This window comes from Kitasatospora phosalacinea (assembly GCF_030268885.1).
Classification (GTDB): Bacteria; Actinomycetota; Actinomycetes; order Streptomycetales; family Streptomycetaceae; genus Kitasatospora; species Kitasatospora phosalacinea_C.
The window spans coordinates 169952-227622 of sequence record NZ_BSSA01000003.1 but is presented as its reverse complement, the minus strand read 5'-3'; the positions used below and the strand labels follow the sequence as shown (position 1 = coordinate 227622).

Annotated in this window: 49 protein-coding genes and 1 riboswitch (2 of these 50 running past the window's edge); of the genes, 35 read left to right on the top strand and 14 right to left on the bottom strand. The window is 72.4% G+C overall.

All coding sequences use genetic code 11. The annotated features are described in order from the left end of the window. On the bottom strand, positions 1-1173 hold the 5' portion of the coding sequence (locus QSK52_RS07110; RefSeq protein WP_285734810.1) for an NlpC/P60 family protein. It extends 375 nt beyond the left edge of the window; 1173 of the gene's 1548 nt are visible here — the first part of the coding sequence; its start codon is at positions 1171-1173; its stop codon lies off the left edge, out of view. 287 nt (positions 1174-1460) lie between these two features. Between QSK52_RS07110 and QSK52_RS07105 the strand changes: the two genes are divergently transcribed. Together QSK52_RS07105 and QSK52_RS07100 are read left to right on the top strand one after the other, a co-directional pair. After that, entirely contained in the window at positions 1461-2630 is a 1170-nt protein-coding gene (locus QSK52_RS07105; RefSeq protein ID WP_285734808.1) for an inorganic phosphate transporter, read from the top strand. A 13-nt stretch (positions 2631-2643) separates the two neighbouring features. Further along, positions 2644-2871, top strand: a complete 228-nt coding sequence (locus tag QSK52_RS07100) for a hypothetical protein (RefSeq protein ID WP_285734805.1) — start codon at positions 2644-2646, stop codon at positions 2869-2871. A 93-nt stretch (positions 2872-2964) separates the two neighbouring features. On the opposite strand, the gene QSK52_RS07095 is transcribed toward QSK52_RS07100, so the two are convergent. Beyond that, a complete protein-coding gene (locus tag QSK52_RS07095) occupies positions 2965-4545 on the bottom strand; it encodes an MDR family MFS transporter (protein WP_285734803.1) in 1581 nt (526 codons plus the stop codon). A gap of 108 nt (positions 4546-4653) precedes the next feature. Beyond that, positions 4654-5118: a MarR family winged helix-turn-helix transcriptional regulator gene (locus QSK52_RS07090; RefSeq protein ID WP_285734802.1), complete on the bottom strand. Its 465-nt coding sequence runs from the start codon at positions 5116-5118 to the stop codon at positions 4654-4656. Between the two features lie 114 nt (positions 5119-5232). Here QSK52_RS07090 and QSK52_RS07085 point away from each other — a divergent pair, with 114 nt between their 5' ends. Continuing rightward, the gene (locus tag QSK52_RS07085; RefSeq protein WP_285734800.1) at positions 5233-6276 is read left to right on the top strand and encodes a DUF3533 domain-containing protein; all 1044 of its coding nucleotides are present in this window, start codon (positions 5233-5235) and stop codon (positions 6274-6276) included. A gap of 31 nt (positions 6277-6307) precedes the next feature. Here QSK52_RS07085 and QSK52_RS07080 read toward each other — a convergent pair whose 3' ends face one another. The 3 genes from QSK52_RS07080 to QSK52_RS07070 form a co-directional block, all read right to left on the bottom strand. Next, positions 6308-6844: a GtrA family protein gene (locus QSK52_RS07080; protein WP_285734798.1), complete on the bottom strand. Its 537-nt coding sequence runs from the start codon at positions 6842-6844 to the stop codon at positions 6308-6310. Between the two features lie 81 nt (positions 6845-6925). Next, on the bottom strand, positions 6926-9319 hold the full coding sequence (lon, locus tag QSK52_RS07075; protein WP_285734796.1) for an endopeptidase La: 2394 nt from the start codon (positions 9317-9319) through the stop codon (positions 6926-6928). Positions 9320-9544: 225 nt separating this feature from the next. Continuing rightward, the gene (locus tag QSK52_RS07070) at positions 9545-10258 is read right to left on the bottom strand and encodes a rhomboid-like protein (RefSeq protein WP_285734794.1); all 714 of its coding nucleotides are present in this window, start codon (positions 10256-10258) and stop codon (positions 9545-9547) included. 313 nt (positions 10259-10571) lie between these two features. Here QSK52_RS07070 and QSK52_RS07065 point away from each other — a divergent pair, with 313 nt between their 5' ends. From QSK52_RS07065 to QSK52_RS07035, 7 genes are all read left to right on the top strand, one after another. After that, a complete protein-coding gene (locus QSK52_RS07065; protein WP_033212075.1) occupies positions 10572-11297 on the top strand; it encodes a response regulator transcription factor in 726 nt (241 codons plus the stop codon). 103 nt (positions 11298-11400) lie between these two features. Beyond that, positions 11401-12558, top strand: a complete 1158-nt coding sequence (locus QSK52_RS07060) for a HAMP domain-containing sensor histidine kinase (RefSeq protein WP_285734791.1) — start codon at positions 11401-11403, stop codon at positions 12556-12558. A 301-nt stretch (positions 12559-12859) separates the two neighbouring features. Beyond that, a complete protein-coding gene (locus QSK52_RS07055; RefSeq protein ID WP_285734789.1) occupies positions 12860-16603 on the top strand; it encodes a multifunctional oxoglutarate decarboxylase/oxoglutarate dehydrogenase thiamine pyrophosphate-binding subunit/dihydrolipoyllysine-residue succinyltransferase subunit in 3744 nt (1247 codons plus the stop codon). A gap of 221 nt (positions 16604-16824) precedes the next feature. Continuing rightward, a complete protein-coding gene (locus QSK52_RS07050; protein WP_285734787.1) occupies positions 16825-18738 on the top strand; it encodes a serine/threonine-protein kinase in 1914 nt (637 codons plus the stop codon). A 62-nt stretch (positions 18739-18800) separates the two neighbouring features. Continuing rightward, the gene (locus QSK52_RS07045; protein ID WP_030457779.1) at positions 18801-18980 is read left to right on the top strand and encodes a DUF6104 family protein; all 180 of its coding nucleotides are present in this window, start codon (positions 18801-18803) and stop codon (positions 18978-18980) included. A 217-nt stretch (positions 18981-19197) separates the two neighbouring features. After that, entirely contained in the window at positions 19198-20091 is an 894-nt protein-coding gene (locus tag QSK52_RS07040) for a DUF4097 family beta strand repeat-containing protein (protein WP_285734786.1), read from the top strand. Then, positions 20091-21086 (top strand): PadR family transcriptional regulator, encoded by a 996-nt coding sequence (locus tag QSK52_RS07035; protein ID WP_285734784.1) that lies wholly within the window; start codon positions 20091-20093, stop codon positions 21084-21086. Before QSK52_RS07040 ends, QSK52_RS07035 begins: the two co-directional genes overlap by 1 nt. 60 nt (positions 21087-21146) lie before the next feature. Here the strand turns inward: QSK52_RS07035 and QSK52_RS07030 are convergent, their stop codons facing one another. Further along, complete coding sequence (locus QSK52_RS07030; protein WP_285734781.1) at positions 21147-22109, bottom strand: zinc-binding dehydrogenase; 963 nt, start codon at positions 22107-22109, stop codon at positions 21147-21149. Positions 22110-22279: 170 nt separating this feature from the next. After that, a complete protein-coding gene (locus tag QSK52_RS07025) occupies positions 22280-23473 on the bottom strand; it encodes an NAD(P)-dependent malic enzyme (protein WP_285734779.1) in 1194 nt (397 codons plus the stop codon). 559 nt (positions 23474-24032) lie between these two features. On the opposite strand from QSK52_RS07025, the gene QSK52_RS07020 reads away from it, so the two are divergent. The 5 genes from QSK52_RS07020 to QSK52_RS07000 all read left to right on the top strand — a co-directional run bounded on the left by QSK52_RS07020 (position 24033) and on the right by QSK52_RS07000 (position 28745). Continuing rightward, the gene (locus tag QSK52_RS07020) at positions 24033-24986 is read left to right on the top strand and encodes an ABC transporter substrate-binding protein (protein WP_285734777.1); all 954 of its coding nucleotides are present in this window, start codon (positions 24033-24035) and stop codon (positions 24984-24986) included. Positions 24987-25254: 268 nt separating this feature from the next. Next, positions 25255-26196, top strand: coding sequence for an ABC transporter substrate-binding protein (locus QSK52_RS07015; protein ID WP_285734775.1), 942 nt, complete (start codon positions 25255-25257; stop codon positions 26194-26196). Positions 26197-26231: 35 nt separating this feature from the next. Continuing rightward, positions 26232-27242: an amino acid ABC transporter permease gene (locus QSK52_RS07010; protein ID WP_285734773.1), complete on the top strand. Its 1011-nt coding sequence runs from the start codon at positions 26232-26234 to the stop codon at positions 27240-27242. After that, positions 27239-28030, top strand: coding sequence for an amino acid ABC transporter ATP-binding protein (locus QSK52_RS07005; RefSeq protein WP_285734771.1), 792 nt, complete (start codon positions 27239-27241; stop codon positions 28028-28030). Before QSK52_RS07010 ends, QSK52_RS07005 begins: the two co-directional genes overlap by 4 nt. Positions 28031-28157: 127 nt before the next feature. Beyond that, complete coding sequence (locus tag QSK52_RS07000) at positions 28158-28745, top strand: CGNR zinc finger domain-containing protein (protein ID WP_285734769.1); 588 nt, start codon at positions 28158-28160, stop codon at positions 28743-28745. 7 nt (positions 28746-28752) lie between these two features. Here the strand turns inward: QSK52_RS07000 and sodX are convergent, their stop codons facing one another. After that, entirely contained in the window at positions 28753-29175 is a 423-nt protein-coding gene (gene sodX, locus QSK52_RS06995; protein ID WP_285734767.1) for a nickel-type superoxide dismutase maturation protease, read from the bottom strand. A gap of 104 nt (positions 29176-29279) precedes the next feature. On the opposite strand from sodX, the gene sodN reads away from it, so the two are divergent. The 6 genes from sodN (at position 29280) to QSK52_RS06965 (ending at position 33613) form a co-directional block, all read left to right on the top strand. Continuing rightward, a complete protein-coding gene (sodN, locus tag QSK52_RS06990; protein WP_285734765.1) occupies positions 29280-29675 on the top strand; it encodes a superoxide dismutase, Ni in 396 nt (131 codons plus the stop codon). A 352-nt stretch (positions 29676-30027) separates the two neighbouring features. Beyond that, positions 30028-30375 carry a GntR family transcriptional regulator gene (locus tag QSK52_RS06985; RefSeq protein ID WP_285734762.1) on the top strand — a complete coding sequence of 116 codons (348 nt, stop codon included), beginning with the start codon at positions 30028-30030 and terminating at the stop codon, positions 30373-30375. Next, positions 30372-31352 (top strand): DUF1648 domain-containing protein, encoded by a 981-nt coding sequence (locus QSK52_RS06980; RefSeq protein WP_285734760.1) that lies wholly within the window; start codon positions 30372-30374, stop codon positions 31350-31352. The genes QSK52_RS06985 and QSK52_RS06980 overlap by 4 nt, the downstream gene beginning before the upstream one ends. A 153-nt stretch (positions 31353-31505) precedes the next feature. Next, positions 31506-31985 (top strand): GNAT family N-acetyltransferase, encoded by a 480-nt coding sequence (locus QSK52_RS06975; protein ID WP_033251502.1) that lies wholly within the window; start codon positions 31506-31508, stop codon positions 31983-31985. Positions 31986-32154: 169 nt separating this feature from the next. Continuing rightward, entirely contained in the window at positions 32155-32568 is a 414-nt protein-coding gene (locus tag QSK52_RS06970; RefSeq protein WP_285734758.1) for an anti-sigma regulatory factor, read from the top strand. Between the two features lie 37 nt (positions 32569-32605). Next, the gene (locus QSK52_RS06965) at positions 32606-33613 is read left to right on the top strand and encodes an RNA polymerase sigma factor SigF (protein WP_285734756.1); all 1008 of its coding nucleotides are present in this window, start codon (positions 32606-32608) and stop codon (positions 33611-33613) included. Positions 33614-33690: 77 nt separating this feature from the next. Here the strand turns inward: QSK52_RS06965 and QSK52_RS06960 are convergent, their stop codons facing one another. Beyond that, complete coding sequence (locus QSK52_RS06960) at positions 33691-34134, bottom strand: hypothetical protein (protein WP_285734753.1); 444 nt, start codon at positions 34132-34134, stop codon at positions 33691-33693. A gap of 51 nt (positions 34135-34185) precedes the next feature. Here QSK52_RS06960 and QSK52_RS06955 point away from each other — a divergent pair, with 51 nt between their 5' ends. Together QSK52_RS06955 and QSK52_RS06950 are read left to right on the top strand one after the other, a co-directional pair. Then, on the top strand, positions 34186-35157 hold the full coding sequence (locus tag QSK52_RS06955) for a diacylglycerol/lipid kinase family protein (RefSeq protein ID WP_285734752.1): 972 nt from the start codon (positions 34186-34188) through the stop codon (positions 35155-35157). A gap of 342 nt (positions 35158-35499) precedes the next feature. After that, complete coding sequence (locus tag QSK52_RS06950) at positions 35500-35751, top strand: WhiB family transcriptional regulator (protein ID WP_014138019.1); 252 nt, start codon at positions 35500-35502, stop codon at positions 35749-35751. Positions 35752-36117: 366 nt separating this feature from the next. Here QSK52_RS06950 and QSK52_RS06945 read toward each other — a convergent pair whose 3' ends face one another. The 3 genes from QSK52_RS06945 to QSK52_RS06935 all read right to left on the bottom strand — a co-directional run bounded on the left by QSK52_RS06945 (position 36118) and on the right by QSK52_RS06935 (position 40488). After that, positions 36118-37638: a sensor histidine kinase gene (locus QSK52_RS06945; RefSeq protein ID WP_285734749.1), complete on the bottom strand. Its 1521-nt coding sequence runs from the start codon at positions 37636-37638 to the stop codon at positions 36118-36120. A 399-nt stretch (positions 37639-38037) separates the two neighbouring features. Then, complete coding sequence (locus QSK52_RS06940; RefSeq protein ID WP_285734747.1) at positions 38038-39096, bottom strand: SIS domain-containing protein; 1059 nt, start codon at positions 39094-39096, stop codon at positions 38038-38040. 198 nt (positions 39097-39294) lie between these two features. Next, a complete protein-coding gene (locus QSK52_RS06935; RefSeq protein WP_285734745.1) occupies positions 39295-40488 on the bottom strand; it encodes an extracellular solute-binding protein in 1194 nt (397 codons plus the stop codon). Positions 40489-41708: 1220 nt separating this feature from the next. Here QSK52_RS06935 and QSK52_RS06930 point away from each other — a divergent pair. The 8 genes from QSK52_RS06930 to QSK52_RS06895 all read left to right on the top strand — a co-directional run bounded on the left by QSK52_RS06930 (position 41709) and on the right by QSK52_RS06895 (position 50793). Continuing rightward, positions 41709-43007, top strand: a complete 1299-nt coding sequence (locus QSK52_RS06930) for an extracellular solute-binding protein (protein ID WP_285734742.1) — start codon at positions 41709-41711, stop codon at positions 43005-43007. 156 nt (positions 43008-43163) lie between these two features. Continuing rightward, a complete protein-coding gene (locus tag QSK52_RS06925; RefSeq protein ID WP_285734741.1) occupies positions 43164-44153 on the top strand; it encodes a carbohydrate ABC transporter permease in 990 nt (329 codons plus the stop codon). After that, positions 44150-45076, top strand: a complete 927-nt coding sequence (locus QSK52_RS06920) for a carbohydrate ABC transporter permease (protein ID WP_285734738.1) — start codon at positions 44150-44152, stop codon at positions 45074-45076. The genes QSK52_RS06925 and QSK52_RS06920 overlap by 4 nt, the downstream gene beginning before the upstream one ends. Positions 45077-45138: 62 nt before the next feature. Further along, positions 45139-46713, top strand: coding sequence for a glycoside hydrolase family 3 protein (locus tag QSK52_RS06915; RefSeq protein ID WP_285734736.1), 1575 nt, complete (start codon positions 45139-45141; stop codon positions 46711-46713). A gap of 184 nt (positions 46714-46897) precedes the next feature. Beyond that, entirely contained in the window at positions 46898-47683 is a 786-nt protein-coding gene (locus tag QSK52_RS06910; protein ID WP_285734734.1) for a GntR family transcriptional regulator, read from the top strand. A gap of 272 nt (positions 47684-47955) precedes the next feature. Further along, positions 47956-48255, top strand: a complete 300-nt coding sequence (locus QSK52_RS06905) for a DUF3311 domain-containing protein (RefSeq protein WP_285734733.1) — start codon at positions 47956-47958, stop codon at positions 48253-48255. Between the two features lie 20 nt (positions 48256-48275). Beyond that, positions 48276-49871 carry a monocarboxylate uptake permease MctP gene (gene mctP / locus QSK52_RS06900; RefSeq protein ID WP_285735093.1) on the top strand — a complete coding sequence of 532 codons (1596 nt, stop codon included), beginning with the start codon at positions 48276-48278 and terminating at the stop codon, positions 49869-49871. Between the two features lie 163 nt (positions 49872-50034). Continuing rightward, positions 50035-50793 (top strand): histidine phosphatase family protein, encoded by a 759-nt coding sequence (locus tag QSK52_RS06895; protein WP_285734731.1) that lies wholly within the window; start codon positions 50035-50037, stop codon positions 50791-50793. A gap of 27 nt (positions 50794-50820) precedes the next feature. Here QSK52_RS06895 and QSK52_RS06890 read toward each other — a convergent pair whose 3' ends face one another. Beyond that, positions 50821-51795 carry a helix-turn-helix domain-containing protein gene (locus tag QSK52_RS06890; protein WP_285735091.1) on the bottom strand — a complete coding sequence of 325 codons (975 nt, stop codon included), beginning with the start codon at positions 51793-51795 and terminating at the stop codon, positions 50821-50823. Positions 51796-52070: 275 nt separating this feature from the next. On the opposite strand from QSK52_RS06890, the gene QSK52_RS06885 reads away from it, so the two are divergent. From QSK52_RS06885 to QSK52_RS06870, 4 genes are all read left to right on the top strand, one after another. Beyond that, positions 52071-52565, top strand: a complete 495-nt coding sequence (locus QSK52_RS06885) for a GNAT family N-acetyltransferase (protein WP_285734729.1) — start codon at positions 52071-52073, stop codon at positions 52563-52565. A 259-nt stretch (positions 52566-52824) separates the two neighbouring features. After that, a riboswitch (cobalamin riboswitch) is annotated at positions 52825-52951 on the top strand. A gap of 176 nt (positions 52952-53127) precedes the next feature. Continuing rightward, positions 53128-55542: a ribonucleoside-diphosphate reductase subunit alpha gene (locus QSK52_RS06880; protein ID WP_285734727.1), complete on the top strand. Its 2415-nt coding sequence runs from the start codon at positions 53128-53130 to the stop codon at positions 55540-55542. After that, positions 55542-56561 (top strand): ribonucleotide-diphosphate reductase subunit beta, encoded by a 1020-nt coding sequence (locus QSK52_RS06875; protein WP_285734725.1) that lies wholly within the window; start codon positions 55542-55544, stop codon positions 56559-56561. Before QSK52_RS06880 ends, QSK52_RS06875 begins: the two co-directional genes overlap by 1 nt. A gap of 142 nt (positions 56562-56703) precedes the next feature. After that, a protein-coding gene (locus QSK52_RS06870) for a glycoside hydrolase family 55 protein (protein WP_285734723.1) crosses the window boundary here: on the top strand, positions 56704-57671 show its 5' portion. Its footprint extends 769 nt past the window's final position; 968 of the gene's 1737 nt are visible here — the first part of the coding sequence; the start codon lies at positions 56704-56706; its stop codon lies off the right edge, out of view.

Below are 57671 nucleotides of genomic sequence, written 5' to 3'. Positions count from 1 at the left end.
GCCCAGCGGCACGTCCGGCACCTTCCACGCGCCGCCCGCGTCGTCCGCCGCGTCGTCCCCGTCCGGGCGGACCGCACCCAGGATCGGCATGGCCCCGATCTGCGTGACCTTCACCACGTCGCCGGTGTGCGGGGCCTGGACGATCAGCCCGCCGCCGATGTACATGCCGATGTGGGTGGCGCCGCCGTAGTAGACGATCAGGTCGCCGGGCCGGATCTGGTTCAGCGGGACGTGCTTGAGCTGCGCCCACTGCTCCTGGCTGGTGCGCGGGATGGCCTTCCCGGCGTGCAGCCAGGCCTGCGAGGTCAGGCCGGAGCAGTCGAAGACGTCCGGCCCGGCGCCGCCCCACACGTAGTCCTTGCCGAGCTGCTGCAGCGCCCAGGCGACCGCCTTGCGGCCGATCGCCGAGGGCGTCCGCTCGCCCTTGCCGAGCGCGCCGGAGGCCAGGAAGGCCAGCTGGGCCTCGTTGGCCTGCTGCTTCTCCATCTCGGCCAGTTCGTCGCGCTGGGCGCCGGTGAGCGAGCCGACCAGCTGCTCGACCTCGGCGAGCCTGGCGGCCACGTCGTTCCTGGCCTTCTCCTGCTCGGCGGCCAGCGCCTGCGACTCGGCGACGGCCTGCTCGGCGGCGGTGCGCAGCGCGGTCAGGGTGTCCCGGTCGGCCTTGAGCCGGTCCAGGAACTCCTTCTGCGAGCGCCCGGCGGAGTGCAGCAGTTCGGCGATCACCACGGCCTCGTACGGGTTCTCGGCCATGAGCAGTTCGGCGTACCCGGAGACCTGGCTGTTGCGGTACTGCGCGGAGGCGAGCTGGGAGGCCAGGTCGGTGCCCGCGTCGACGGCCTTCTGCTGGAGCTCGGCCCGGTTGTCGAGGTCCTGCACGGTGGCCTGCTGCTCGGCGAGCGCGGCGACCGTGCCGTTGTACTTCTCGGTGGCGCTCTCGGCCTGCTGGTAGAGCGCGTGCAGCTGTTCGAGCATCGGCCCGAGGGTGCGCTTGGCGTCGGCCAGCGGGTCGGACCCGGCGGAGACCGTCGGGGCGCTCGGCTCGGGGACGGCGTACGCGGCCGCGGTGAAGAACGGCAGGGTGAGCGCGGCGGCGGCGAGCACCGCTCCGCAGCGCAACGCGGCGCGCACCCACGGCCGCAGGCCGGTCGATTCGGTCCGCTGCCCTGCCCCCATCGGCCGGCCCTCCCCTGGTTGTCCGTCGGCGATCGGACCGATCCTGCCACGGGGAGGGCGGTCAGGGGCAGGTGCTTTCGGGGCCGCCGGGTGAATTCTCATCCGGTTCCGAGTGTGAGACCGGTCTCACCGGGGCTCCGGTCTCCACCGGAACCGGCCGGTTCGGCAACTCCCACGCAACGAACGGAACCGCGACTCCGCGTCCAGTTAACCTCCCGTTCACCATGCCTCCTTACCTTCGCCGAGGACAGCAACGTCAGTCCGACCACTACGACGATTGTTTGGGTATGGAACACATCACGTTCCTGGTGGCCGTTGTGATCATCACGGCGCTCGCCTTCGACTTCACCAACGGCTTCCACGACACCGCCAACGCGATGGCCACCTCCATCGCGACCGGCGCGCTCAAGCCCAAGGTCGCCGTCGCGATCGCGGCGGTGCTGAACTTCGCCGGGGCCTTCCTCTCCGTGAAGGTCGCCACCACCATCTCGGGCGGCCTCGTCAACGAGAAGGCCGGACTGCAGCCCTCGATCATCTTCGCCGCCCTGGTCGGCGCGATCCTGTGGAACCTGCTGACCTGGCTCAAGGGACTGCCCTCGTCCTCCTCGCACGCCCTGTACGGCGGTCTGATCGGCGCCACCGTGGTGGGCGTCGGCCTGCACGGCGTGAACTTCTCCACCGTGGTCTCGAAGATCCTGATCCCGGCGGTGGCCTCCCCGGTCATCGCGGGCCTGGCCTCCTGGGGCGCCACCAAGCTGGCGTACCTGATCACCCGGGGCGCGCCGAAGGAGGGCACCGAGAAGGGCTTCCGCCGGGGCCAGGTCTTCTCCTCCTCGCTGATCTCGCTCGCGCACGGCACCAACGACGCGCAGAAGACCATGGGCATCATCACGCTGACCCTGATCTCGGCCGGCGCCCTGCACAAGGGCGACGGCCCGCCGACCTGGGTGATCGTCAGCGCCGGCCTGGCCATCGCGCTCGGCACCTACATGGGCGGCTGGCGGATCATCCGCTCGATGGGCTCCGGCCTGGCCGACATCAAGCCGCCGCAGGGCTTCTCCTCGGAGGCCGCGGCCGCGACGGTGATCCTGACCTCCTCGCACATGGGCTACGGCCTGTCCACCACCCAGGTCTGCTCCGGCGGCATCATGGGCGCGGGCCTGGGCGGCCCGTCCGGGAAGCTGCGCTGGGGCATGGTCCGCCGGATGGCCTACACCTGGGGCCTGACCCTGCCGGCCGCCGCCGTGGTCTCCGGGCTGGCCGCGCTGGTCGCGGACCGCGGCAACTGGGGCGTGGCCGTGGTCGGCCTGGCCCTGGTGGTGGGCGCCGGTTCGATGTGGCTGGTCTCGCGCCGCCAGCCGGTGCACGCCGACAACGTCAACGACGCGGCCCCGGCCGCCGCCGAGGTGCCCGCCGTGGTCGCCCCGGCCGCCGCCCCGACCACCCTCGCGGCCTGAGAGGAACCCCGCCATGAACATCAAGTGGGCCGCACTGGCCGAGACCGCGGGCGTCAGCCTGCTGGTGACCGTCGCCGTGGTCGTCGTCTTCGCGCTCGGCAACCTCGCCCTGTCCCGCCGGGAGGCCGCCGTGGCGGCCGGCACCGGCCGGGGCGTCCCGGCGCTGGTCGCGGCGGGCGTCTGCTTCGCGGCCTGCACGGCCGTGGTGCTGTACGGCATCTCGCTGATCGCCTCGAAGTAGCGCACGGCGCACGACGAAGGGCCCCCGCCGCAGTGGCGGGGGCCCTTCTCGCATGTCGTCGGTGGCGCGTCCGCGGCGCCGGTCGGCCGCCGGTCAGTCGTTGACCAGCTCCGTCGCCCTGGCCCCGGCGGGGGCGGCCGGGCGCTCCTCGTTGGAGGTGCGCAGCGGGACCTCGCGGATGAACAGCACCAGCAGGAAGCCCACCACGGCGAACGGGGCGGCGATCAGGAACACCGTGCCCACGCCGTGCCCGAACGCGTCGGTGACCAGCGGGACGATCTGCGCGGGCAGCTTCTTGAGGTCCGGGATGCCGTCGCCGGACGCCCCGGTGGCGGGGATGCCGGCCTTGGCGAAGTTCTCCGCGGTGTAGCTGGCGACCTTGTGGCCGAGCAGGGCGCCGAGCGCGGAGACGCCCATCGCGCCGCCCATGGTGCGGAAGAAGGTGACCGTGGAGCTGGCCGCGCCGAGCTCGTTGCGCGGCACCGTGTTCTGCACCGCGAGCACCAGGTTCTGGCTGGTCAGGCCGAGGCCGACGCCGGCCAGCAGCATGTAGAGGGCGAGCAGCCCGTACGCGGTGTCGGCCCGGGCGGTGCCCAGCAGGCCGAGGCCGACGGCGAGCAGCACGGTGCCCGCGACCAGGAAGCCCTTCCACTTGCCGTACTTGGTGATCAGCTTCCCGGCCACGGTGGAGGAGACCGCCAGGCCGAAGATCATCGGCAGGGTGAGCAGCCCGGCCTGGGTGGGGGTCTTCTCCTTGGCGAGCTGGAAGTACTGGCCGAGGAAGGTGGTGGTGCCGTACATGCCGACGCCGACGAAGGCGCTGGCCACCGCGGCCAGGGTGACGGTGCGGTGCCGGAACAGGTCGAGCGGGATGAGCGGTTCGGCGGCGCGCTTCTCGACCAGCACGAACAGCCCGGCCAGCGCCAGGCCGCCGATCACCATGACGGCGGTCTGCCAGGAGACCCAGTCGTAGTTCTTCCCGGCCAGCGAGATCCAGATCATCAGCAGGCTGACGGCGGCGGTGACCAGCGTCGCGCCCAGGTAGTCGATCTTCGGCTTGCGGACGGGCGCCTCGGGGAGCTTGAGGGTCCGCTGCAGCACCAGGATGGCGATCAGCGCGAACGGGACGCCGACGTAGAAGCACCAGCGCCAGCCGAGCCAGGAGGTGTCCACGATGACGCCGCCGATCAGCGGGCCGCCGATGGTGGCGAGCGCGAAGACCGCGCCGAAGTAGCCGCTGTAGCGGCCGCGTTCGCGCGGCGGGACCATCGCGGCCAGGCAGATCTGGCCGAGCGCGATCACGCCGCCCGCGCCGATGCCCTGCAGCACCCGGCAGAAGATCAGCATGCCGATGCTCTGCGACAGGCCGGCCAGGCCGGAGGCGAGGACGTAGATCACCATCGAGATCTGGACCAGCAGCTTCTTGCTGACCAGGTCGGAGAGCTTGCCCCAGAGCGGGGTGGCGGCGGTGATCGACAGCAGGGCGGCGGTCACCACCCAGGTGTACGCGGACTCGCCGCCGTGCAGGTCGGTGAGGATCCGCGGCAGGGCGTTGGAGACCACCGTGGAGGAGAGCACGGCCACGAACAGGCCGAGCAGCAGGCCCGAGAGGGCTTCGAGTACTTGACGGTGGGACATCCGGTCCTGCGGGGGTGCGGGGAGGGTCGTCGACATGCGTTTCCTTCGACTGAAAATTCGTTGCCTCAAGCAACTATACGTGGATAGTTGACTAAGGCAACTTTCTTCAAGCCCAGGTAAAGGAATCCTCCCGGCGCGCCGCCCTCAGACCCCCTCGGTCGACTCGTTGAACCGCTGCAGCAGCCGGGCGAACTGCTCCAGCTCGGCCGACTCCCACCCGGCCAGCGAGGCCCGGAACCGCGCCATCCGCTCCTCCCGGGCCGCCGCGAACCGCCGCTCGCCCTCCTCGGTCAGCGACACCAGCGAGGCCCGCCGGTCCAGCGGGTCGGTCTCCCGCCGCAGCAGCCCCAGCTCCTCGATCGCCCGGATCTGCCGGCTCACGGTGGCCTTGCCCACCCCGAAGTGCAGCCCGACGTCGGTCACCCGGGCCCGCCCGGACTCCCGGATGAACCCGAGCAGCACGTACCCCCCGGCCTCCAGCTCGGGGTGCACCCGCCGGGAGACCTCGGCCGCCCGCGCCCGGCCGCGCCGGAACAGCGTCGCCACCTCCCGCTCGACCGCGAGGAACGCCAGCTCGGCGGGGTTCCGCCCGTCCAGGGGGTCACTCATGGCGGACAGTATCGCGCAGCCCGCGCCTCCACCGGCACCCAGCCGCTTCGTGGTACGAAGTAACGATTTGGACGTTTTCGACACATTCGTCGCTACTCGAGGGGACACCACACCATGGCCCACCAGGCAGAGCCGGGAAAGGGCTTCCTCGGCGACCTCCGGGACGCGGTCACCCCGCGCGCCTTCTTCCTGGTCGTCGCGGTCCTGCTGCTCCAGCTCGGCTTCATCACCTCGTACGTGGGCGCGCTGCACCACCCGACGCCGCACGAGCTGTCCATCGCGGTGGTCGCCCCGCCGGAGGTCGCGCCCAAGCTGGTCGGCGCACTGGAGGCCGTCCCGGACGACGCGGTCCGCGCCTCCGTCCTGCCGGACGGGGACACCGCCCGGGCCCGGATCAAGGACCAGAAGATCTACGCCGCCTGGGTCGTCGACCCGACCGGCACCCAGGACGCGCTGCTGGTCGCCGACGCCCGCGGCCCGGCCGCCGCCACCGCCGCGGAGGGCATCGTCGGCAAGCTGGCCGCGAGCCAGGGCCGGACGGTGGTGGTGGACGACACCATCCCGCTGGCCAAGGGCGACGCCGAGGGCCTGTCCGCCTTCTACCTGGTGGTCGGCTGGTGCGTGGGCGGCTACCTGGTCGCCTCGATCCTCGGCATCAGCGCGGGCTCCCGCCCGGCCACCACCGCCCGGGCGGTGCTGCGGCTGGGCACGCTGGCGCTGTACTCGGTCGCGGCGGGCCTCGGCGGCGCGCTGATCATCGGCCCGATCCTGCACGCGCTGCCCGGCTCGATCGCCGCGCTCACCGGCCTCGGCACCCTGGTGGTGTTCTCGGTCGGCGCCGTCACCATGGCCCTGGAGTGCCTGTTCGACGTGGTCGGCATCGGCCTGGCGGTGCTGCTCTTCGTGGTGCTGGGCAACCCCAGCGCGGGCGGCGTCTTCCCGCCGCCGCTGCTGCCCGCGTTCTGGCGGGCGATCGGCGAGTGGATCCCGAACGGGGCCGGCACCTCCGCGGCCCGCTCGATCGCCTACCTGGACTCCACCAACCTCACCGTGCCGTTCCTGGTGCTGGCGGCCTGGGCGGTGGTCGGCGTCGGGGTGACCTTCCTCGCGGTGGCCCGCGCACCGCGCCTCGGCCGCCCCGTCCCCCGCGGGGCGTGAGCGGCCGAGGTGCGACGGACCGGGGGCGGGGTCAGACCCGCTCGGGCTCCCGCCCCGGCTCCTGGTCCTGCCGCCCCTGGGTGACCCGGTCGGACAGCTGGGTGAACACGAAGCGGTTCATCGCCCAGAAGCGGAAGGCCATCGCCAGCAGGGTGCCGATGATCATGCCGCTGAAGAAGTCCGCGACCTCCTGCGAGAAGTGGCTCACGTCCGGGTAGCGGTAGTCGAACACGTACCGGGAGGCGATCAGCGGGAGGTCGTTCACGCCCACGGCCAGCGCGCTGACCACGAAGAACCCGGCGGCCTCGCGCTTGCGCCCGGCCGCGCGGAAGGACCACTGCCGGTTCAGCACGTACGAGACCACCGTGGTGATCACGGTGGCGACCGTGAGCGCCATGACCGGCTTGCTCTCCAGCACGGAGAGCTTCAGGGCGAAGTTGATCAGCATGGTGAGGACGAAGCAGGTTCCTCCGACCACGAGGAACTTCACCAGCTTGCGGTGCTTGACCAGGAACGGACGGTAGCGCTCCGGAACTGCGGCCAGCGCTCGCTGTGTAGGGGACGGCATGCGGGAAGTGTCCCACGGGCCCGGAGCGGCAACCACCAGGGGCCTCGGAAGTGCACGCACTCCCGGGGCCCCCGGCCCCCGTCAGGCCGCCGCCACCAGCACCTCCGCGGGCTCCAGCGCGAGCCGCAGCACCTCCCGGACGTCCGCCACCGGGTGCACCGACAGGCGCTCCAGCACCTCGGCGGGGACGTCGTCCAGGTCCGCCTCGTTGCGCTTGGGGATGATCACCGTGGTGATCCCGGCCCGGTCCGCGGCCAGCAGCTTCTGCTTCACCCCGCCGATCGGCAGCACCCGCCCGGTCAGCGACACCTCACCGGTCATCGCCACGTCGGCGCGCACCTTGCGGCCGGACAGCAGCGAGGCCAGCGCCGTGGTCATGGTGATGCCCGCGCTCGGGCCGTCCTTCGGCACCGCACCGGCCGGCACGTGCAGGTGGATGCCCCGCTCGCGCAGCCCGGTCACCGGCAGCTCCAGCTCCGCGCCGCGCGAGCGCAGGTAGGAGAGCGCGATGTGCGCCGACTCCTTCATCACGTCGCCCAGCTGGCCGGTCAGGGTCAGCCCGGTCGAGCCGGTCTCGGCGTCCGCCAGCGAGGCCTCGATGTAGAGGACGTCGCCGCCGGCCCCGGTGACCGCCAGGCCGGTCGCCACGCCCGGCACCGCGGTGCGCCGCTCGGCCGGCTCCTGCGCCGCCTCCGGCACGTGGTGCGGGCGGCCCAGCAGGGCCCGCAGGTCGTCCGCTCCGACCGCGGCGGGCAGCTCGCGCTCGCCCAGCTCGGCCTGCGCGGCGACCTTGCGCAGGATCCGCGCGATCGACCGCTCCAGGTTCCGGACGCCCGCCTCCCGGGTGTACTCGGCGGCCAGCCTGCGCAGCGCCGCCTCGTCCACCGTCAGCTCGGCCCCGTCCAGGCCCGCCTTGGCGAGCTGGCGCGGCAGCAGGTGGTCGCGGGCGATGGCGACCTTCTCGTCCTCGGTGTAGCCGTCGAGGCGGACGAGGTCCATCCGGTCCAGCAGCGGCTCCGGGATGGCCTCCAGCACGTTCGCCGTGGCCAGGAACACCACGTCCGAGAGGTCGAGCTCGACCTCCAGGTAGTGGTCCCGGAAGGTGTGGTTCTGCGCCGGGTCCAGCACCTCCAGCAGGGCCGCCGCCGGGTCGCCCCGGTAGTCCGAGCCGACCTTGTCGATCTCGTCCAGCAGCACCACCGGGTTCATCGTCCCGGCCTCCTTGATCGCCCGGACGATCCGGCCGGGGATCGAGCCCACGTACGTCCGCCGGTGGCCGCGGATCTCCGCCTCGTCCCGCACGCCGCCCAGCGCGACCCGCACGAACGAGCGGCCCATCGCCTTCGCGACGCTCTCGCCGAGCGAGGTCTTGCCGACCCCGGGCGGCCCGACCAGCGCCAGCACCGCGCCCCCGCGGCGGCCGCCGATCTGGCCCAGCCCGCGGTCGGCCCGGCGCTTGCGCACCGCCAGGTACTCGACGATCCGGTCCTTCACGTCCGCCAGCCCGGTGTGGTCCGCGTCCAGCACGGCGCGGGCCCCGGCGATGTCGTACGCGTCCTCGGAGCGCTCGTTCCAGGGCAGCTCCAGGACGGTGTCCAGCCAGGTGCGGATCCACGAGCCCTCGGGCGACTGCTCGCTGGCGCGCTCCAGCTTGTCGACCTCCTTGAGCGCCGCCTCGCGCACCTTCTCCGGGAGCGCGGCCGCCTCGACCCGGGCCCGGTAGTCCTCCTCCGCGGAGTCCGCCTCGCCGTTCAGCTCGGCCAGCTCCTTGCGCACCGCCTCCAGCTGGCGGCGCAGCAGGAACTCCTTCTGCTGCTTGGCCACGCCCTCCTCGACGTCCTTGCGGATCGAGTCGTTGACCTCCTCCTCCGCGAGGTGCTCGCGCAGCAGGCTCAGCGCGTACTCCAGCCGGGCCGGGCGGTCCGCCTCCAGCAGCACCTTCAGCTTCTGCTCGGCGGTCGCGAACGGCGCGTACCCGATGTTGTCGGCCAGCTCGCCGACGTCCTCGATCGCGGCCACCCGGTCCACGATCTGCCAGGCCCCGCGGCGGCGCAGCCACTTCGTCGACAGCGCCTTGTACTCCTTGACCAGCTCGGCCGCCCGCCCGGCCACCGGCAGCCCCTGGTCCGACTCCTTGAACGGCGTGGTCTCCACCCACAGCGCGGCCCCCGGCCCGGTCGTCCCGGCGCCGATCCGCACCCGCCGCACGGCCCGCACCAGCGCCGCCGGGTCGCCGTCCGCCAGCCGCCCCACCTGCTCGACCGTCGCCAGCGCGCCCACCGCCGCGTACGACCCGTCCAGCCGCGGCACCAGCAGCACCTGCGGCTTCCCCCCGGCGCTCCCGGCCCGCGCCGCCTCCACGGCGGCCCGCACCTCGGGGTTCGACAGCTCCAGCGGAACCACCATGCCGGGGAGCACCACCTCGTCGTCGAGCGGCAGCACAGGCAGAGTGAGCGGAACGGACGTCGATGCCATGATCTCTCCCCAGTCAGTGAAGTTGAGTTGACCTGACTAAGGTTCGGCGATCCGGGATTGTTCCCCACCCCGTGTTCGCTCCCGGAGAACACCCTTCGCGGCGGAGCGGGCGCACGACGGAGACCCCGCGCCCGTCGGGGGCGCGGGGAACGGGGAACGGGGAACGGGGAACGGCGTGCAACGGGAGGAGCGCGGCACGGGGCCGCGGCCCCGCCCGCCCGGCGGCTACCCCTCGACCGGGGCCGCCTCCGGCCGGGCCCCCACCCTCCAGGCCGGCGCCCGCCGCGCCCGCCGGGGCCGCCGGGGCCCGCCCCCGCGGACGACCGGCCACAGGGCGACGCCCACCGCCAGCGCGGCCGGGTGGCCGACCGCGGTGACCAGGTCGGCGTCGCTGACCACCTGGTGCCCGATCAGCGCGAGCCCCGCACCGAGCGCGACCTTCCGCCCGGTCGGCCCGAGCAGCCCGGCGAGCGCGCCCAGCGAGGCCAGCACCCCGTACGAGACGCCGATGTCCATCGCGTCCAGCAGTTCGGCCTCGGCGTGCTCGGTGGCGACCGCGGCGACCACGACCCCCTGCGAGAGCAGCGTCGCGGTGACGTGGCCGGCCGCGAAGACGCCGAGGGCACGAAGGCCGCCGATCCGTCGTTCCAGGGGTGCGACGGTGAGGGCGAAGGCCCAGAAGTACGGCATCCAGACCGGCCCGGCGACCCACAGGCCGCTGCCGACGAGGGAGAGCGCGGGGTGGACGAGCAGGTTGTGGGCGTCGGTGGAGGAGAGCGACTGCAGCCGGTGCACGGTGCCGGGGTCGCCGAAGCGGGCGTAGAGGGTGGTGCCGAGCAGCAGGGCGAGGTAACCGAGCGCGAACGGGTTGGTCCGCGGGGTGGGCACGGCCCGCAACCCGGGCCTGATCAGTCGTCGTCGCAGCTCCGCGCTGGTCATGGTGCCTCCCGAACGCCCTTGTCGTGCCCACGATACGGGGGGCGGGTGAGAGGTGTCTGAGGAACTTCTGTGAAGACCTCGGCCCGGGCACGTGCCGCTCGCACACGTACCGTTACAGCTCGCAAGTGCTGCGGGTAAGGTATCGGCCCGTGCCCGTTCCGAACGGGGACCTGCCAAACCTGATGCGTCCGCCGACGGGGCACACCCGCGGCGGAACAGCACGACGGAAACAAGACGACTACGAGCGGCGCCCGCCGTCCCCCCGGACGGCCGGACCGCGAGCCCTGGGGGCGGTGGCGTGACCGTGACAGAGATGCAGCAAGAGACGATCAGCAGTGGACCGGTGGGCACCCAGCGACGGGTGCTCGTCGTGGAGGACGAGCCGACCATCGCGGAGTCGATCGCGGCACGGCTGGGAGCCGAGGGCTTCAAGGTGGCGGTGGCCCACGACGGGCCGGGCGCGGTGGACGGGTTCCACACCTGGCAGCCGGACCTGGTGGTGCTGGACATCATGCTGCCGGGCTTCGACGGCCTGGAGGTGTGCCGCCGGATCCAGGCGCAGCGCCCGGTGCCGGTGCTGATGCTGACCGCGCGGGACGACGAGACGGACCTGCTGGTGGGTCTGGGCGTCGGCGCGGACGACTACATGACCAAGCCGTTCTCGATGCGCGAGCTGGCGGCCCGGGTGAACGTGCTGCTGCGCCGGGTCGAGCGGGCCCAGCAGGCGGCCCGCACGCCCGCGCTGGGGTCGCTGCGCTTCGGCGAACTGGAGATCGACCACGTGCAGCGCCGGGTCCGACTGGGCTCGGGCGACGTGCACCTGACGCCGACCGAGTTCGACCTGCTGGCCTGCCTGGCGGCGCAGCCGCGCGCGGTGCTGACCCGCGAGCAGCTGCTGGCCGAGGTGTGGGACTGGACCGACGCCTCGGGCACCCGCACGGTGGACAGCCACGTGAAGGCGCTGCGCCGGAAGATCGGCGCGAGCTGGATCCGCACGGTGCACGGCGTCGGGTACGCGCTGGAGGCCCCGCTGTCCTGACCGGTCGCCGCCGGTCCGGGCCTCCGCGGGGGCCCGCGCGGCGGCCCGGCCCCGCCGCGCGCCGCGCCGGGGTGCGCCACCGAGGACGAGTCGCAGGGACACCATGACCTTTCCGCAGCAACGCAACGGGGACGCCGATCCGGCCGCTCCCCGGCCCCCGCTCGCGCGCCCCCCGCTCGCGGTGCGCGCCGCGCGCCGGGTGTGGGCGGACATCCGCCCGTTCGACCCGGTCCGCTCGATCAAGGGCAAGCTGGCCCTGCTGGTGGTCGTCTCGGTGGTGCTGGCCACCGGGATGGTGGTGGTGGCGATCCGGTCGGAGACCCAGATCCGGATCATCATGATCTTCTCGCTGATCGCCTCGCTGCTGTTCATGCAGTTCCTGGCGCACGGCCTGACCGCGCCGCTGCGCGACATGACGGCGGCGGCCCGGTCGATGGCGGAGGGCGACTACAGCGCGCGGGTCGAGGTCTCCTCGCGGGACGAGATCGGCGAGCTGGCCGACACCTTCAACCGGATGGCGGCCGACCTGGAGGCCGCGGACCGGCACCGCCGCGAGCTGATCGCCAACGTCTCGCACGAGCTGCGCACCCCGATCGCGGCGCTGCGCGGCCTGCTGGAGAACGTGGTGGACGGCGTGGTGAAGCCGGACCCGAAGAACCTGGGCACCGCGCTGGAGCAGACCGAGCGGCTGGGCCGCCTGGTCACCCACCTGCTGGACCTGTCGAAGCTGGACGACGGCGTCGTCCCGCTGGACTCCCGCCCGTTCCAGGTCGGCCCGTTCCTGGACGGGGTGCTGCGCGGGGTGACGGTGGACGGGGCGACGGCCGGCGGCGCGTACGCCCGGCGCGGGGACGTGCGGCTGGCGCTGGACGTGCGGCCGCCGGACCTGGCGGCGGTGGCGGACGCCGAGCGGCTGCACCAGGTGGTGGCGAACCTGGTGGACAACGCCTGCAAGCACTCGCCGGCCGGCGGCACCGTCACGGTGCGGGCCCGGGCGGCGGAGGGCGGCGGGCTGCTGCTGGAGGTGGAGGACCAGGGCCCCGGCATCCCGGCGGCGGACCGCGAGCGGGTCTTCGAGCGCTTCGGCCGCAGCGGTTCGCCGACCGCGCTGGGGCCGGGCAGCGACGGCGGGACGGGCCTGGGGCTGGCGATCGCGCGCTGGGCGGTGGACCTGCACGGCGGCCGGATCCGGGTGGCGGAGGCGGCCGCGGGCTGCCGGATCGAGGTCACCCTCCCGGGTGAGTCCCCGGTGCCCGCCTGAGACTGTGGCGAAATCGGTACGAACCGGTGCCGGGCCGTTCGGAACCGGTCCCCGACCGGAGCCGGCAAGTGGTCCAGACCACTGGTTCGTCCGATTTTCCTCCGGTATGACCACGACCGACCGAGGCCCCCTTTCCCTGATTTCCGGCGCCACTAACGCACGGATCCGGCCAAAAACCGGCCCGACAATGTGATCTGGGCGACGCCTGACCACCGGGGACTGCGCGATCACTGGTCGGAGGCGTAGCCTTAATCCCCGCTGTCCACCATCCCAAAAGGAAGCGGAAGAGGGCGGTTGCCCCGTGTCGCCACACCAAGAAACCCCCAGCTCGGCAAGCTCCACTGGCTTCGGCCCCAATGAGTGGCTCGTCGACGAGATCTACCAGCAGTACCTCCAGGACCCGGCCTCGGTCGACCGTGCCTGGTGGGACTTTTTCGCCGACTACAAGCCCGGTACCGAGGTGACTCCAGTGACCCAGGCCGCAACTCCGGTCGGCGCCCAGCCGACCCCCGTTGCCGCTCCCGCTGCCGCTGCTCCCGCCGCGCCCGCCGCCCCCGCGCCCGTCGCGCCGGCGCCCGCGCAGCCGGTGGCCGCCCCCGCGCCGCTCCCGGCCGCCCCCGCCGCGCCGCCCGCGCCGAAGGCCGCGGCCCCGGCCGCCGCCGCGCCGGCCAAGGCCGCCGAGGGCCCCGAGCTGATCGCGCTGCGCGGCCCGGCCAAGGCCGTGGCGTCCAACATGGACGCCTCGCTGGAGGTTCCGACCGCGACCTCGGTGCGCGCCGTCCCGGCGAAGCTGCTGATCGACAACCGCATCGTCATCAACAACCACCTGCAGCGCGCCCGCGGCGGCAAGGTGTCCTTCACCCACCTGATCGGCTACGCGCTGGTCCAGGCCGTGAAGGCCAACCCGGGCATGAACTACAGCTACAAGGTGGAGGACGGCAAGTCCTACCTGGTGAAGCCCGAGCACGTGAACCTGGGCCTCGCCATCGACCTGGTCAAGCCGAACGGCGACCGCCAGCTGGTCGTCGCGGCGATCAAGAAGGCCGAGACGCTCGACTTCTTCGGCTTCTGGCAGGCCTACGAGGACATCGTCCGCCGGGCCCGCGCCAACAAGCTGACCATGGACGACTTCACCGGCGTCACGGTCTCGCTGACCAACCCCGGCGGCATCGGCACCGTGCACTCCGTGCCGCGCCTGATGCAGAACCAGGGCACCATCGTCGGCGTCGGCGCCATGGAGTACCCGGCCGAGTTCCAGGGCTCCTCCCCGGAGACGCTGGCCCGCCTGGGCATCTCCAAGATCATGACCCTGACCTCGACCTACGACCACCGGGTCATCCAGGGCGCGGCCTCGGGCGAGTTCCTGCGCTCGATCCACCAGCTGCTGCTGGGCGCGAACAACTTCTACGACGAGGTGTTCGAGTCCCTGCGCATCCCGTACGAGCCGGTGCGCTGGGCCACCGACGTGGCCACCACCCACGACGACGAGGTCAACAAGACCGCCCGCGTCATGGAGCTGATCCACTCCTACCGGGTCCGCGGCCACCTGATGGCCGACACCGACCCGCTGGAGTACATGCAGCGCAAGCACCCCGACCTGGACGTCACCACGCACGGCCTCACCCTGTGGGACCTGGAGCGCGAGTTCGCGGTCGGCGGCTTCGGCGGCCAGAAGATGATGAAGCTCCGCGACATCCTCGGCCTGCTGCGCAACACGTACTGCCGCACCGTCGGCATCGAGTACATGCACATCCAGGACCCGGCGCAGCGCAAGTGGCTGCAGGACCGCCTGGAGAAGCCGTACACCAAGCCCGAGCGCGAGGAGCAGCTGCGCATCCTGCGCCGGCTGAACTCGGCCGAGGCGTTCGAGACCTTCCTGCAGACCAAGTACGTCGGGCAGAAGCGCTTCTCGCTGGAGGGCGGCGAGTCGCTCATCCCGCTGCTGGACGCCACCATCGACGCCGCCGCCGAGCACCGCCTCGACGAGGCCGTGATCGGCATGGCCCACCGCGGCCGCCTGAACGTGCTGGCGAACATCGTCGGCAAGCCGTTCGGCAAGATCTTCGGCGAGTTCGAGGGCAACCTGGACCCGAAGTCGATGCACGGCTCCGGCGACGTGAAGTACCACCTCGGCTCCGAGGGCACCTTCACCGGCCTGGACGGCGAGACCATCAAGGTGTCGCTGGCCGCCAACCCCTCCCACCTGGAGACCGTCGACCCGGTGGTCGAGGGCATCGCCCGCGCCAAGCAGGACATCCTGGACTTCGGCGGCACGACCTTCCCGGTGCTCCCGATCCAGATCCACGGCGACGCGGCCTTCGCGGGCCAGGGCGTGGTCGCGGAGACCCTGAACATGTCGCAGCTGCGCGGCTACCGCACCGGCGGCACCGTGCACATCGTGGTCAACAACCAGGTCGGCTTCACCGCCGCCCCGACCTCCTCGCGCTCGTCGATGTACTGCACCGACGTCGCCCGGATGATCGAGGCGCCGATCTTCCACGTGAACGGCGACGACCCGGAGGCCGTGGTCCGGGTGGCCCGCCTGGCCTTCGAGTTCCGCCAGCAGTTCCACAAGGACGTCGTGATCGACCTCATCTGCTACCGCCGCCGCGGTCACAACGAGGCCGACAACCCGTCGTTCACCCAGCCGCTGATGTACGACCTGATCGACAAGAAGCGCTCGGTGCGCAAGCTGTACACCGAGGCGCTGATCGGTCGCGGCGACATCACCATGGAAGAGGCGGAGCAGGCGCTCCAGGACTTCCAGGGCCAGCTGGAGAAGGTGTTCGCCGAGGTCCGCGAGGCCACCGCCGCCCCGGCGCCGGCCGAGACCGGCCGCCCGGTCGCCGACTTCCCGGTCTCCATCCAGACCGGCATCTCCGCCGAGATGGTCAAGCGGATCGCCGCCTCGCAGGTCAACCTGCCGGACTGGCTGACCGTCCACCCGCGCCTGCTGCCGCAGCTGCAGCGCCGCGCCGCCTCGGTCGAGGACAACACCATCGACTGGGCCACCGGCGAGGCGCTCGCCATCGGCTCGCTGCTGATGGAGGGTCACCCGGTCCGCCTGGCCGGCCAGGACTCGCGCCGCGGCACCTTCGGCCAGCGCCACGCGGTGCTGATCGACCGGAACACCGGCGAGGACTACACCCCGCTGATGTACCTGACCGAGGACCAGGCCCGCTTCACCGTCTACGACTCGCTGCTCAGCGAGTACGCGGCGATGGGCTTCGAGTACGGCTACTCGCTGACCCGCCCGAACGCGCTGGTCATGTGGGAGGCGCAGTTCGGCGACTTCGTCAACGGCGCGCAGACCATGGTCGACGAGTACATCGCCTCCGCCGAGCAGAAGTGGGGCCAGCACTCCGGCGTCGTCCTGCTGCTGCCGCACGGCATGGAGGGCCAGGGCCCGGACCACTCGTCCGCCCGCCCGGAGCGCTTCCTGCAGCTGTGCGCGCAGGACAACATGACGGTCGCCATGCCGACCCTGCCGTCGAACTACTTCCACCTGCTGCGCTGGCAGGCGCACAACCCGCACCACAAGCCGCTCATCGTCTTCACCCCGAAGTCGATGCTGCGCCTGAAGGCCGCGGCGTCCGCCACCTCCGAGTTCCTGAGCGGCTCGTTCCGCCCGGTGATCGGGGACAGCACGGTCGACCCGGCGCAGGTCCGCAAGGTGGTCATCACCTCCGGCAAGTTCTACTACGACCTGGAGGCGGCCCGGACCGAGCGCGGCGTCACCGACACCGCGATCGTCCGCGTCGAGCGCCTGTACCCGCTGCCGGTGGCCGAGCTGCAGGAGGAGCTGGGCCGCTACGGCGAGAACGTCCAGTTCGTCTGGGCGCAGGAGGAGCCGGCGAACCAGGGTGCCTGGCCGTTCATCGCGATGAACCTGGTCGACCACCTGCAGGTCGTGATCGGCCGCTCCGGCGGCAACGCCCGACTGCGCCGGGTGGCCCGTCCGGCCTCCTCGGCCCCGGCCGTGGGTTCCGCCAAGCGGCACGCGGCCGAGCAGCAGGCGCTGATCGAAGAGGTGTTCTCGCTCTGACGCGCTGAGCGCGGCACGGCACAACGCGGAACCGCCCCGCCCCCGGTTCCCCGGGGGCGGGGCGGTTCCGTCTCCGGTTCCGTTTCCGGACCGTGACGCACGGGGGGACACCGCGGGCTGCACGGGATCTGACGGGTCGATAGGTTATGGTTCGCCGTTCCCGCTGCCGGGTGCCGGGGCGGCCGTCTTTCGACACGCTCATCCATAGGGGGACCCGCCGCATGGCAGCCGACACTCCGCAGAACCCCGCCCCGCTCCCGCCGGTCTTCCAGCCGCTGCTGGCGGACGACCCCCGGGAGGTCGGCGGCTACCGGCTGTTCGCCCGGCTCGGGGCGGGCGGCATGGGCCGGGTCTACCTGTCGTACACGCCGGGCGGCCGCCCGGTGGCGCTCAAGGTGGTGCGCCCGGAGTTCGCCGAGGACGGCGAGTTCCGCCGCCGCTTCGCGCAGGAGGTGAGCAGCGCCCAGCGCATCCACGGGCTGTACACGGCGCAGGTGATCGACTCCGGCGGCCTGGAGTCGGGCGCGCCGTGGCTGGTCACCTCGTACGTGCCGGGGCCCTCGCTGCAGCAGGTGGTGCGCGAGCACGGGGCACTGCCGGTGCGGACGGTGCTGCTGCTGGTCGGCGGCATCGCGGAGGCGCTGCAGGCGATCCACAGCGTCCGGGTGGTGCACCGGGACCTCAAGCCGGCCAACGTGCTGGTCGCCTCGGACGGGCCGCGGGTGATCGACTTCGGCATCGCCCGGGCCGCCGACGCGACGGCGCTGACCGGCACCGGCTACCGGATCGGCTCGCCCGCGTTCATGTCGCCGGAGCAGGCCCAGGGCAGGCCGATCACCCCGGCCACCGACGTGTTCGCCCTGGGCGCGCTGACCGCGTACGTGGCGGGCGGCGCGCCGCCGTTCGGCGACGGGCCGGACACCGCGGTGCTGTACCGGGTGGTGCACGAGGAGCCGGACCTGAGCACCGTCCCGGCGCCGCTGCGCGAGCTGATCGGCCGCTGCCTGGCGAAGGACCCGGCGGACCGGCCGACGCCCGCCGAGATCATCCAGGCGGCCCGGGAGCACCCGGTGGTGGGCGGGCAGCTGCGGTTCGGCGAGGACTGGCTGCCCGGGCAGGTGAACACCGAGATCACCCGGCGCTCCGACCTGCCGCGGACGCCGCCGACCCCGCTGCCCGCGGCGCCGCCGACCCTGCCCGCCACTCCCCCGCTGCCGGTCGCCGCCCCGCTCGCGCCCCCGGCCGCACCGCCGGTGCAGCAGCCCGCGGCGACCGCGCCGACCGCGCCGACCGCGCCGCCCGTCCAGCAGCCGGCCCCGGTCGGGCCGCCGTCCGGCGCGTTCGGGCCGCCGACCCCGCCCTCGGAGGCGGTGACCGGCCCGGTCGCCCCGGCCGACCCGACGCTGCGGCTGACCGAGCAGCACACCCCGCCGCCCGGGCCCGCCGTCCCGCTGGCCGCCGAGCCGCCCGCCACGGGGGCCGCGAAGCCGGAGCGCCGGGGCGGGGTGTCCTGGAAGACCCTGCTGGTGGTCGCGCTGGTGACGCTGCTGGCGGGCACCACCGGCGGCCTGCTGCTGATGAGGACGCTGAACAAGGACGACGGCGGCAAGCCGACCGCGACGCAGACCGTCACGGTGGCTCCGCCCCCGGCCGGGGGCGGGGCCGGCAGCCAGGACCAGGTGGCGGCGCCGTCGGACAGCCCGTCCAAGCACACCGGCTCGGCGTCCCCCTCGCCCTCCGCCCGCAAGAGCGGAGCGCCCGCCGGGTTCTCCGCGGTCTACACCGACCGCGAGCTGTCCGCGCCCAGCAACGACTACGGCTTCGACCTGCTCAACGGCAAGGTGGTGCCGACCTCCCTCAGCGACACCCTCCTGCGGCCCAGCTACGACAAGCTGTACGTGCCGGACGACTACGACCGGTACCTCAGCAAGGCGGACTCGCTGACCCCGCAGGAGTGCTCGGACGCCATCGACAAGAACCCGAGCGCGGCGTTCCCGTACGCCGACCTCCCGCCGGGCCGGATGATCTGCGTGCGCAACCGGCAGACCTGGAGCGTGGCGATCATGAAGATCAGCAACGTCAGCAACGACGGCGCGGTGTCGCTCTCGCTCAGCTACTACCGGTACAACGGCTGATCGGCGCCGCACTATCCTGGGTCCCGACGGACCGAGAACCTGCACCCCCGGAGCGAACCACCGTGTACTTCACCGACCGCGGCATCGAGGAGTTGGAGAGCCGGCGTGGCGAGGAGGAGGTCACCTTCGAGTGGCTGGCCGAGCGCCTGCGGGAGTTCGTGGACCTGAACCCGGACTTCGAGGTGCCGGTGGAGCGGCTGGCCACCTGGCTGGCCCGGCTGGACGACGAGGACGACGAGTGAGCCGCTGACGAGGCGTCGGCGCCGCGGCCCGGAAGGCGAGTTCGCCTTCCGGGCCGCGGCCGTTCCCGGGGTTCTCCCGGATCGCCGTCTCGGGGTGCGCTCCGGGTCGGGGTGGGGGTCGGGGCTCCTTGACTTCCCGGCTACGCGATATATCGTGAATAACGAGAAGGACGCGATACATCGCGTGTCGGAGGACAGGACGGACGGGGAGCCCGAAATGACCCAGTGGACGGTAGACAGCGCCCAGCAGATCGCCTTCGACGGGGACGTGCACAGCCTGCACGTGCGCGTCGTCGACGGCACCGTGAACGTGGTCCCCACCGAGGGCCCCGCCCGGCTGGAGGTCGCCGGGCTGGAGGGCGAGCCGCTGCAGGTCTCGCTGGAGGACGGCGTGCTGACCGTCACCTACAAGGACCTCAGCTGGAGCGAGTTCGGCGAGGCCGTGAAGTCCGTGCAGACGGTGAAGTCCTTCTTCTCCGGCCTGCGCCGCAAGCGCCGCGCCGACCTCACGGTGGCCGTCCCGGCCGCCGCCGTGGTCCGGGTCGGCACCGTCTCCGCCGACGCCACGATCTCCGGCATCGCCGGCGAGGTCGGGGTGCACGGCGCCAGCGGCGCCACCACGCTGGCCGGCCTGACCGGCCTGGTCAACGCCAACACCGTCTCGGGGGACGTCGACGCCGAGGGCCTGTCCGGCGAACTGAAGGTCAACACGGTGTCCGGCGCGGTCACCCTGGTGGCCGGGTCCGCGACCAGGATCCGCGCCCACTCGGTCTCCGGCGCCGTCACCCTGGACCTGGACGCCGCCACCCCCACCGACATCGCGGTCAACACCGTCTCCGGCGCGGTCGGCGTCCGGCTGCCCGCCCTGGCCGACGCCAAGGTCGAGGCCGGCACCACCAGCGGTACGCTCTCCAGCGCCTTCGCCGAACTGAGCGTCGGCGGCGGCTGGGGCTCCAAGAAGCTCTCCGGCCAGCTCGGCACCGGCCGCGGCCGCCTCTCGGTGACCACCGTCACCGGCGCGGTCACCGTCCAGCGCCGCCCCGAAGCCGAGGAGGACCGCCCGCCCAAGGAGCTGTCGGCGGCCCCGCTCGACCTGACCAAGGAGTCCTGATGACACCGGTGTTCGGCCACGGGCGACTGCGCCTCTACCTGCTGAAGCTGCTCGACGAGAGCCCCCGGCACGGCTACGAGGTGATCCGCCTGCTGGAGGAGCGCTTCCACGGCCTGTACGCGCCCTCCGCGGGCACCGTCTACCCCCGGCTCGCCAAGCTGGAGGCCGAGGGCCTGGTCAGCCACACCACCGAGGGCGGCCGCAAGGTCTACCGGCTCACCGAGCCCGGGCGGGCCGAACTCGCCTCCCGCTCGGCCGAGTTGACCGACCTGGAGGCCGAGATCCACGACTCGGTCGGCCAGCTCGCCGGAGCCATCCGGCAGGACGTCCGGGACAACGCCAAGGACCTGCGCGCCGAGCTCTGGAGCCAGGCCGCCACCGACCCCGGCACCACCACCTCCGGCGGGACGCCCTGGCGCGACCAGGAGTCCTGGCAGCGGGCCAAGGAGGAGTTCGCCCGGCTCAAGGCCGAGACCAAGGAGCAGGCCCGCCGGGCCAAGGAGCAGGAGAAGGCCGCCCGGCAGCAGGCCAAGGCCGCCGAGGCCGAGGCCAAGCGGCTGCGCGAGCAGTCCAGGGCCGCCCGCACCGCCGCCCAGCAGGAGGCGCTGCGGCTCAAGCGCCGGGTCGAGGAGCAGGTCAGGGCGCACGCCGCGGGCGGCGACTGGTCGGCCGGGCTGGCCGAGGGCCTGGCCGAACTCACCCGCGGCCTGGGCTCGTTGGCGGACGCGGCCCGCTGGGGCGCGGCCGAGGAGCCGGCCGCCCGGATCGACCTCGACAAGGACGCGCCCGCCGCCGGGGCGTCCGCGCCGACCGAGCTGCCCGACTGGGCCCGCACCGACCCGGCGGGCGACCCGGCCCGCGAGCTGGAGCGCCTGCTCGACCGGTTCCGCGACCACGTCCGGGACACCGCCCGCGACCGCGGCGTCGACGCCGCCCGGCTGGCCCGGGCCCAGCAGGCGCTGGCCGCCGCCGTCCGCGCCCTGGACGAGCGCTGACGCGCCCGCCGAGACACGGAGCGCCCCCGAGGACGGGTCGGGGGCGCTCCGTCCTTCCCGTCAGGGCGTGAGCACCAGCTTGCCGAACACGTCCCCGCGCTCCAGCCGGGCGAACGCCTCCCGGGCGTCGGCCAGCGGCAGCACCGAGTCGATCACCGGCCGCACCCCGGCGTTGGCGCACAGCGCCAGCAGCCCGGCCAGCTCCTCCTTGGAGCCCATGGTCGAGCCGACCACCTTGAGCTCCAGGAAGAAGATCCGGTTCAGCTCGGCGGCCTTCGGGCTGGGCCCGCTGGTCGCCCCCGAGATCACGATCGTGCCGCCCGGGCGCAGCGACTTCACCGAGTGCGACCAGGTCGCCGCGCCGACGGTCTCCATCACCGCGTCCACCCGCTCCGGCAGCCGCGCCCCGCTCTCGAACGCGGCGTCCGCGCCGAGCTCGACCGCCCGGGCCCGCTTCGCCTCGTCCCGGCCGGTGACCCACACCCGCAGCCCGGCGGCCTTCGCCAGCACCACCAGCGCGGTCGACACCCCGCCCCCGGCGCCCTGCACCAGCACCGTGTCGCCGGGCTTGACCCCGGCGTTGGTGAACAGCATCCGGTACGCGGTCAGCCAGGCGGTGGGCAGGCAGGCGGCCTGCTCGAAGCTCAGCTCCTTCGGCTTGGGCAGCAGGTTCCAGGTCGGCACCGCGACGCGCTGGGCGAAGGTGCCCTGGTAGCGCTCGGTCAGGATGGACCGCGGCTCGTGCGGGCCCACCCCGTGACCGCTCTGGCCGACCACCGAGTGGATCACCACCTCGTTGCCGTCCTCGTCCACGCCCGCCGCGTCGCAGCCGAGCACCATCGGCAGCCGCTCGGCGGGCAGGCCGACCCCGCGCAGCGACCACAGGTCGTGGTGGTTGAGCGTGGCGGCCCTGACCGTCACCACGCTCCAGCCGGGCCGGGCCTCCGGTTCGGGCACCTCGCCCAGCTCCAGGGCGCTCAGGGGGTCGTCGGGGCTGATGCGGGCGGCGTAGGCAGCGAACATGCCCGGACCCTAACCGGGCGGCCCCCCGCGCGTTAACCACGACTCACTGTGAACGTCCCCATATTGCTTTTCCCGCACCGCCGTTGCGCGTCCCCGCCCCGCACGGACGCGGGGCCCGCCCCGGACGGTGTCCCGTCCCCGGGCGGGCCCCGCGGCACCGCGTCGGCGGATCAGATCCGGGCGAGGCCCTCCGCCCGGGCGGCCTCCGCGACCGCGCGGGTGACCGCCGGGGCGACCCGCTCGTCGAACGGCGAGGGGATGACCTTCTGCGGGGTCAGCTCGTCGGCGACGACGCCCGCCAGGGCCTTCGCCGCGGCGAGCTTCATGCCCTCGGAGATCCGGCTGGCCCGGACGGAGAGCGCACCGGCGAAGATGCCGGGGAAGGCCAGCACGTTGTTGATCTGGTTCGGGAAGTCGGAGCGCCCGGTGGCGACGACCGCCGCGTACCGGTGGGCGACCTCGGGGTGGATCTCCGGGGTGGGGTTGGCCATCGCGAAGACGAAGCAGCCGGGCGCCATGGTGGCGACGGCCTCCTCCGGGACGGTGCCGCCGGAGACGCCGATGAACACGTCCGCGCCGTCCAGCGCCTCGGCCAGGCTGCCCTTGAGGCCGCTGCGGTTGGTGAGCGCAGCGATCTCCGCCTTGACGTCGGTGAGGTCCTCGCGGCCCTGGTGGACCACGCCGCGGCGGTCGCAGAGCGCGACGTCGCCGATGCCCGCGGCGAGCAGCATCTTGGCGATCGCGACGCCGGCCGCACCGGCGCCGGAGATGACGGCGCGCAGGTCGCCGATCTGACGGCCGGTCACCTGGGCGGCGTTCCACAGCGCGGCGGTGGTGACGATCGCGGTGCCGTGCTGGTCGTCGTGGAAGACCGGGATGTCGAGCCGCTCCTGGAGCTGCTTCTCGATCTCGAAGCAGCGCGGGGCGGAGATGTCCTCCAGGTTGACGCCGCCGAAGGACGGGGCGAGCCGGACCACGGTCTCGACGATCTCGTCGACCCCGGTGCAGTCCAGCGCGATCGGCACCGCGTCGACGCCGCCGAACTGCTTGAACAGGATGGCCTTGCCCTCCATCACGGGCAGCGAGGCCCTGGGGCCGATGTCGCCGAGCCCGAGGACCGCCGTGCCGTCGGTGACGACGGCGACGGTGTTGGCCTTCCAGGTGTAGTCGTCCACCAGGGCGGGCTGTTCGGCGATGGCGGTGCAGACCCGGGCCACGCCCGGGGTGTAGGCGAGCGACAGGTCGTCCGCGTCGCGGACCGGGACGGTCGCCCGGATCTCCATCTTGCCGCCGCGGTGGAGCGCGAAGACGGCGTCGACCGGATCGTCGGTGCTCTGGGTGTCGGTGATGATCTCCGCTGCCACAATGACCTCTTCGTCATATTCAGCGAAGGCGCGCGTCCGACGGACTTTCGGCCCGGTCGCGCGCCGATGCGCGAGTACGGGCGCGCCGTCCTCGGCGCACCCGTCCGGGTCGGGGCGCAGCCGTCGGGCGACGCCCTCGGGGTGAGGGTTTCAGGTGTTCTGCGTTGTTCGTCCGGACGTCGGCACCGCACCTGTGCCGGGTCCTTCTTGTTCCGCGTGGCCCCCGAAGCGAGGGGTCCGCGGGCACTCGCAGGCGTGAACGCAGACACGGAGGGGAGCTGGCGCTTCGGATACGGAGCCGGTGACGGCTTCCGTTCCTGCGGCACCCCGGCCCTGTGGCGAACCGGCGGTCTGAGTTCTGCGTCGGGGGTCACCCGATACCAGATTCTGACACACCCGCTACCCGGCTGAGCAGGCCGGGATGGCAGTATCCGGTGTTCGACCACCGTTGTCCGGACGTTCCCCCGCCCGTGGGGACGCGTCCTGCCCCGTCGCACCGGTCGCGCACACCGGCGCGCAGCGGCGGGGGCTCACCCCCTCTCCCACAGGAGGACCCCAGATGTCGACGGCCACTCCCTCCGCCAGACCCGTGGCGACGCCCCGCACCGCCGCCCTCACCGCGGCCGCGCTGACCGGCGCGCTGCTGCTGACCGGCTGCGGCGCCACCGCCTCGTCGGGCCGCGGCGGCGACGCCGGGGCCACCGCGGCCGACCTGCACGCCCAACTCCCGGACCGCATCCGGTCGTCGGGGGTGCTGCGGATCGGTTCCGACCTGACGTACGCGCCGATCGGCTTCAAGGCGGACGGCGGCAAGCCGGACGGCCTGGACGTGGACCTGGCCAATGCCCTGGGCGCCGTGCTGGGCGTGCAGGTGCAGTTCAGCGACGTGCCGTTCGACCGGCTGCGGCTGGGGCTGCAGGCCAACGAGTACGACCTGGTGATGTCGGGGATGACCGACAACCCGCAGCGCCGGGACGGCACCGACGACCAGGCCCGGAAGGTCAACGACGGCCTGGACTTCGTCGACTACTTCGTCACCGGCACCTCGATCGTGGTGGCGAAGGGCAACCCGCAGCGGATCACCGGCCTGAACGACCTGTGCGGGCGGACGGCCGCGGTGCAGCGGGAGACCGTGCAGGCGTCGCTGCTGGAGCGGCAGGCCGAGGCGTGCCAGAAGACCGGCCGGAAGCTGACGGTGACCGAGACCGAGACCGACGACCAGGCGCTGGCCCTGGTCGCGCAGGGCCGGGCCGCGGTGGACCTGGACGACGCGCCGGTGGCGGCGCACGCCGTGCAGCACGGGCGGGGCGGCGGGCAGTTCCAGGTGGTCGGCGAGCAGTTGCAGGTGGCGCCGTACGGGATCGCCTTCGAGAAGGAGGACACCGTGCTGCGGGACACCGTGGCGAAGGCGCTGGACCGGCTGATCCGCAACGGGCAGTACGACGAGGTCCTGGCGAAGTGGGGCCTGACCGGCGGCGCGGTGCAGAGCGCCGTGGTGAACGGCAGTTTCTAGGGGCCGGTCCGACCCGTGGTCACCCGGTGCATGGTTATGCACCGGGTGACATGATCAGGGAAAATGTTCCGGATAACGGACGGTAGCCAGTCCTGTTATCCGATTTTGATCTGCCGCGGGGATGATTTGGCCACCCAGAGTGGCAGGATTCCCCCCACATCGGATCCACCTGTCACCTCGGCGGAGGGTGGCGAACGACGACCCCGCTGTACCGCGCCACCCCACCCGGCAGCGCGATCACCGTCCGACTCCAGGAGGAGAGACCCCCATGCCCGCTGCCCGTTCCCCGCGCCTGCGGCCGATCGCCGCCACGGCGGCCCTCGCAGCCGGTTCGCTGCTCCTCACCGCCTGCGGCAGTTCCAGCAGCACCACCACCACCTCGGGCGCCGCCCCGATCCCCACCCAGGCCATCGCGGCCGTCCAGGCCGACCCGGCGCTGGCCGCCCTCGTCCCGGCCGACCTCAAGGCCGGCGGCAAGCTGGTCGTCGGCTCCGACACCTCGTACGCGCCCAACGAGTTCAAGGACGAGAAGGGCAAGATCGTCGGCATGGACGTCGACCTGGGCGTGGCCATCGCCCAGAAGCTCGGCCTGACCGCCGACTTCCAGAGCGCCGGCTTCACCGACATCATCCCCGGCATCCAGTCGAACAAGTACCAGCTCGGCATGAGCTCCTTCACCGACACCAAGGAGCGCGAGGCGCAGGTCGACATGGTCACCTACTTCTCGGCCGGCACCTCCGCCGCCGTGAAGAAGGGCAACCCGGACAAGATCGTCCTGGACGACCTGTGCGGCAAGAAGGTCGCGGTCCAGGACGGCACCACCCAGGCCGACGAGATCAAGGACACCCGCAACCCGGACTGCGTCAACGCCAAGAAGCCGACCATCCCGAACGACGGCGACCGCTTCGCCCTGCAGACCGACGTCGCCCAGTCGCTGGTCTCCGGCCGCGACCAGGTCATGCTGGCCGACTCCCCGGTCGTCGACTACGCCCTCAAGCAGACCGGCGGCCAGCTGGAGAAGCTCGGCGAGACCTACGGCGCCGCCCCGTACGGCGTGATCCTGGCCAAGGACTCGCCGCTCAGCAAGGCCGTCCAGGGCGCGATCCAGTCGCTGATGGCGGACGGCACCTACAAGACCATCCTCGACAAGTGGGGCGTCTCCGCGGGGGCGATCAGCACCTCCGAGATCAACCCCGCCGGCAAGAGCTGACCCTCCGCCGCTCGATCCCCCGACGAGGTAATCACGTGGAAAAGACCGACCAGGGGTCGGCGCAGCAGGGACGGCCCGAGACCATCAGGGCCGTTCCCGTCCGCCACCCCGGCCGCTGGGTCTCCGTCGCTGTCGTCGCCGTGCTGGCCGCGATGCTGCTGCACGTCCTGTTCACCAACCCCGCGCTGGACTGGGACTTCGTCGGCGCCACGCTGCGCGACCCCACCGTGGTGCACGGCATCTGGGTCACCCTGGAGCTGACCGCGCTGTCCATGCTGATGGGCGTGGTCGGCGGCGTGCTGCTGGCCGTGATGCGGCTGTCGAAGAACCCGGTGCTCTCCGGCACCGCCTGGTTCTACATCTGGGTCTTCCGCGGCACCCCGGTGCTGGTGCAGCTGGTGCTCTGGAACAACATCGGCTTCCTGTGGAAGGAGATCTCGCTCGGCATCCCGTTCGGGCCGTCCTTCTGGTCCCAGGAGTCCAACACCCTGGTGCCGGTGTTCACCGCCGCCCTGCTCGGCCTCGGCCTCAACGAGGCCGCCTACATGGCGGAGATCGTCCGGGCCGGCATCCAGTCGGTGGACGAGGGCCAGTCCGAGGCCGCGCACGCGCTCGGCATGAGCCGGGCCACCGTGCTGCGCCGGATCGTGCTGCCGCAGGCGATGCGGGTGATCATCCCGCCGACCGGCAACGAGACCATCTCGATGCTGAAGACCACCTCGCTGGTGCAGGTGATCTCGCTGGTGGAGCTGTTCACCGCCGGCCACGACATCTCCACCCGCACCTACAAGCCGATCGCGGCGATGATCGCGATCTCGATCTACTACCTGCTGCTGACCTCGATCCTGACGGTCGGCCAGTACTACCTGGAGCGGTACTACGCCCGCGGTGCCAACCGGACGCTGCCGCCCACCCCGCTGCAGCGGGTGCGCGCCCTCTTCGCCGGCCGCGCCCCGGCGAAGGCGACGGCGCCCGCGAGCCCGGCGGCCCCTGCGGCCCCCGGCGACACCCCGCCCGGCGCTCCGGACGGAGGGAAGGACGCATGACCGACCTGTCCAAGCCGCAGGCCACCGACCGACCGATGGTCCGGGCCGAGGGCGTGCACAAGTCCTACGGCCAGGTCGAGGTGCTCAAGGGCATCGACCTGGAGGTGCGGCAGAGCGAGGTGTTCTGCCTGGTCGGCCCGTCCGGCTCCGGCAAGTCCACCTTCCTGCGCTGCATCAACCACCTGGAGAAGATCAACGCCGGACGGCTGTACGTCGACGGCGAGCTGGTCGGCTACCGGCAGAAGGGCGACAAGCTCCACGAGCTCAAGGACCGCGAGGTCGCGCTCAAGCGCCGGGACATCGGCATGGTCTTCCAGCGCTTCAACCTCTTCCCGCACATGACCGCGCTGGAGAACGTCACCGAGGCGCCGGTGCAGGTCAAGAAGGAGGGCCGGGCAGCCGCCAAGGAGCGCGCGATGGCCCTGCTGGAGCGGGTCGGGCTGGCCGACAAGGCCGGCAACTACCCGTCCCAGCTCTCCGGCGGCCAGCAGCAGCGGGTGGCCATCGCCCGGGCGCTGGCCATGGAGCCCAAGCTGATGCTGTTCGACGAGCCCACCTCGGCGCTCGACCCCGAACTGGTCGGCGACGTGCTGGACGTGATGCGCGGCCTCGCCGAGGACGGCATGACGATGATCGTGGTCACCCACGAGATGGGCTTCGCCCGCGAGGTCGGCGACGCGCTGGTGTTCATGGACGGCGGCGTGGTGGTCGAGTCCGGCCACCCGCGCGAGGTGCTCGGCAACCCGCAGCACGAACGCACCCGCGCGTTCCTCTCCAAGGTGCTCTGACCCGCACACCCGTACGCCCCCGGTGCCCGCCCTGCGCCCCCGCGCACGGCGGGCACCGGCACGTCCGCCCGCACCTGTAATACCCTGGAGTCAATCAGCCCGTTACACCCCGTCCGGAAGGACCCCCGTGGAGCTCGCCTCGTACGCCGACTTCGCCGTCCGGCTGGTCAACAGCGAGGAACCCGACCGCGGCACCGACGACCTCACCTCGGTGGACGCCGTCCGGTCCCTGTTCGGCGAGCCCTCCCGGGCCGCCGCGCTCGCCGACGAGGCCGACCTGCCCCGGCTGCGCGCCGTCCGCACCCGGCTGCGCGGGGTGTTCGAGGCCGCCGCCGCGGGCGAGGACGTCCGGGCCGTCGACCTGCTCAACAGCCTGATGGTGGAGTACCCCGTCAGCCCGCTGGTCTCCGGCCACGACGACCTGGACGACACCGGCCGCCCCAACTGGCACCTCCACCTCGCCGACAACGCCCCCACCGCGGCCGCCAACTACGCCGCCGTCGCCTGCATGGGCCTGGCCATCCACCTCACCGGCCTCGGCGTCGACCGGCTCGGCATCTGCCAGGCCGCCCCCTGCCGCAACGCCTACCTCGACACCTCCACCAACCGCTCCCGCCGCTACTGCTCCGACCGCTGCGCGACCCGCGCCAACGTCGCCGCCTACCGGGCCCGCAAGCGCCAGGAGGCCCAGCGGACCCTGGCCGCCCAGGGCTGAGGGCCCGTCACGGCTCCTCGTCGAACGGCACGCTGACGCCCAGCCGCTCGGCCAGCCGCGCCGCCCGCCCGCGCCGCACCCGCTCCCGCAGCGCCCGCTCCACCCGCCGCCCCGGCGCCAGCCAGGCCGGACGGGGCGCCAGCCGCAGCAGCACCCGGCCCAGCACCAACTCGTCCGGCACCGCGCCGTACTCGCGGCTGTCGGTGCGCACCAGCGGGTTGTCGGAGAGCATCCACCACCCGCCCGGCCGCCGCCCCACCGCCCGCTTCACCACCAGCAGGTCCTGCTGCAACGGGTGCCGGAACAGCGCGATCGCCCCCGGCCGCAACGGCGCCCCGTAGCGCACCAGCACCCGGTCGCCGTCGGAGAGCAGCCGGCGCATCGACGGCCCCGCGACGTCGGCCACGCCGAGCGGTGTCCCATATCGCACGATTCGAACTCCTTCTTTTGCCCTAGGCCACCGGGGCGACGGCGATTTCGGCCTGCCGTGAGGGTAATCTCGGGCCCGGGAAGACGATCTAAGGAAGGACCCCCATGTTCTCTCGTCTGTTTGCTCCGCGAGTCACCGCCCACGCCCACTGCGACCTGCCCTGCGGCGTGTACGACCCGGCCCAGGCCCGCATCGAGGCCGAGTCCGTGAAGGCCACTCAGGAGAAGTACCAGGCCAACGAGGACCCCGAGTTCCGGGCTCGCGCCATCGTCATCAAGGAGGAGCGCGCCGAGCTGGTCAAGCACCACCTCTCCGTGCTGCACACCGACTACTTCAAGGCCCCGCACTTCGAGGCCTACCCGGGTCTGCACGACCTGTTCAACCGCGCCGGCAAGGCCGCCTCGGCGGCCAAGGCGTCCACCGACCCGGCGACCGGCCAGGCCCTGCTGGACCTGATCGCCGAGATCGACGCGATCTTCTGGGAGACCAAGAAGGCCTGACGCCTCGCCAGACCGCACCGGACACCCGGCTGCCACCACCCCGCCCGCGGGGCCCGGCAGCCGGGTGTCCGCGTTCTCCGGACCGAACGCCCCCGCCCGCCCCCGCCCTGCGCCGCGTCGGCCCTCCCCTCACCCGCCCCGCGCCGCCCGCCAGACCCGACCTCCCTCGCCCTGCGCCATCCGCAAGGGCCCTCGCTCCCCCTCCGCCGCCCGCCAGGCCCCGCTCCCCCGCGCCCGCCCTGCGGCCGCCCGCCAATGCCCCCACTCCTCCCTCGCTCGCCCTGCGGCCGCCCGCCCGGGCCCACTCCCCACTTCCCCCCGAGGAACCAATGGTGCTAGTTTCATTAGCACCATGCTGCTGAGACTGGACACCAAGGACACCCGGCCCCTGCACGAGCAGGTCGCCGCCGCCGTCCGCCGCGCCGTCGCCGAGGGCGAGTGCCGCCCCGGCGACCGGCTGCCCTCCGCGCGGGACCTCGCCGAGGCGCTCGACGTGAACGTCAACACCGTGCTGCGCGGCCTGCGCGACCTGCGCGACGCCGGGGTGCTGGAGTTCCGCCGGGGCCGGGGCGTGACCGTCGCGGCCGGGGCCGACCGGCGTTCCGGACTGCTGGAGCAGGCCCGCGCGCTGGTCGCGGAGGCCGCCCGGCAGGGCTACAGCAGGGCCGAACTCGTCGAGCTGATCAAGGGGATGCCGTGACCGGGCAGGAGCGCACGAAGCGGGGCGGCCTGCGGTGGCCGACGCTCTGGGTGGCGGGCACGACGGCGCTGACCGCGGTATTGCCGCTGACCGTCGCCGACCGGCTGCCCGACCCGCTGGCCACCCACTGGCGCGGCAGCACCGCGAACGGGTCGATGCCGCTGTGGGCGGCCTGCCTGGTGCCCGCGCTGATCTGGGCGGTGCTGGGTGCGGCGGGCCTGCTGGCCCTGCGCCGGGTCGACGGGCTGCTGCGGGTCTGGAACCTGGCCGGTCTGCTGGCGGGCGGCGTGCTGTTCCTCGGCCTGCAGACCGCCGCGGTCCGGGCCAACCTCGACCGCACCGACTGGCACGGGGCCGAGCTCCCGGTCGGCTGGTTCCTCGGCACTCTCGCGGCCGCGCTGCTGACCGGCGCGGCGGTGCGGCTGCTGGGCGGGCGCGGCCTGTCGGCGGCCGCGCCCCCGGCGCCCGCGGGCCCGGTGCTGGAACTGGCCGAGGACGAGCGCCTGGTGTGGTTCTCCCGGGCCGCGAACCGCCCGCTGCAGGTGGTCGCGGCGGTCAGCGGCCCGGCGGCCGCGGTGGTGCTGCTGGGCGCCGCGACCGGCCTGTTCGGGGCCGGGTGGGGTTGGCCGCTGTTCGCCGTGCTGGCGGTGGTCGGCCTGTCCACCGCCTGCTGCTTCTCGGTGCGGGTCCGGGTCTCCGAGGCCGGTCTGGAGGTGGCGCTGGGCCCCTTCGGCCTGCCGACCCGCCGCTGGGCGCTGTCCGAGCTCGACTCGGCCCGGGTCGAGCGGCGGCTGCCCTCCCAGGTCGGCGGCTGGGGCTACCGGTTGAACGGGCTCGGCACCACGGTGATGCTGCGCTCCGGCCCGTGCCTGGTGGTGCGGGTCTCGGCCACCGGCCACGACTTCGCCGTCAGCGTCGACGACGCCGAGCGCGGCGCCGCCCTGCTGAACGCGCTGCGCGCCCGGCAGTCCGCCTGACCGCGCCTGCCTGACCGGGCCCCGCCCGCACCCGCCCGCCCGCACCCGCCCGCCCGTGCCCGGGGCGCGCCGTCCGGAGTCCGTTTCCGGCGGCGGCGTCCCGGGCATAAAGGCCATTCCGGATGAAGGGGTGAGATGGGTACGCTCGACCGTATGATCCGCACCGCGACTCCCGCCGACGTCCCCTTCGTCCACGCCATGATCCGCGAACTCGCCGAGTACGAGCGGGCCCTGCCCGAGGCGAAGGCCACCGAGGAGCAACTGCACGACGCGCTGTTCGGCGAGCACCCCGCGGTGTTCGGCCTGATCGCCGAGGAGGAGTCCGGCGAGCGGGTCGGTTTCGCGCTCTGGTTCCGCAACTTCTCGACCTGGCGCGGCACGCACGGCATCTACCTGGAAGACCTGTACGTGCGCCCGGAGAAGCGCGGCGGCGGCCACGGCAAGGCGCTGCTGACCGAGCTGGCCCGGATCTGCGTGGAGCGCGGCTACCAGCGCCTGGAGTGGTCGGTGCTGGACTGGAACGAGCCGTCGATCGGCTTCTACAAGTCGCTCGGCGCGGTGCCGATGGACGAGTGGACGGTCTTCCGGCTGACCGACGGTGCGCTCGCCGAGCTCGGCTCCGAACCGCGCTGAGCGCACCCGTTCGAACCGTGGTCCCCCGTTCCCGTGACGGTGGCGCGAGATCACGACAGACCACCCCCGGGCGCGGTAACGTCTCGGGGCACAAGGCAGTTGAACCGAGCCAGTAGTGGTGTTGGCAGCTCCCCGGCCGCAAGCACCGTGCGTCACCCAGGAGGTGAGGGTGTCCCAGATCGACGGCGAGCCCGGAGTGAAGGACTTCGTTGAGGTCCGGCTGCCCGCGGCGGGTGCCTATCTCTCGGTGCTGCGGACGGCGACGGCCGGCCTCGCGGCCCGGCTCGACTTCACGCTGGACGAGATCGAGGATCTCCGGATCGCGGTGGACGAGGCGTGCGCGATCCTGCTCCAACAGGCCGTGCCCGGCTCGATCCTGAGCTGCGTCTTCCAGTTGGTGGGCGACTCGCTGCGGGTCACGGTCTCCGCCCCGACCACCGACGGCCGGGCCCCGGAGCGGGACACCTTCGCCTGGACGGTGCTCTCCGCGCTGGCCGGCGAGGTCGACTCGACGGTGGGCCCGGACAACACGGTCTCCATCAGCCTGCACAAGAAGCGCGGCGGGTCGCCGGGCCAGCCGTAGGTAGTGACGTGTTCTCGGAACGGAACGGGTGATCGCCGTGAGTGATCTGGACCGCACAGTTGCCGTCGTACCGCCGCAGGCGAGCGTCGCCCGCCCCGCCACCCCTGACGAAGCCCTCCCGAAGGACTCCCACCGGATGAGCCAGCCGACCGACCCGAAGTCCGAGCTGCCCGGGGCGGCACCCGGGCCCGAGACGGCGCCCGCTGCCGCGCCCGCGGCGGACGACGGTCCGGCGGCGGCCGCCGAGGCCGTCCGCTCGACCGTGCCGGCCCAGGGGCACCGCAGCGGCGCCCCGGACCGCGAGGCGGCCCGGGCGCTGTTCGTGCGGCTGTCCGAGCTGCCGGAGGGGTCGGCGGAGCGGGTGGAGATCCGCAACCAGCTGGTCCGGATGCACATCCCGCTGGTGGAGCACCTGGCCCGGCGCTTCCGCAACCGCGGCGAGCCGCTGGACGACCTGACCCAGGTCGCCACCATCGGCCTGATCAAGTCGGTGGACCGGTTCGACCACGAGCGCGGGGTGGAGTTCTCCACGTACGCGACGCCGACCATCGTCGGCGAGATCAAGCGGCACTTCCGCGACAAGGGCTGGGCGGTGCGGGTGCCGCGCCGCCTGCAGGAGCTGCGGCTGTCGCTGACCACGGCGACCAGCGAGCTGTCCCAGCGGCACGGCCGGTCGCCGACGGTGCACGAGCTGGCCGAGCACCTGGGCATCTCGGAGGAGGACGTGCTGGAGGGCCTGGAGTCCGCCAACGCGTACTCCACCCTCTCGCTGGACGTGCCGGACAGCGACGACGAGTCGCCCGCGGTGGCGGACACCCTGGGCGCGACGGACGAGGCGCTGGAGGGCGTCGAGTACCGCGAGTCGCTGAAGCCGCTGCTGGCCCAGCTGCCGCCCCGGGAGCAGAAGATCCTGGTGCTGCGGTTCTTCCGGAACATGACCCAGTCGCAGATCGCGGCCGAGGTGGGCATCTCGCAGATGCACGTCTCCCGGCTGCTGGCCCGCACCCTGGCGCAGCTGCGCGAGAAGCTGCTGGTCGAGGAGTAGGGCCCGCCGCGGCCCGTGGAACGCGCGCAGGGCCCGTCCCCGGGTGGGGGCGGGCCCTGCGGGCGTGTCACGGACGGCTACTGCGGCCCGTCGCCGGGGGTGCCGGGGGTGCCGTACAGCACGGCGGTGACCCGGGGGTTGAGCAGGGCGCCGATGCCGACCAGCCCGAGCAGGCCGACCGCGACGCCGACGGCGGCCATCGCGCCGCCGGACTGCCACATGTAGTACGCGACGGGCAGGCAGATGGAGTTGGTGAGCACGGCGGGGCTGCGGCCCCAGCGCTGCCCGCGCAGCAGGGCGCGGCCGGCCAGCAGCGGCAGCAGGCCCATCAGCAGCAGGACGACGCCGCCGAGCTCGGCGCGGCCGAAGTCGGCGTCCGCGCCGGTGAAGCCGGAGACCAGGTTGTAGACGCCCCAGCCGGCCATCGCCGCGCCCTCCAGCGCGGTGAGCGCCGCGCCGACGAGCAGCGGGGCGGGCCGGGCGGTGGCGGGGGCGGTGGCGGGGGCGGATTCAGCGGTCACCGGGCCAGGGTAACGGTCGGCCCGTGCCGGGCGGGTCGTAGGCTGATCACCATGCGCGCTCTCCTGGTCGTGAACCCGAAGGCGACCACCACCAGTGGCCGGACCCGGGACGTCCTGACCCATGCCCTGCGCAGCGACCTGAAGCTGGAGGTCGCGCAGACCCAGTACCGCGGCCACGCCCGCGACCTGGCCCAGCAGGTGGCCGAGGACGGCTCGGTGGACCTGGTGGTGGCGCTGGGCGGCGACGGCACGGTCAACGAGGTGGTGAACGGCCTGCTGGCGCACGGCCCGGGCGAGCGGGTGCCGCGGCTGGCGGTGGTGCCGGGCGGTTCGACCAACGTGTTCGCCCGGGCGCTGGGCCTGCCGAACGACCCGGTGGAGGCGACGGGTGCGCTGCTGGACGCGCTGGCGGACCGCCGGGAGCGGTCGATCGGCCTGGGCAAGGCGCTGACCGACGGGCTGCCGGACCGCTGGTTCACCTTCACCGCGGGCCTGGGCTTCGACGCGGGCGTGGTCGGCCGGGTGGAGCGCCAGCGCCGTGCGGGGCGCAAATCCACGCACGCGCTCTACGTCGTCGAGGCGCTCCGGCACTACGTCACCGAGCGTGAACACCGCCGTTCGGGGCCGATCTCCCTGGAGATCAACGGCCGGGACCCGGTGCCGGGCATGGTGATGGCCATAGTCTCCAACACCTCGCCGTGGACCTTCCTGGGTTCCCGCCCGGTCCTCCCCTCCCCCTCGGCGTCCTTCGAGACCGACCTCGACATCTTCGGCATCACTCGAATGACCGCGTTCCGGACCGCTCGAACGGTCCGTCAGATCCTCCGTCCGCTGCCCGCGGCGGAGGGCGGTGCACGCCCCGCCGGCCCGTCCGGGAAGCACCTCGTCTCCTATCACGACGTCCGGCACTTCACCTTGGTTTCAGAGGAACCGGCCCCGTTTCAGGTCGACGGGGACCACCTTGGAGACAGGAGTCGCGTCAGTTTCACAGGCGTACGACGGGCACTGCGTGTGATTGTGTGACCAGAAGGGGGTCGTCGCCTTGCTCTCGAACGTTCGAGCCCCTTCACCCCATAGAAGTACTGCCTGTGAGGTAGGCGACACCGAAGAATCAAAAATTTCTTGCCGAAGGGGGTTGTATCCAGCTCCGAGGTTTGCGAACCTCTACATGGCGATCGGGACACACCGCAGCGGGACCCGCGGGAGAGCCCCTCGAATCGCCGAACCCCCCTCAGCGAAGACCGCCCGGGCCCGATGGGCCTTAGGTCCCTTTTGCTGTTGCGGGATTCGTGAAAGCGTTCACATTCACAAGCCATTCGAGTGAGTCACGGGCCACCCGCCCGCGACCGGAGGAGTTGGACGACCATGGACTGGCGCCACCGCGCTGTCTGCCGCGAAGAGGACCCGGAGCTGTTCTTCCCGATCGGGAACACCGGCCCTGCTCTGCTGCAGATCGAGGAAGCCAAGGCCGTGTGCCGCCGTTGTCCCGTGATGGAGCAGTGCCTGCAGTGGGCGCTGGAGACCGGCCAGGACGCCGGCGTCTGGGGCGGCATGAGCGAGGACGAGCGTCGTGCGATGAAGCGCCGCGCTGCCCGCAACCGCGCCCGCACCGCCTGACACACCTGCTGACGCACCGTCGGCGAGCAGTACGGATCAACCCACGATCAAGGGTTCGGCCGCGATTGGCCGGCCGAGCCTTCCCGAACGGGCCCCGCTCGATCCGCGGGGCCGACGACGCGAGCCGTCCAGGCACTTGATACTGTTCACTGAGAGCAATATTGTTGCCTTGTGGCGCTCACCGTGTGCAACGCACGGAGGCGGGCGTCGCGCCACCACAGAAGCCCCCGTTCCGGCCGACTCCCCCCGACGGCCGGACCGGGTCGAGAGGCCCTGCCGACCCACCCCCCCCGGTCGGCAGGGCCTCGTTTCTGTCTCCGGGCCCCCCGGGCGCCCGACGGGGCGCCCCCGGTGGGCGACGCCCCGTCAGCGGACGGGGATCTCCAGCACCACCTTGGTGCCGCCGTCGGGCGCGGCCACCATGTCGAAGGTGCCGCCGAGTTCGCCGGTGGCCAGGGTGCGGACGATCTGCAGGCCGAGGTTGCCGGCCTGCTGCGGGTCGAAGCCCTCGGGCATGCCGCGGCCGTCGTCCTGCACGGTGATCAGCAGGTACTCCTCGGGCTTGGCGCCGTTGTTCCAGGTGTCCGACCAGCCCTTGCCGCCGGACGGGGCGCGGCCGCGCAGCGCGCTGACCTCCAGGTTGCCGGAGGCGCTGGGGCCGAAGGCGTGCTCCAGGGCGTTCTGGGTGAGTTCGGTGAGGATCATCGCCAGCGGGGTGGCGACCTCGGCGGACAGGATGCCGAAGGAGCCGCTGCGGCGGGCCACCACCCGTCCGTCCTGGGAGAGTTCCATCACCATCGCCAGCACCCGGTCGGCGATCTCGTCGAAGGCCACCGACTCGTCCAGGGCCTGCGAGAGGGTCTCGTGCACGATGGCGATCGAGCCGACCCGGCGGACGGCCTCGTCGAGGGCGGCCCGGCCGGCCGGCGAGTCCATCCGGCGGGACTGCAGCCGCAGCAGGGCGGCGACGGTCTGCAGGTTGTTCTTCACCCGGTGGTGGATCTCCCGGATGGTGGCGTCCTTGGTCATCAACTCACGGTCACGGCGCCGCAGTTCGGTGACGTCCCGGCAGAGCACCAGGGAGCCGGTGGGGGTGCCCTTGGGCTTGAGCGGGATGGTCCGCAGGGTCACCACGCCGCCCTGCGCCTCGACCTCGGTCTGCCGGGGCGCCCAGCCGCTGGCCATCTTCACCAGCGCCTCGTGCACCGCGCCGCGGCTGGGCGGCACCAGTTCGGCGGTGGTGCGCCCGAGGTGACTGCCCACCAGGTCGGTGGTCAGCCCGAGCCGGTGGTAGGCGGAGAGCGCGTTGGGGCTGGCGTACGTCACCACGCCCTCCACGTCGAGCCGGATCAGGCCGTCACCGACCCGCGGCGCGGCGTCCATGTCGGCCTGCTCGGCGCCCGGGAAGGGGAAGCTGCCGGCCGCGATCATCTGGGCCAGGTCGGAGGCGCTCTGCAGGTAGGTGAGCTCCAGCCGGCTGGGGGTGCGGACGGTCAGCAGGTTGGTGTTGCGGGCGATCACGCCGAGCACCTTGCCGTCCCGTCGCACCGGGATGGACTCCACCCGCACCGGCACCTCCTCCCGCCACTCCGGGTCGCCCTCGCGGACGATCCGCCCCTCGTCGTAGGCGGCGTCCAGCAGCGGGCGGCGGCCGCGCGGCACCAGGTGGCCGACCATGTCGTCCTGGTACGAGGTGGGACCGGTGTTGGGCCGCATCTGGGCCACCGAGACGTAGCGGATGCCGTCCCAGGTGGGGATCCACAGCACCAGGTCGGCGAAGGACAGGTCGGAGAGCAGCTGCCACTCCGAGACCAGGAGGTGCAGCCACTCCACGTCGGCACCGGTGAGGGTGGTGTGGCGGCGGACGAGTTCGTTCAGCGAGGGCACACGGTGAGCGTATCGCCGTCCACCTGCCCGTACGTTGTCCAGACCAATTGCGGGCCGCCTCTGGACAACCCAGATTGGTCTAGTCCACAATGAACATGCACCAAGGAGAGGCCCTCCGCGCAACTGCCCTGACCGCGCGAGGCCCCTCCTCGGTCGGAGGCGTCGTTCGAGGGTCCCGCACAACTCTCGGACGGTCCCCGCCTCCGGCATACAGCTCCGGGCTACGGTGCCGCACGGGTTGAGGGTCCCGTGTCGGCGCCGTGGCCCGTAGTGTTTTCCGGGCCCGCCCGGGCCCTTCCGGCCCCTTCCGGCCCGGCTCGGCCGGTGAAGCTTTCACCGCGCCCCCCGGACACGACGGAGCCGCCCCCGCAGGACCTCGCGGGGGCGGCTCCTCGCGCCTCAGTGGGTCTCGGTGACCTTGGCGAGCGCGCGGGGGGCGTCCGGGTCCTGGCCGCGGGCGATGGTGACCTCGTAGGCCAGCAGCTGCAGCGGCAGGATCTCCAGGATCGGCTGGACCTCCTCGGGCACGCCGGCCGGCAGCGCGAAGCCCGCGCTGGCGGCGTCGACCTGGCCCTGCTGGCCGATCACCACGAGGTCGGCGCCGCGGCCGCGCAGGCGGTCCAGGACGGGCTGCAGGGCCTCGCCGCCCTTGCCGTCCGGGACGATCGCGATGACCGGGGAGACGTTGTCCACCATGGCCAGCGGGCCGTGCAGCAGGTCCGCGCCGGAGAACGGGGAGGCCGGGATGTAGGTGGTCTCCATCAGCTTCAGCGCCGCCTCGCGGGCGGTCGGGTAGCCGTAGCCGCGCGAGGTGATGACCAGGCGCTGGGCGAAGCGGTAGCGCTCGGCCAGGTCCTTGACCTCGCCCTGCCGGGCCAGGATGCCCGCCGCCAGCTCGGGCAGCACCTTCGCCGCGGAGCCGTCGCCGCCGCGCAGGCCCTCGACGAACAGGTACAGCGCCAGCAGCTCGGCGGTGTAGGTCTTGGTGGCGGGCAGCGCCTTCTCCGGGCCGGCCAGCACGTCGATGTGGAACTCGGAGACCTCGGCGAGCGGCGAGGCGGCGTTGTTGGTGACCGCCAGGGTGATCGCACCGGCCTCGCGGGCCGCCTTGGTGGAGGCCACCAGGTCGGGCGAGCCGCCGGACTGGCTGACCGTGACGACCAGGCAGTCGGTGAGGTCCGGCTTGGCGCCGTACGCGGTGGTGGTGGACATCGAGGTCAGGCCGGCCGGCTTGCCGAGCAGCACCTCGATCAGGTACTTCGCGTACAGCGCGGCGTTGTCGGAGGTACCGCGGGCGGTCAGCAGGACGAAGCGCGGGTTGCGGGCGGCGATCTGCGCGGCGATCTCACGGATCGCGGGCGCGCCCTCGTCGAGGATGCGCTGCAGGACGGCCGGCTGCTCGGCCATCTCCGCCGACATGATCCTGCCGGGTACGGAAACAGTCTGCGGGTCGGACATCGGGGTGTGCCTCCGTGGAGAGATGGTTCTACCCCGTGGGGCGGGACGCCCGACGGGGACCTCTGAACGGCGGCGAGTCCGCACCCTCGCTGCATGGAACTGTTCTGTGCCGATCCTACGTGCGACCGGGCCCCGCAGCACACTCCGCGGGCCCCGGTCCCGAGCCTCGGGACGCCGACCGGACGGTCGGCGTCCCGGTCAGCCCGCGTTGTTGATCAGCTGGTCGATCTGGGCGTCGGCCTCCTTGGTGGCGTCCTCGACGCTCTTGCCCGCGAAGACCGCGTTCAGCATGTTGACCAGGACGTTCTGCTTCTCGACCGCGCCCCAGCCGGGCGCCAGCGGGGTGAACCAGGCGTCCTGGACGGCGTTGGCGGCCGCGGCGGTGGTGGGCTTGTCCTTCAGCGGGGCCAGCTGGACCAGGTTGTTCGGCAGGGTGTCCTTGTCGGCCAGCACCTGCTCGGACTTGGCACTGGTGAACATCCGCACCCAGTCGGTGGCCGCCTGCGCGTTCTGCGTCTTGGCGGTGACCGCCAGGTCGGAGCCGCCGATGAAGGAGGGCAGCGGCTTCCCGGCGGGGCCGGGCATCGCGGCGACCTTGAGCACGTCCTGCAGCGCCGGGGTGCCGGTGATCGGGGCGGTGGCGACGCTCTGCTCCCAGCCGTTGGCGTAGATCAGGCCGGCCTTCTCGTGGCCGAGCACCTTGGCCTGGTCCTGCTCGTTGACCTTGAGGTCGCCGCTCTTGTTGTACTTCTTCACCAGGTCGACGAAGTGCTGCAGGCCCTGCTGGGACTTGGCCTCGTGCAGGGTGCCGTGCCAGTTGCCGGCCGAGTCGAAGCGGGCGATCGAGCCGCCGTACGCGGTGACGTAGGACATCGCGGCGTACCAGTAGGGGCCGGGCAGGTACAGCGCCGAGTAGCCGGGGACGCCCCGGTACTTGTTCGCGACCTTGTCGAGGGCGCCGAGCATGGCGTCCTCGTCCTGCGGGAGGTCCGCGGAGCCGGTGGCGTCCTGGAACATCTTCGAGTTGTAGAGGCCGACGCGGGCGCCCGCGTAGTAGGGGACGCAGTAGAGCGCGTCCTTGTAGGTGCAGGTGTCGGAGAGACCCTTGATCCAGTTGTCGGAGTTGTCGAAGGTGCCCCGGTCCACCTTCAGCAGCGAGCCGTTGACGATGTACTTCAGGGTCTCGGTGTTGCCGAGTTCGACCACGTCCGGGGCGGACCCGGCGGCGATCGCGGCGTCCAGCTCGGAGACCTTGTTCGTCCAGTCGTGGTAGCTGAGCTTGATCTGGACCTTCGGGTACTTCTCCGCGAACTCGTCGTTGACCTGCTGCACCAGTTCGGGCCAGCTCTTCTGGGCGTCGTTCATCAGCCAGACGGTGACGGTGCCGGTCATGGTCTTCGTGTCGACGTTCGTCGGCGAAGGCGACGGGCTGCCGGACGAGCAGCCTGCGGCGGTGGCCAACAGGGCAGCGGTGCTGAGCGTGGCCAGTACCTGACGCTTCACGCAATCCTCCGGATAGGGGCGGGGAGGTCTGCGCAGTGGTACAGACCAGATTTCCGGATCTTGGCCTAGACCATTTTGGGGCGTCAACGCGGGTGCTGTTTCGCACCCTGCTCGTTGTCAATCCGTTGCCTTCCTTGGCCCGACCACGTCAACCACCCCGGAGGGCCGCGCACGTGCATGACTTTAGGCTCACTTAAGGTGACCCTCGGTGAGGCGAATGGATCAAGGCCAATTCCCGGAATCCCCGCCCCGCGGTTTATCCGACGCCCCGTCCGGCGACCGCCCGCCCGCCCCGGACACCGCCCGGCCGGAGCCGGAGCCACCACCCGTCGGATACGCACGAGTTCACCCCCGGACGGGATCGGCGCCGCCCGGGCGCCGGCCCCGCGGGCCCCGGTCGGCGTCGGGACCTGCGGCGGCGCGCCCCGGAGCCCTCGCGCGCGGGCCCGCGCGCGGGCGCCGCCCCGGGCCCGGGCCGCCGCAAATCGCCGGACCCGCGGACCGCCCGGCCGCGGACGCCCGGGCGGCCGGAAATCCGCGGAACCGCCGGCCGGGATTCCCGCTCCGGGCATTGCCGGGCCCGGCCGGAAAACCGGGGAGGGCGCCCCCGCTATTGGCCCGCGACATTAAGCCGGAAACCCCGCCGCTTTCCCCCGTCCCGCACCTCGCCCCGGCGCCCCGCACCCGTGCCCCTGCGCGCGACCCTCGCGCGTCGGCCGCCGCCCGCACTTGACATGCCCTCACGCCTGTGCAGCGGACGCGGCCCGCGGCGCCGGAAGGTCACGGCCCGATGTCCCGATAGGTCCCGTTTCCTCCCCGACTTGGTCCAGTCCAACACGGCCGAGTCAAGCGTTGATAACGGCTTGTGCAACCGCTCTTTGAACCCTTGACGCTCGTCATTGGTCCATGCCAACCTCCAGGCGTTGGTCTAAACCAATGGTCTACTCCACCTCACGGATCGGCCCGCCGGAGACGGCGGTTCGTGCCCGTGTCATCCGGTGACGTTCCCCCATACGGCACGACGCAGCTCCCGGCCAGCCGGCCCAGCAGCCCGGTGCCCTACCTTGCTCATCCCTCTGGAGGATGGTTTGAACCGCAAGATCGCAGCCGTGGCCGCTATCGCCACCGTGCTCGTCGCCTCGGCTTGCTCCTCGTCTTCTTCGTCCGACAGCGGTAGCAAGTCCTCCGAGGTCCTGAGCAAGGACGGCAAGGGCAAGAAGATCACCGTCTGGCTGATGGACGACGCCCAGAAGCAGTGGAACGAGGTCGTCGAGGCCGCGAAGACCCAGTTCAAGAACGAGACCGGCGCCGACGTCGAGATCCAGTGGCAGACCTGGTCCAACTACACCACCAAGGTCGACACCGCCCTGCTCTCGGACAACGCGCCCGACGCGATCGAGATCGGCAACACCCAGGCCGCGAAGTACATCGACGCCGAGTCCTTCGTCGACCTGACCTCGGTCAAGAGCAAGTTCGACAACTCGGACAAGTGGCTGGACTCGCTGGCCGCCTCCGGCCAGTCGGCCGACCACTCCAAGACCTACGCCGTCCCGTACTACGCCGGCGCCCGCGTCATGATCTACCGCAAGGACCTGTTCGAGGCCGCCGGTGTCACCCAGGCCCCGACCACCCTGGCCGAGCTGAAGACCGCCCTGGACAAGGTCAAGGCCGCCAACGCGGGCACCGCCAACTTCTCCGCCCTGTACCTGCCGGGCAAGAACTGGTACTCCGCGGTCTCCTTCGGCGCCGGCTCCTTCGGCGTGGACGGCGTCATCGCCAAGAGCTCCGGCGACAAGTGGACCAGCACCCTGACCGACCCGAAGTTCATCGAGGGCATCAGCACCTGGAACGACCTGCAGAAGGCCTACTCGGTCGGTGGCACCACCGTCGACGAGACCGACCAGGACGCCCGCATGGCGCAGGGCAACATCGCCGCCATCATCGGCAACGGCTGGGAGGTCGGCTCGGTCATCGACGAGAAGAACGGCAACCCGGCCCTCAAGGACAAGCTCGCCACCATCGCCCTCCCGGGCGCGGCGGCCGGCGACCCGACCCCGGCGTTCCTCGGCGGCTCGGACCTGGCCGTCCCGGCGAAGGCCAAGAACGCGGGCCTGGGCGCGACCTTCCTGCAGATCTTCACCAACACCGCGCAGCAGACCGCGCTCGCCAAGCACGCGATCCCGAACGCCAAGAACCTGGTCGACGCCTACAAGGCCGCCGACAAGGCGAACGAGGCGACCGGCAACGCCGCGCAGGGCAAGACCTGGTTCATCCCGAACTCCCCGCTGTGGTCCGGCTCCAACGAGACCGAGCTGAAGAACGCGCTCAGCGCGATCGCCGCCGGCGGCGACCCGGCCACCGAGCTCAAGAAGGTCGAGGCGAAGGTCGTCGGCTCCCTGAACGACTGATAACCAACTGAACCGCACGGTCCGTCCGGGGCGCCCGGAACTCCCCCGACGGACCGCGCACTGAGCGCAGGTGAGGGGGTGGGCAGTCCGCGATCACGCGGGCTGCCCACCCGTGCGCCAGGACCGATCGGATTCGCGGGCCCGGGAAGGACCCTGATGAGCGTGACGACCAACGAGACCGTGACCCGGTCCGACAACCAGGGGCCCGCCCCGGTGAAGAAGCCGCAGCGGCGCGGCGTCTTCGCGGGCGGCCAGTACATCCCCTACACCCTCCTGCTGCCCGCGATCGTCGTGCTCGCGGGCGTCCTGGTGTACCCGATCTACAAGCTGATCGACCTGTCGTTCATGAACGTCAACAGGTTCTCCTTCCTGGCGCACCCGGAGAAGGCCAAGTACATCGGCTTCGACGGGTTCAGCAAGGTGCTGGGCGACGACACCTTCTGGGAGGTGGTGCTGCGGACGGTCTACTTCACCGCGGAGCTGGTCCTCCTCTCCATGGTGCTGGGCATGCTGCTCGCGCTGCTGCTCAACCGGGTCTCCGCCTGGGTCCGGGTCACCTTCTTCACCGTGATGATGTTCGTCTGGGCGATCCCGGCGCTGGTCAACGGCCAGGTCTTCCGCTGGCTGTTCTCCTCCAACAGCGGCGTGGTCGACTACATCGCCTACCTGCTCACCGGCGACGAGAGCTGGAAGCACTACGACTGGTTCGCCGACTCGACCGTCGGCCTGTACGTGGTCGGCGCCTCCGTCGTCGTCTGGGGCGCCCTGCCCTTCCTGGTGCTGGGTCTGTACGCGGCGCTCACCCAGGTGCCCAAGGAGCTGATGGAGGCCGCCAAGCTGGACGGCGCCAACAGCTTCCAGGCGTTCCGCCACGTGACCCTCCCGGTCATCCGGCCCTTCCTGATGATCAGCACCGCCCTGAGCTTCATCTGGGACTTCCAGGTCTTCGCGCAGATCTACTCGCTGCGCAACTCCTCCCCCGAGGACGGCTACCAGACCATCGGCATCTACCTGTACATGCACGGCGTCTCGTCCTCGCAGTACAGCAACGGCTCGGTCATCTCGATCGTGATGATCGTCATGATGCTGGCGGTGCTCGTGTACTACATCCGCCAGATGCTCAAGATCGGAGCCAACGAGCGATGAGCGACGTCCTTTCCCCCGCTCCGGAGACCCGGCAGCCGCTGCCCCCGGTCAGGAAGCCGAAGAAGTCCAAGGAGACCGAGGTCGGGCGCAGCAGCGTGATGACCTGGGTCTGGAACGTCATCGCGCTGTTCGTGGCCGTGGTGATGGCCTTCCCGATCTACTGGATGATCATCACCACCTTCAAGACCAACAAGGACCTGATCTCCCAGGACCCGACGTTCTGGCCGTCCTCGTTCTCGCTGGACAGCTACAAGACGATCTTCGATGACGCGAGCTTCCTGCCGGCCCTGCGCAGCACGCTGGTCCTGACCGTGGGCGCGGTGGTGCTCGGCGTCGCGGTCGGCTTCCTGGCCGCCGTCGCCGTGGCCCGGTTCAACTTCCGCGGCCGCAGCTTCTTCATCGTCACCATGCTGGTGGTCCAGATGGTGCCGCTGATCGCGATCCTCATCCCGCTGTTCGTGGTGATGAACAACGCCGGCATGACCGGCTCGCTGTTCGGCGTCATCCTGGCCTACCTGGTCTTCACCGTCCCGTACGTGATCTGGACGCTGCGCTCGTTCATCGTGAACATCCCGGCGGAGCTGGACGAGGCCGCGATGGTCGACGGCTGCACCCAGTGGGGCGCGTTCTTCCGGATCATCCTGCCGCTCACCATGCCCGGCCTGGTCACCACCGCGGTGTACAGCTGGATCCAGGCCTGGAACGAGTTCATCGTCGCCAGCATGCTGCTGAGCACCAGCGGCAACAAGTCGCAGACCGCGATGACCTGGCTGACGTTCTACTCGTCCACGCCCACCCGCGCCGCGGACTACGGCTCGCAGATGGCCGGCGGCCTGCTGGTCTCGCTGCCCGTGATCATCCTGTTCGTGTTCTTCCAGAAGAAGGTGTCGGCGGGTCTCACCGCCGGTGCGGTCAAGGGCTAGTCCCCTTCCTCACCCCCACTGCACCTGAAACACCTCTCACCCCCAGGGAAGGAACCAAGGCGATGCCCGGTACGGAAAGCGCCGATCTCCTCCGCGACGCCGGGGCGGTCCTGCAGCCCGGCTTCGCCGGTCTGACCGCGCCCGAGTGGCTGCGCCGCAGACTGGGCGACGGCGAGCTCGGCGGCGTCGCCCTGTTCGGCCGCAACATCCGCACCCCGCAGCAGGTCGCCGCGCTGACCTCGGAGCTGTACGCGCTCAACGGCGACCTGCTGGTGGCCACCGACGAGGAGGGCGGCGACGTCACCCGCCTCGAGGTGACCAGCGGCTCCTCCTACCCCGGGAACCTGGCGCTCGGTGAGGTCGACGACACCGACCTCACCGAGCGGGTCGCCCGCTCCATCGGGTTCGACCTGGCCGGCGTCGGCGTGAACCTCAACTACGCGCCCGACGCGGACGTCAACTCCAACCCGGACAACCCGGTGATCGGCGTCCGGTCCTTCGGCGGCGACGGCGAGCTCGCCGCCCGCCACACCGCCGCGTACGTCCGCGGCCTGCAGTCGGCCGGTGTCGCGGCCTGCGCCAAGCACTTCCCCGGCCACGGCGACACGGCCGGCGACTCGCACCTGGGCCTGCCCCGGATCGACCTCGCCCTGGACCAGTTCGCCGAGCACCTGCTGCCCTTCCGCGCCGCCATCGCGGCCGGCGTGAAGAGCATCATGACCGCGCACATCCTGTTCGACGCCTACGACGCCCAGCTGCCCGCGACCATGTCGCAGCGCATCCTCACCGGCCTGCTCCGCGAGGAGCTCGGCTTCGACGGGCTGATCGTCACCGACGGCATCGAGATGGGCGCCATCTCCGGCACCCACGGCGTCGCGGCCGGTTCGGTGCGGGCCGTCGCGGCCGGGGCCGACACCATCTGCGTCGGCGGCGGCCTGCAGGACGAGGACGCCTTCCTCTACCTGCGCGACGCCCTGGTCTGGGCGGTCCGCGAGGGGCGCCTCCCCGCCGAGCGGCTGCACCAGGCGGCCGAGCGCAACCGGGCCGTCGCCCGCTGGTCGGCCGGGGTGCGGGCCGCGCAGGTCGGCCAGCAGGCCGAGGTCGGCGTCGGCCTGACCGCCGCCCGCCGGGCGCTGCGGATCAGCGGCGAGCTCCGCCCGCTGGGCGGCGTCCCGCACGTGGTCGAGTTCTCCCCGGCCGCGAACATCGCGGTCGGCGACGAGACCCCCTGGGGCGTGGCCGGTCCGCTGGGCGAGCTGGTGCCCGGCACCACCTCCACCCGGGTCGCCCCGACCGCGACCGTGACCGAGGGCTCCGGCCTGCTGCAGGTCGAGGTCGCCGCCGACGACGTCGAGATCGACACCGCCCCGCTGGCGGGCGCGGCCGTCGGCCGCCCGCTGGTGCTGGTGGTGCGCGACGTCCACCGGCACCCCTGGATGCGCCGGGCCGCGCTGGCCCTGGTCGAGCACCGGCCGGACGCGGTGGTGGTGGAGATCGGCACCGCCCACGGCGTGGCCGAGCTGTTCGCCTCCCGCGGGGTGACCACGCTGGCCACCCACGGCGGCTCGCGGGTCTGCGCGATCGCCGCCGCGGAGGCCCTGGCGGGGCTCACGGTACCGGCCGCCCAGGCCGGTTGAGACGCTCGGGACGGGCCCGGGACGGGCGCCTGGCGCCCCGTTCCGGGCCCGCCGCGTGCCCGGCGAGCGGCCCGGAATGCGGCCGGGGGCTCACGCTTGTTCTCCCACGCGTGCAAACATGTGCTGTTACATAGGACTTAGGGGTCCGTTAAGGGACCGCCTCCAACGAGGAGTGAGAGCTGCCATGAGTGGCGACAGGGACACGACGGCGCTCGCCGAGGGCTCCAGCGTGCCGATCCAGACCGGCCCTGCCACCGCCACGGCCCGGGTCCCGAAGTACTACGGCCTCAAGCGGCACCTGCTGCAGCTGACCGAGACCCAGCCGGCCGGTACGCCGGTCCCGCCGGAGCGCGCGCTGGCCGCCCAGTTCGACACCTCGCGCACCACCGTCCGGCAGGCCCTGCAGGAGCTGGTCGTCGAGGGCCGGCTGGAGCGCATCCAGGGCAAGGGCACCTTCGTCGCCAAGCCGAAGGTCGCGCAGGCCCTGCAGCTCACCTCGTACACCGAGGACATGCGCGCCCAGGGCCTGGAGCCGACCTCCCGCCTGGTCGAGGTCGCCTACATCTCCGCCGACGACCGGCTCGCCCCGCTGCTGGACATCAAGCCCGGCGGCCGGGTGCTGCGGATCGAGCGCCTGCGCCTGGCCAACGGCGACCCGATGGCGATCGAGGTCGCGCACCTGTCCGCCAAGCGCTTCCCCGCGCTGCGGCGCAACCTGGCCAAGCACAACTCGCTGTACACCGCGCTGCGCGAGGTCTACGGGGTGACGGTCGCCGAGGCCGAGGAGACCATCGAGACCACCCTCGCCAACCCGCGCGAGGCCGGCCTGCTCGGCTCCGACCTGGGCCTGCCGATGCTGCAGCTGTCCCGGCACTCCTTCGACGCGGACGGCGCGCCGGTGGAGTGGGTGCGCTCGATCTACCGCGGCGACCGCTACAAGTTCATCACGCGACTGAACCGGCCGGCCTAGCCCTCACCGGCGGTCCGGAACGACGCAGCATCACGCGACTGAACCGGCCGGCCTAGCCCTCACCGGCGGTCCGGAACGACGCAGCATCACGCGACCGAACCGGCCGGCCCAGCCCCCACCGGCGGTCCGCGGAGCGGCGCGTTCGGGTGGTGCCCGTGATCGGGTTGACGGCGGTGTGACAGGGGTCACCCCGCTGCCCTAGTCTCGCGAGGGACCTTCCGATCACCGAGGGTGCCGCTGAGGTGACTCCTCGTCGTCCCCCGGAGCCGCCCGTGCCGCCCTCCTCCCCCCACGCGCCCGCCGCCGGTGCGCCTCCCGCGGTCTCCACCGCCCGGGTGCTGGCCGGGCTGTGCCTGCTGGTGCCGGTCCTGGTGATGCTGTGGGTGCCGTCCTACAACCGGCTCGCCCCCGGGCTGGGCGGGATGCCGTTCTTCTACTGGTACCAGCTGCTGTGGGTGCCGGTGTCGGCGCTGTTCACCGGCACCGCGTACCTGCTGGTGCGACGGGACGAGGCGCTCCGCCGGGCGGCCGCCCCCGCCGGGCCCGGCCCGCAGGACGGGGGCCGGGCGTGAGGCACGTCGACTGGACCGCGATGGCGGTCTTCCTGCTGTTCTTCGCGCTGGTGACGGTGATGGGCTTCCTGGCCTCCCGCTGGCGCCGCGCCGCGGACGCCGCGCACCTGCACGAGTGGGGCCTGGGCGGCCGGAGCTTCGGCACCTGGGTGACCTGGTTCCTGCTGGGCGGCGACCTGTACACCGCGTACACCTTCGTCGCGGTGCCCGCGGCGGTGTACGCGGTGGGGGCGGCGGGCTTCTTCGCGGTGCCGTACACGGTGATCGCGTACCCGCTGGTGTTCCTGTTCCTGCCCCGGCTGTGGTCGGTCTCCCGGGTGCACGGCTACGTGACCCCGGCGGACTTCGTGCGCGGGCGGTACGGCTCGCGGGTGCTGTCGGTGGCGGTGGCGCTGACCGGCATCCTGGCCACCATGCCGTACATCGCGCTGCAACTGGTCGGCATCCAGGCCGTGCTGGACACCCTGGGGGTGGGCGGCAGCGGCAACTGGTTCCTCCAGGACCTGCCGCTGTTCGTCGCCTTCGGCGTGCTGGCCGCGTACACCTACTCGGCGGGGCTGCGGGCGCCCGCGCTGATCGCGTTCGTCAAGGACGCGCTGGTGTACGTGGTGATCGTGGTGGCGGTGGTGTACGTCCCGCTGCGGCTGGGCGGCTACGGGAGCGTGTTCGCGGCGGCGGCAAGGAAGTTCGCGGCGCCGGGGCCGAACGGCGGGCCCGGCGGCTCGCTGTTGCTGGGCGCCCCGGGGCAGTGGACGTACGCGACGCTGGCGTTCGGTTCGGCGCTGGCGCTGTTCATGTACCCGCACACGGTGACGGGCGTGCTGGCCTCCGGGTCGCGCAACACGGTGCGCCGCAACATGGCGATCCTGCCCGCGTACTCGCTGGTGCTGGGCCTGCTGGCGCTGCTGGGGTTCCTGGCGATCGCGGCGGGGGTGGGCGCGGGCGTGCCGGGCTTCAACAGCCAGCTGGCGGTGCCGCAGCTGTTCGCGCAGATGTTCCCGTCCTGGTTCACGGGGGTGGCGTTCGCGGCGATCGGGATCGGCGCGCTCGTCCCGGCGGCGATCATGTCGATCGCGGCGGCGAACCTGTTCACCCGCAACGTGTACAGGGAGTTCCTGAAGCCGGACGCGACCCCGGCCGAGGAGACCCGGGTGGCGAAGCTCGCCTCGCTGCTGGTGAAGGTCGGCGCGCTGGCGTTCGTGCTGCGGATGGACAAGCAGGCCGCGATCAACTTCCAGCTGCTGGGCGGGCTGTGGATCCTGCAGACCGCGGTCGCCCTGGTCGCGGGCCTGTTCACCCGCTGGTTCCACCGCTGGGCGCTGCTCGCGGGCTGGGCCGCGGGCATGGTCTACGGGACGTGGACGGCCTGGGGGATCTCCTCCCCCGCGACCCGGCACTTCGGCGGGAACAGCGCGGAGGTCCCCGGCCTCGGCGAGAGCGGCTACATCGGCCTGACCGCGTTCGTGCTGAACCTGCTCGTCGCCGTGGTCCTGACCCTGGTGCTGCGGGCCCTGAGGGCCCCCGAGGGCGCCGACGAGACCAGCCGGGCCGACTACTCCGCGGAGGCGGGCGACGAGGCCGTGGAGCGCGCTCCGCAGCCCGCAGCGGCGCACTGACGCACCGGGGGCGCGCACGATCGCGCCGTGCGCCCTGTGGTCGCGCCGTCGCCCCGATCGACACTGGGAGGACGGCGCGGCCGCCCGTTTACGACGTGCTGTTCGCCGGAGAGACCGGGAGAGACGACACCCACCGCACGCACCGACCACGGGGAGCACCGCCATGACCGACCTCACCACGGTACGCAACGGGCACCGCCCCGAGGCCGAACAGCCGGAGAGAGCCGGGCGGCTGCCCTCCGTGCTGATCGCCACCCGGCACGGCGAGTCGACCGCCAACGTGGAGTTCCGGCACGCGGACGCCAACGGCGCGCTGTCCGTCCCGATCACCTGCCGGGACGCCGACATCCCGCTCTCCCTGCACGGCCAGGACCAGGCCCGCGACCTGGGCCGCTGGTGGGCGGGGCGGCCGCCCGCCGACCGGCCCCGCTCGGTGTGGTGCTCCCCGTACCTGCGCACCGTGGAGACCGCCCGGATCGCACTGGCCCAGGCGTCCGGGCTGGGCGCCGTGCCGGTGGGGCTGACCGTCCGCTACGACGAGCGGCTGCGCGACCGCGAGCTGGGCGTGCTGGAGATGCTCACCAAGGCCGCGATCGAGCGCGACCACCCGGCGGAGGCCGAGCGGCGGCGGCGGATGGGCGAGCTGTACTACCGGCCGCCGGGCGGCGAGTCCTGGCTGGACGTGGCCCTGCGGGTCCGCGACCTGCTGCGCGACCTGGGCGAGGAGGAGGCCGGGCGGCCGGTGCTGGTGGTCGCGCACGACTGCACGGTGCTGATGCTGCGGCACGTGCTGGACCGCCTCGACGAGCAGGAGCTGCTGGCGCTGGACCCGGTCGCGAACTGCTCCACCAGCCTCTGGCGGGCCCGCGAGGGGCGGCTGCGCCCGGACGGCTGGAACCAGACCGGCCACCTGTCGGCCTGAGCGCCCGCGCGGCCGCCGCTCCGGTGGTCAGGCGTCCAGGCTCCGTTCGGCGGTCCGCGGGCCGCCGAACGCCCGCCGGTAGGCCTGCGGGGTGGTGCCGAGCCGGCGGCCGAAGTGGTGGCGCAGCGCGGCGGCGTTGCCGAAGCCGCACCGGGCGGCGACCGCGTCCACGCTCTGCGTGGTGGACTCCAGCAGGCGCTGGGCGAGCAGCACCCGCTGGCCGGTGAGCCAGCGGTGCGGGGTGGTGCCGGTCTCCTGCCGGAAGCGGCGGGCGAAGGTGCGCGGCGACATGTGGGCGAGCCGGGCGAGCTGCTCGACGCCGGTGTCCCGGTCGAGGTGGCGGCGCATCCACTCCAGCACCCCGGCCAGCGACTCGCCGTCGGCCTCGGGCAGCGGGCGGTTGATGAACTGGGCCTGGCCGCCGTCCCGGTGCGGGGCGACCACCATCCGGCGGGCGATCTCCCGGGCGACCTCGGCGCCCTGCACCTTGCGGACCAGGTGCAGGCAGGCGTCGATGCCCGCGGCGGTGCCGGCCGAGGTGATGACGGGGTGGTCGTCGACGTACAGCACGTCGGGTTCGACGGTGGTCAGCGGGAAGCGCTCGGCCATCAGCGCGGCGTAGCGCCAGTGGGTGGTGCAGCGGCGGCCGTCGAGCAGTCCGGCCGCGCCGAGCAGGAAGCTGCCGGAGCAGATCGACAGCAGGTGGGCGCCGCGGTCGTGGGCGGCCCGCAGCGCCTCGCAGATCTCCTCGGGGTAGTGCGCGCGGATGCCGGTGGCGGTGGTGATCACCAGGTCGGCCGCGGCGATCCGTTCGGGGCCGTGCGGGACGTCGACGGTGAAGCCCGCGTGGGTGCGCATCGGTCCGGGGCGGTCGCCGACCAGGGCGAAGTCGTAGACCGGCAGGCCGGACTCGCTCCGGTCCAGCCCGAACACCTCGCAGGCCACGCCCAGTTCGAAGGGGTGGATCTCCTCCAGCACCACGACGGCGACGTTGTTCAGCATACGCATCCCGCCAGCATGGCAGTGGCAGGATTTCGTGGCAATGGTGCGTTCCTGCCACTCGTTCCGGCCGCCCGGCCGCAGCACAGTGGAGGCATGACCACCGCGCTCGCCCTGCTGGGCCTCATCGGCAGTTTCGGACTCCTCGGCGTCCTGGTCGGCCGCGACCTGGACCGCAACGGCCGCCACGGCCGCGACAACGCGCACCGTCCCACCGGCTACTCGTTCGACCCCGACCTGGCGGACCCGCGCCGCCGCCCGTCCGGCACACTGGCCGGATGCAGCTCCCGATCGTCCGCCGCGCCCTCGACCGCGACCTCGCCGGAGCCGGGGAGGTCAGCGTCGAGGCCTTCGTCGGCGACGGCCACACCCGCCCCGACTCGCCGTACGTCGACCTCCTGCGCGACGCCGCCCGTCGCAACCGGGAGGCCGAGCTCCTGGTCGCCGTCGACGGCGCCCAAGCCGTGCTCGGCTGCGTGACCTTCGCCCCGGGCGGCACCGCGTGGGCGGACGTCGCCCGGCCCGGCGAGGGCGAGATCCGGATGCTCGCGGTCGGCGCGGCGGCCCGCGGCCGCGGCGTGGGCCGGGCGCTGGTGACGGCGGCGGTCGGCCGCAGCCGGGAGCTGGGGCTGGCCGGGATGGCCTTCTCCACCCGCCCGACGATGACCGCCGCGCACCGGATCTACCACGCCCTGGGTTTCGTCCGCGCCCCCGAGCGGGACTGGTCGGCGGCCCCGGGGACGGACCTGCTGGTCTACACGATGCGGTTCTGACCCGCACCGGACGCACCCGGCCCGGACGCGCCCGCCCCCGGCGGGCTTCCCGGTCTTTCTCCGGCCGATCGGAAACATCCCCGCCCCGTTCCCCGTTCTCCCCCTCGGCCGTCCGCTGCGGCGGGGCCGCCGCAGACAGTGCCGGGCGCGGTGCCGACGGTCCCTCAGGAGCCGTGCGGCCCGTTTCCGTTGTCTACGCGCGGCGCCGCCGGCGCGACACGCGCTACTACATCTGGTGCTTCCAGCTCCAGCCGCCACTACATGTATGCTCACTCTCGCTGTCGACGCAGGGGAACCCGGTGAGAATCCGGGGCTGCCCCGCAACGGTGAGCGGGCTGCAGCGACGCCCGCGCAGTCCGAGGACCTGCCGACGGTGTGCGACACGGCATCCCCGCAGACGCCATGCAGCACAGCTTTGCCGTCCGGTCTCGCGGGCGGACCGGGGGTGGGTCTTTCGCGCGCCGGAACGCGTTGTCGTTCCTTCGTGCCGCCTCCCCCTGGCCGCGTGCGGTGCCGGACACCCGAGAGCCACGTCCGCCGCCGCCACAGGAGAGAGTGCGCCTTGACCGTCGCCGCCTCAGTCACCCTGCCGTCCCAGGGATCCGCCGACGCCTTCACCGACCCCGGTGCGGCGTTGCTGCGGCTGCTCACCGACCGCAGCACCGACCTCCCCCAGGTGGACCCCGGCCACGTCGCCGCCGCCGCGCTGCGCGGCCGCCACGCCGGTTCGGACTTCGCCGAACTGCGCGGGCTGGCCGTGGAGGCCGCCGCGTCGATGATCGCCGAGGACCCGCAGTACTCGAAGCTGGCCGCCCGCCTGCTGGCGCTGGAGATCCGCGACGAGGCCGCCACCCAGCACGTCACCTCGTTCTCCTCCTCGGTGGCCGTGGGCCACGCCGAGGGCCTGATCGGCGACGCCACCGCCGCGTTCGTGGCCGAGCACGCCGCGCTGTTCGACTCGCTGGTGGACGAGGCGGGCGACGACCGCTTCGAGTACTTCGGCCTGCGCACCGTGCAGTCCCGCTACCTGCTGCGCCACCCGATCACCCGCAAGGTCGTCGAGACCCCGCAGCACTTCCTGCTCCGCGTGGCGGCGGGCCTGGCGGTCGGCACCACCGAGGAGTCGGTGCGCGAGGTCGCCGAGCTGTACACCCTGATGAGCCGGCTGGAGTACCTGACCAGCTCGCCGACGCTGTTCAACTCCGGCACCCGGCACCCGCAGATGTCCTCCTGCTACCTGCTGGACTCGCCGCTGGACAACCTGGACTCGATCTACAACCGGTACGCCCAGATCGCCCGGCTCTCCAAGCACGCCGGCGGCATCGGCCTGTCCTACTCGCGGATCCGCTCGCGCGGTTCGCTGATCCGCGGCACCAACGGCAAGTCGAACGGCATCGTGCCGTTCCTGCGCACCCTGGACTCCTCCGTGGCGGCGGTCAACCAGGGCGGCCGGCGCAAGGGCGCGGCCTGCGTGTACCTGGAGACCTGGCACGCCGACATCGAGGAGTTCCTGGAGCTCCGCGACAACACCGGCGAGGAGGCCCGGCGCACCCACAACCTGAACCTGGCGCACTGGATCCCGGACGAGTTCATGCGCCGGGTGAACGCCAACGCCGACTGGTCGCTGTTCTCCCCGGCGGACGTGCCGGAGCTGGTCGACCTGTGGGGCGCCGAGTTCGACGAGGCGTACGTGAAGGCCGAGCTGGCGGGCAAGGCGGTGCGCACCATCCCCGCGCAGACCCTGTACGCCCGGATGATGCGCACCCTGGCGCAGACCGGCAACGGCTGGATGACCTTCAAGGACGCCTCCAACCGGGCCGCCAACCAGACCGCGTTGCCGGGCCGCACGGTGCACTCCTCGAACCTGTGCACCGAGATCCTGGAGGTCACCGACGACTCCGAGACCGCGGTCTGCAACCTCGGCTCGGTCAACCTGGGCGCGCACGTCGCCCCCGGCGCCACCGCCGCCGACCTGCTGAACGCGATGGACTGGGACCGCCTGGACGCCACCGTCCGCACCGCGGTGACCTTCCTCGACCGCGTGATCGACATCAACTTCTACCCGACCACCGAGGCCGGGACGTCCAACTCCCGCTGGCGCCCGGTCGGCCTGGGCGTGATGGGCCTGCAGGACGTCTTCTTCCAGCTGCGGATCGACTTCGACTCCGCCGAGGCGAAGACCCTCTCCACCCTGATCGCCGAGCGCATCATGCTCACCGCGTACGAGCGCTCCGCCGACCTGGCCGAGCAGTTCGGCCGCCACGAGGCGTACGGCGAGACCCGCGCCGCCCGCGGCCAGCTGCACGTCGACCACTTCGGCTCCGCGAACCCGCAGTGGACCGAGCGCTGGGACGCGCTGCGCGCCCGGATCGCCGAGGTCGGCCTGCGCAACTCGCTGCTGCTGGCGATCGCCCCGACTGCGACCATCGCGTCCATCGCGGGCGTGTACGAGTGCATCGAGCCGCAGGTCTCCAACCTGTTCAAGCGCGAGACCCTCTCCGGCGAGTTCCTCCAGGTCAACCCGTACCTGGTGCGCGAGCTCAAGGAGCTGGGCGTCTGGGACCAGACCACCCGGGACGCGCTGCGCGACGCCAACGGCTCGGTGCAGGACTTCAAGTGGCTGCCCGAGGACGTCCGTTCGCTGTACCGCACCGCGTGGGAGCTGCCGCAGCGTGCGCTGATCGACCTGGCCGCCGCCCGGCAGCCGTACATCGACCAGAGCCAGTCGCTGAACCTGTTCATGGCGGCGCCGACCATCGGCAAGCTCTCCTCGATGTACGCGTACGCCTGGAAGGTCGGTCTGAAGACCACCTACTACCTGCGCTCCCGCCCGGCGACCCGGATCGCCCAGGCCGCGTCCGGAGCCGCCCGCACCGCCGCCCCCGTCCCGGTGCAGACCCCCTCCCTCTCCCAGGCCGAGCAGGACGCCATCGCCTGCTCGCTGGAGAACCCCGAGTCCTGCGAGGCCTGCCAGTAATGAGCACCGAAGACCAGAAGAAGATGCTGCTCGACCCGGGCTTCGAGCTGACGCTGCGTCCGATGCGCTACCCGTCGTTCTACGACCGGTACCGGGACGCGATCAAGAACACCTGGACCGTGGAGGAGGTGGACCTGCACTCCGACGTCGCCGACCTCGCCAAGCTCTCCGAGGGCGAGCGGCACATGATCGGACGGCTGGTCGCGTTCTTCGCCACCGGTGACTCGATCGTCGCGAACAACGTGGTGCTGAGCCTCTACAAGCACATCAACTCCCCCGAGGCCCGCCTCTACCTGTCGCGGCAGCTGTTCGAGGAGGCCGTGCACGTCCAGTTCTACCTGACGCTGCTGGACACCTACCTGCCCGACCCGGAGGACCGCAACGCGGCCTTCGCGGCGGTGGAGAACATCCCCTCCATCGCGCAGAAGGCCCAGTTCTGCTTCAAGTACATGAACGCGGTCGACCACATCGAGTCGCTGCAGAGCAAGGAGGACCGCCGGGCCTTCCTGCTCAACCTGATCTGCTTCGCGGCCTGCGTCGAGGGCCTGTTCTTCTACGGCGCGTTCGCGTACGTGTACTGGTTCCGCAGCCGCGGCCTGCTGCACGGCCTGGCGACCGGCACCAACTGGGTGTTCCGCGACGAGTCGATGCACATGGACTTCGCGTTCTCCGTGGTCGACACCGTCCGCGAGGAGGAGCCCGACCTCTTCGACGACAAGATGGCCCGGCAGGTCACCGAGATGCTGGAGGAGGCCGTCGAGGCCGAGCTCCAGTTCGCCCGCGACCTGTGCGGCGACGGCCTGCCCGGCATGAACACCGAGTCGATGCGCGAGTACCTGCAGGCGGTCGCCGACCAGCGCCTCGCCCGCCTCGGCCTCCCGGTCCGGTACGGCTCCACCAACCCGTTCGGCTTCATGGAGCTGCAGAACGTCCAGGAGCTGACCAACTTCTTCGAGCGCCGGGTCTCCGCCTACCAGGTCGCCGTCGAGGGCTCGGTCTCCTTCGACGACGACTTCTAGGCCGCCCGCCGGAGGGCCGCACCCCGCGGGGGTGCGGCCCTCCGGCGTTCCCAACGGCCCCGCCCGGCAGCGGACTTCACCCGCACCGCCGATTCGTTCGAATACCCTCCGCCGGTCGGGGGGCGCTGCGATACTGCCGCGGGTGCAGAACTCACGACGTACTTTCCTGATCGGCTCGATCGCCGCCTCCGCGGTGGCGGCGACCGGCACCGCGGAGGCCGCCGTGCCGTCCGGCGGCGACCTCACCGTCAGCGCCGCACCGTCCGGCGGCTGGCTGGACGTCCGGGCCGACTACGGGGCCAGGGGCGACGGCACGAGCGACGACACCGCCGCGGTGCAGGCCGCGATCGACGCGGGCGGCCAGGGCTCGACGGTGTACTTCCCGCCCGGCACCTACCTGCTCAGCCGCCCGCTGGTGCTGGCCAAGGGCGTCACGCTGCGCGGCGACTGGGCCCCGCACTTCGCGCCGCGCACCGGGATGACCGCCTCCCACCTCTTCCCCGGGCCCGGCTTCACCGGCTCGGCGCTGATCACCGTCAACCGCCCGCCGGACGCCCGGCCCGGCTACGAGGGCTCGGCGCTGGGCGGCGGCCCCCGGCTGAGCGGCCTGGCCCTGAACGGGCAGCAGCGCAGCAACGCGGCGGGCGGCCCGATCGACGGCGTCCTGCTGGCCGCGGACGCCCGCGACGTGGCGATGGAGCACGTCACCGCCTGGCACTTCACCGGCAACGGCGTCACCTCGCTGGGCGCGGGCGGCCTGCAGTTCCACCAGGTGGTGTCCTCCACCAACGGCGGCCACGGCTTCGCCGCCCCCAACGGCCTGCTCGACGCCGACCTGCACGAGTGCTACGCGCAGGGCAACGACGGCAGCGGCTTCCTGCTGGCCTCCCCGAACGCGGTGGTGCTGACCGGCTGCCGCTCGGAGTGGAACCGCGAGCACGGCTACCTGGTCACCGGCACCTGCGCCTCCCTGGTGCTGGCCGGCTGCTTCACCGACCGCTCCGGCCGGGACGGCTACCACCTGCTCACCGCCGCCGGGTCCCACCCGGTGCAACTGCTGGGCTGCCTGGCCAAGCGGGACGGGCGGCTGGACGGGGCGGGCTCCGCGGG

What these genes read in the sequence shown, in the direction of transcription:
- QSK52_RS07105 (WP_285734808.1), top strand. Translation starts at nt 1,461, where the DNA reads ATGGAACACATCACGTTCCTGGTGGCCGTTGTGATCATCACGGCGCTC.
- QSK52_RS07100 (WP_285734805.1), top strand. Translation starts at nt 2,644, where the DNA reads ATGAACATCAAGTGGGCCGCACTGGCCGAGACCGCGGGCGTCAGCCTG.
- QSK52_RS07095 (WP_285734803.1), bottom strand. Translation starts at nt 4,545, where the DNA reads ATGTCGACGACCCTCCCCGCACCCCCGCAGGACCGGATGTCCCACCGT.
- QSK52_RS07090 (WP_285734802.1), bottom strand. Translation starts at nt 5,118, where the DNA reads ATGAGTGACCCCCTGGACGGGCGGAACCCCGCCGAGCTGGCGTTCCTC.
- QSK52_RS07085 (WP_285734800.1), top strand. Translation starts at nt 5,233, where the DNA reads ATGGCCCACCAGGCAGAGCCGGGAAAGGGCTTCCTCGGCGACCTCCGG.
- QSK52_RS07080 (WP_285734798.1), bottom strand. Translation starts at nt 6,844, where the DNA reads ATGCCGTCCCCTACACAGCGAGCGCTGGCCGCAGTTCCGGAGCGCTAC.
- lon (WP_285734796.1), bottom strand. Translation starts at nt 9,319, where the DNA reads ATGGCATCGACGTCCGTTCCGCTCACTCTGCCTGTGCTGCCGCTCGAC.
- QSK52_RS07070 (WP_285734794.1), bottom strand. Translation starts at nt 10,258, where the DNA reads ATGACCAGCGCGGAGCTGCGACGACGACTGATCAGGCCCGGGTTGCGG.
- QSK52_RS07065 (WP_033212075.1), top strand. Translation starts at nt 10,572, where the DNA reads ATGCAGCAAGAGACGATCAGCAGTGGACCGGTGGGCACCCAGCGACGG.
- QSK52_RS07060 (WP_285734791.1), top strand. Translation starts at nt 11,401, where the DNA reads ATGACCTTTCCGCAGCAACGCAACGGGGACGCCGATCCGGCCGCTCCC.
- QSK52_RS07050 (WP_285734787.1), top strand. Translation starts at nt 16,825, where the DNA reads ATGGCAGCCGACACTCCGCAGAACCCCGCCCCGCTCCCGCCGGTCTTC.
- QSK52_RS07040 (WP_285734786.1), top strand. Translation starts at nt 19,198, where the DNA reads ATGACCCAGTGGACGGTAGACAGCGCCCAGCAGATCGCCTTCGACGGG.
- QSK52_RS07035 (WP_285734784.1), top strand. Translation starts at nt 20,091, where the DNA reads ATGACACCGGTGTTCGGCCACGGGCGACTGCGCCTCTACCTGCTGAAG.
- QSK52_RS07030 (WP_285734781.1), bottom strand. Translation starts at nt 22,109, where the DNA reads ATGTTCGCTGCCTACGCCGCCCGCATCAGCCCCGACGACCCCCTGAGC.
- QSK52_RS07020 (WP_285734777.1), top strand. Translation starts at nt 24,033, where the DNA reads ATGTCGACGGCCACTCCCTCCGCCAGACCCGTGGCGACGCCCCGCACC.
- QSK52_RS07015 (WP_285734775.1), top strand. Translation starts at nt 25,255, where the DNA reads ATGCCCGCTGCCCGTTCCCCGCGCCTGCGGCCGATCGCCGCCACGGCG.
- QSK52_RS07005 (WP_285734771.1), top strand. Translation starts at nt 27,239, where the DNA reads ATGACCGACCTGTCCAAGCCGCAGGCCACCGACCGACCGATGGTCCGG.
- sodN (WP_285734765.1), top strand. Translation starts at nt 29,280, where the DNA reads ATGTTCTCTCGTCTGTTTGCTCCGCGAGTCACCGCCCACGCCCACTGC.
- QSK52_RS06985 (WP_285734762.1), top strand. Translation starts at nt 30,028, where the DNA reads ATGCTGCTGAGACTGGACACCAAGGACACCCGGCCCCTGCACGAGCAG.
- QSK52_RS06975 (WP_033251502.1), top strand. Translation starts at nt 31,506, where the DNA reads ATGATCCGCACCGCGACTCCCGCCGACGTCCCCTTCGTCCACGCCATG.
- QSK52_RS06955 (WP_285734752.1), top strand. Translation starts at nt 34,186, where the DNA reads ATGCGCGCTCTCCTGGTCGTGAACCCGAAGGCGACCACCACCAGTGGC.
- QSK52_RS06950 (WP_014138019.1), top strand. Translation starts at nt 35,500, where the DNA reads ATGGACTGGCGCCACCGCGCTGTCTGCCGCGAAGAGGACCCGGAGCTG.
- QSK52_RS06940 (WP_285734747.1), bottom strand. Translation starts at nt 39,096, where the DNA reads ATGTCCGACCCGCAGACTGTTTCCGTACCCGGCAGGATCATGTCGGCG.
- QSK52_RS06935 (WP_285734745.1), bottom strand. Translation starts at nt 40,488, where the DNA reads ATGACCGGCACCGTCACCGTCTGGCTGATGAACGACGCCCAGAAGAGC.
- QSK52_RS06925 (WP_285734741.1), top strand. Translation starts at nt 43,164, where the DNA reads ATGAGCGTGACGACCAACGAGACCGTGACCCGGTCCGACAACCAGGGG.
- QSK52_RS06920 (WP_285734738.1), top strand. Translation starts at nt 44,150, where the DNA reads ATGAGCGACGTCCTTTCCCCCGCTCCGGAGACCCGGCAGCCGCTGCCC.
- QSK52_RS06915 (WP_285734736.1), top strand. Translation starts at nt 45,139, where the DNA reads ATGCCCGGTACGGAAAGCGCCGATCTCCTCCGCGACGCCGGGGCGGTC.
- QSK52_RS06910 (WP_285734734.1), top strand. Translation starts at nt 46,898, where the DNA reads ATGAGTGGCGACAGGGACACGACGGCGCTCGCCGAGGGCTCCAGCGTG.
- mctP (WP_285735093.1), top strand. Translation starts at nt 48,276, where the DNA reads ATGGCGGTCTTCCTGCTGTTCTTCGCGCTGGTGACGGTGATGGGCTTC.
- QSK52_RS06895 (WP_285734731.1), top strand. Translation starts at nt 50,035, where the DNA reads ATGACCGACCTCACCACGGTACGCAACGGGCACCGCCCCGAGGCCGAA.
- QSK52_RS06890 (WP_285735091.1), bottom strand. Translation starts at nt 51,795, where the DNA reads ATGCTGAACAACGTCGCCGTCGTGGTGCTGGAGGAGATCCACCCCTTC.
- QSK52_RS06885 (WP_285734729.1), top strand. Translation starts at nt 52,071, where the DNA reads ATGCAGCTCCCGATCGTCCGCCGCGCCCTCGACCGCGACCTCGCCGGA.
- QSK52_RS06875 (WP_285734725.1), top strand. Translation starts at nt 55,542, where the DNA reads ATGAGCACCGAAGACCAGAAGAAGATGCTGCTCGACCCGGGCTTCGAG.